This is a genomic window from Pseudomonas sp. H3(2019) (assembly GCF_007713465.1).
Lineage (GTDB): Bacteria > Pseudomonadota > Gammaproteobacteria > Pseudomonadales > Pseudomonadaceae > Aquipseudomonas.
This window is the reverse complement of sequence record NZ_VMSG01000011.1, coordinates 1-56056: the sequence shown is the minus strand read 5'-3', so window position 1 is coordinate 56056 and position 56056 is coordinate 1. Positions and strand designations below refer to the sequence as shown.

At 59.3% G+C, this 56056-nt stretch carries 57 protein-coding genes and 3 pseudogenes (1 of these 60 cut by a window edge); 22 read left to right on the top strand and 38 right to left on the bottom strand.

What is annotated here, in order from left to right; all coding sequences use genetic code 11:
• From aroK to gspM, 19 genes are all read left to right on the top strand, one after another.
• Positions 1-491, top strand: partial view of a shikimate kinase AroK gene (aroK, locus tag FPT12_RS13015; RefSeq protein WP_071552300.1) — the 3' portion only. It extends 28 nt beyond the left edge of the window; 491 of the gene's 519 nt are visible here — the last part of the coding sequence; the start codon falls outside the window, past its left edge; its stop codon occupies positions 489-491.
• 147 nt (positions 492-638) lie between these two features.
• Positions 639-1739, top strand: a complete 1101-nt coding sequence (gene aroB, locus FPT12_RS13010) for a 3-dehydroquinate synthase (RefSeq protein WP_054595233.1) — start codon at positions 639-641, stop codon at positions 1737-1739.
• A 10-nt stretch (positions 1740-1749) separates the two neighbouring features.
• Positions 1750-3363, top strand: coding sequence for an AAA family ATPase (locus FPT12_RS13005; RefSeq protein ID WP_145016623.1), 1614 nt, complete (start codon positions 1750-1752; stop codon positions 3361-3363).
• Between the two features lie 350 nt (positions 3364-3713).
• Entirely contained in the window at positions 3714-8159 is a 4446-nt protein-coding gene (gene gltB, locus FPT12_RS12995) for a glutamate synthase large subunit (RefSeq protein WP_145016622.1), read from the top strand.
• A gap of 33 nt (positions 8160-8192) precedes the next feature.
• Entirely contained in the window at positions 8193-9611 is a 1419-nt protein-coding gene (locus FPT12_RS12990) for an FAD-dependent oxidoreductase (RefSeq protein WP_054595236.1), read from the top strand.
• Positions 9612-9840: 229 nt separating this feature from the next.
• Positions 9841-10908 (top strand): uroporphyrinogen decarboxylase, encoded by a 1068-nt coding sequence (gene hemE / locus FPT12_RS12985; RefSeq protein WP_123423929.1) that lies wholly within the window; start codon positions 9841-9843, stop codon positions 10906-10908.
• A 558-nt stretch (positions 10909-11466) separates the two neighbouring features.
• Complete coding sequence (gene gbpA, locus FPT12_RS12980; RefSeq protein WP_145016621.1) at positions 11467-12936, top strand: N-acetylglucosamine-binding protein GbpA; 1470 nt, start codon at positions 11467-11469, stop codon at positions 12934-12936.
• A 97-nt stretch (positions 12937-13033) separates the two neighbouring features.
• The gene (locus tag FPT12_RS12975) at positions 13034-13552 is read left to right on the top strand and encodes a cytochrome b (protein ID WP_145016620.1); all 519 of its coding nucleotides are present in this window, start codon (positions 13034-13036) and stop codon (positions 13550-13552) included.
• 21 nt (positions 13553-13573) lie between these two features.
• Positions 13574-14119, top strand: coding sequence for a type II secretion system protein N (locus tag FPT12_RS12970; protein ID WP_145016619.1), 546 nt, complete (start codon positions 13574-13576; stop codon positions 14117-14119).
• Complete coding sequence (gene gspD / locus FPT12_RS12965) at positions 14120-16018, top strand: type II secretion system secretin GspD (RefSeq protein WP_145016618.1); 1899 nt, start codon at positions 14120-14122, stop codon at positions 16016-16018.
• A complete protein-coding gene (gene gspE / locus FPT12_RS12960; protein ID WP_145016617.1) occupies positions 16015-17496 on the top strand; it encodes a type II secretion system ATPase GspE in 1482 nt (493 codons plus the stop codon). Before gspD ends, gspE begins: the two co-directional genes overlap by 4 nt.
• Before the next feature lie 3 nt (positions 17497-17499).
• A complete protein-coding gene (gspF, locus tag FPT12_RS12955; protein ID WP_145016616.1) occupies positions 17500-18711 on the top strand; it encodes a type II secretion system inner membrane protein GspF in 1212 nt (403 codons plus the stop codon).
• A gap of 3 nt (positions 18712-18714) precedes the next feature.
• Positions 18715-19170, top strand: a complete 456-nt coding sequence (gspG, locus tag FPT12_RS12950; protein ID WP_145016615.1) for a type II secretion system major pseudopilin GspG — start codon at positions 18715-18717, stop codon at positions 19168-19170.
• Between the two features lie 3 nt (positions 19171-19173).
• Positions 19174-19641, top strand: coding sequence for a type II secretion system minor pseudopilin GspH (gene gspH, locus FPT12_RS12945; protein ID WP_145016614.1), 468 nt, complete (start codon positions 19174-19176; stop codon positions 19639-19641).
• Positions 19634-20032 (top strand): type II secretion system minor pseudopilin GspI, encoded by a 399-nt coding sequence (gene gspI, locus FPT12_RS12940; protein WP_145016613.1) that lies wholly within the window; start codon positions 19634-19636, stop codon positions 20030-20032. The genes gspH and gspI overlap by 8 nt, the downstream gene beginning before the upstream one ends.
• Positions 20025-20570, top strand: coding sequence for a type II secretion system protein GspJ (locus FPT12_RS12935; RefSeq protein ID WP_145016612.1), 546 nt, complete (start codon positions 20025-20027; stop codon positions 20568-20570). The genes gspI and FPT12_RS12935 overlap by 8 nt, the downstream gene beginning before the upstream one ends.
• Positions 20567-21430 (top strand): type II secretion system protein GspK, encoded by an 864-nt coding sequence (locus FPT12_RS12930; RefSeq protein WP_145016611.1) that lies wholly within the window; start codon positions 20567-20569, stop codon positions 21428-21430. The genes FPT12_RS12935 and FPT12_RS12930 overlap by 4 nt, the downstream gene beginning before the upstream one ends.
• Positions 21427-22524: a type II secretion system protein GspL gene (gene gspL / locus FPT12_RS12925; protein WP_145016610.1), complete on the top strand. Its 1098-nt coding sequence runs from the start codon at positions 21427-21429 to the stop codon at positions 22522-22524. Before FPT12_RS12930 ends, gspL begins: the two co-directional genes overlap by 4 nt.
• Positions 22521-22988, top strand: coding sequence for a type II secretion system protein GspM (gene gspM / locus FPT12_RS12920; protein ID WP_145016609.1), 468 nt, complete (start codon positions 22521-22523; stop codon positions 22986-22988). Before gspL ends, gspM begins: the two co-directional genes overlap by 4 nt.
• Positions 22989-22998: 10 nt before the next feature.
• On the opposite strand, the gene FPT12_RS12915 is transcribed toward gspM, so the two are convergent.
• Entirely contained in the window at positions 22999-24243 is a 1245-nt protein-coding gene (locus FPT12_RS12915) for an MFS transporter (protein WP_371922551.1), read from the bottom strand.
• Positions 24244-24395: 152 nt separating this feature from the next.
• On the opposite strand from FPT12_RS12915, the gene FPT12_RS12910 reads away from it, so the two are divergent.
• The gene (locus tag FPT12_RS12910) at positions 24396-25292 is read left to right on the top strand and encodes a LysR family transcriptional regulator (RefSeq protein ID WP_145016607.1); all 897 of its coding nucleotides are present in this window, start codon (positions 24396-24398) and stop codon (positions 25290-25292) included.
• 100 nt (positions 25293-25392) lie between these two features.
• Here FPT12_RS12910 and FPT12_RS12905 read toward each other — a convergent pair whose 3' ends face one another.
• The 6 genes from FPT12_RS12905 to FPT12_RS12880 form a co-directional block, all read right to left on the bottom strand.
• Positions 25393-25599 carry a hypothetical protein gene (locus tag FPT12_RS12905; protein WP_256676729.1) on the bottom strand — a complete coding sequence of 69 codons (207 nt, stop codon included), beginning with the start codon at positions 25597-25599 and terminating at the stop codon, positions 25393-25395.
• An 8-nt stretch (positions 25600-25607) separates the two neighbouring features.
• On the bottom strand, positions 25608-26312 hold the full coding sequence (queC, locus tag FPT12_RS12900) for a 7-cyano-7-deazaguanine synthase QueC (protein WP_145016605.1): 705 nt from the start codon (positions 26310-26312) through the stop codon (positions 25608-25610).
• Between the two features lie 223 nt (positions 26313-26535).
• A complete protein-coding gene (locus tag FPT12_RS12895) occupies positions 26536-26814 on the bottom strand; it encodes a hypothetical protein (RefSeq protein ID WP_145016604.1) in 279 nt (92 codons plus the stop codon).
• A 29-nt stretch (positions 26815-26843) separates the two neighbouring features.
• Complete coding sequence (locus tag FPT12_RS12890) at positions 26844-27155, bottom strand: ferredoxin (protein ID WP_145016603.1); 312 nt, start codon at positions 27153-27155, stop codon at positions 26844-26846.
• Between the two features lie 19 nt (positions 27156-27174).
• A complete protein-coding gene (locus tag FPT12_RS12885; RefSeq protein WP_145016602.1) occupies positions 27175-28071 on the bottom strand; it encodes a DMT family transporter in 897 nt (298 codons plus the stop codon).
• The gene (locus tag FPT12_RS12880) at positions 28071-28841 is read right to left on the bottom strand and encodes an iron-containing redox enzyme family protein (protein WP_145016601.1); all 771 of its coding nucleotides are present in this window, start codon (positions 28839-28841) and stop codon (positions 28071-28073) included. Before FPT12_RS12880 ends, FPT12_RS12885 begins: the two co-directional genes overlap by 1 nt.
• 131 nt (positions 28842-28972) lie before the next feature.
• On the opposite strand from FPT12_RS12880, the gene FPT12_RS12875 reads away from it, so the two are divergent.
• Positions 28973-29896: a LysR family transcriptional regulator gene (locus FPT12_RS12875; RefSeq protein WP_145016600.1), complete on the top strand. Its 924-nt coding sequence runs from the start codon at positions 28973-28975 to the stop codon at positions 29894-29896.
• Positions 29897-30005: 109 nt separating this feature from the next.
• On the opposite strand, the gene FPT12_RS12870 is transcribed toward FPT12_RS12875, so the two are convergent.
• Genes FPT12_RS12870 through FPT12_RS12775 form a run of 20 tightly spaced genes read right to left on the bottom strand, consistent with a single transcriptional unit; the run spans position 30006 to position 48039 of the window.
• Positions 30006-31232 (bottom strand): beta-ketoacyl-ACP synthase, encoded by a 1227-nt coding sequence (locus FPT12_RS12870; RefSeq protein ID WP_145016599.1) that lies wholly within the window; start codon positions 31230-31232, stop codon positions 30006-30008.
• Complete coding sequence (gene fabG / locus FPT12_RS12865; protein WP_145016598.1) at positions 31232-31960, bottom strand: 3-oxoacyl-ACP reductase FabG; 729 nt, start codon at positions 31958-31960, stop codon at positions 31232-31234. Before fabG ends, FPT12_RS12870 begins: the two co-directional genes overlap by 1 nt.
• Positions 31957-32436, bottom strand: a complete 480-nt coding sequence (locus FPT12_RS12860) for a hotdog family protein (protein ID WP_145016597.1) — start codon at positions 32434-32436, stop codon at positions 31957-31959. The genes fabG and FPT12_RS12860 overlap by 4 nt, the downstream gene beginning before the upstream one ends.
• Positions 32433-33629 carry a beta-ketoacyl-[acyl-carrier-protein] synthase family protein gene (locus tag FPT12_RS12855; RefSeq protein WP_145016596.1) on the bottom strand — a complete coding sequence of 399 codons (1197 nt, stop codon included), beginning with the start codon at positions 33627-33629 and terminating at the stop codon, positions 32433-32435. The genes FPT12_RS12860 and FPT12_RS12855 overlap by 4 nt, the downstream gene beginning before the upstream one ends.
• Positions 33626-34111 (bottom strand): DUF3261 domain-containing protein, encoded by a 486-nt coding sequence (locus FPT12_RS12850; protein WP_145016595.1) that lies wholly within the window; start codon positions 34109-34111, stop codon positions 33626-33628. Before FPT12_RS12850 ends, FPT12_RS12855 begins: the two co-directional genes overlap by 4 nt.
• A complete protein-coding gene (locus FPT12_RS12845) occupies positions 34111-34851 on the bottom strand; it encodes a class I SAM-dependent methyltransferase (protein WP_145016594.1) in 741 nt (246 codons plus the stop codon). Before FPT12_RS12845 ends, FPT12_RS12850 begins: the two co-directional genes overlap by 1 nt.
• Entirely contained in the window at positions 34848-36098 is a 1251-nt protein-coding gene (locus FPT12_RS12840) for an NAD(P)/FAD-dependent oxidoreductase (protein ID WP_145016593.1), read from the bottom strand. The genes FPT12_RS12845 and FPT12_RS12840 overlap by 4 nt, the downstream gene beginning before the upstream one ends.
• The gene (locus FPT12_RS12835; RefSeq protein ID WP_145016592.1) at positions 36085-37245 is read right to left on the bottom strand and encodes a sodium:proton antiporter; all 1161 of its coding nucleotides are present in this window, start codon (positions 37243-37245) and stop codon (positions 36085-36087) included. The genes FPT12_RS12840 and FPT12_RS12835 overlap by 14 nt, the downstream gene beginning before the upstream one ends.
• Positions 37242-39581: an MMPL family transporter gene (locus FPT12_RS12830; RefSeq protein WP_145016591.1), complete on the bottom strand. Its 2340-nt coding sequence runs from the start codon at positions 39579-39581 to the stop codon at positions 37242-37244. The genes FPT12_RS12835 and FPT12_RS12830 overlap by 4 nt, the downstream gene beginning before the upstream one ends.
• Positions 39565-40164: an outer membrane lipoprotein carrier protein LolA gene (locus FPT12_RS12825; protein WP_145016590.1), complete on the bottom strand. Its 600-nt coding sequence runs from the start codon at positions 40162-40164 to the stop codon at positions 39565-39567. The genes FPT12_RS12830 and FPT12_RS12825 overlap by 17 nt, the downstream gene beginning before the upstream one ends.
• A complete protein-coding gene (locus FPT12_RS12820; RefSeq protein WP_103317158.1) occupies positions 40161-40586 on the bottom strand; it encodes a thioesterase family protein in 426 nt (141 codons plus the stop codon). Before FPT12_RS12820 ends, FPT12_RS12825 begins: the two co-directional genes overlap by 4 nt.
• Positions 40579-42123, bottom strand: a complete 1545-nt coding sequence (hutH, locus tag FPT12_RS12815) for a histidine ammonia-lyase (RefSeq protein ID WP_145016589.1) — start codon at positions 42121-42123, stop codon at positions 40579-40581. The genes FPT12_RS12820 and hutH overlap by 8 nt, the downstream gene beginning before the upstream one ends.
• Positions 42104-43051, bottom strand: coding sequence for a glycosyl transferase (locus tag FPT12_RS12810; RefSeq protein ID WP_145016588.1), 948 nt, complete (start codon positions 43049-43051; stop codon positions 42104-42106). Before FPT12_RS12810 ends, hutH begins: the two co-directional genes overlap by 20 nt.
• On the bottom strand, positions 43048-43782 hold the full coding sequence (locus tag FPT12_RS12805; RefSeq protein WP_145016587.1) for a glycosyltransferase family 2 protein: 735 nt from the start codon (positions 43780-43782) through the stop codon (positions 43048-43050). The genes FPT12_RS12810 and FPT12_RS12805 overlap by 4 nt, the downstream gene beginning before the upstream one ends.
• Before the next feature lie 29 nt (positions 43783-43811).
• The gene (locus FPT12_RS12800; RefSeq protein WP_145016586.1) at positions 43812-45491 is read right to left on the bottom strand and encodes an acyl-CoA synthetase family protein; all 1680 of its coding nucleotides are present in this window, start codon (positions 45489-45491) and stop codon (positions 43812-43814) included.
• The gene (locus FPT12_RS12795; RefSeq protein WP_145016585.1) at positions 45488-46033 is read right to left on the bottom strand and encodes a hypothetical protein; all 546 of its coding nucleotides are present in this window, start codon (positions 46031-46033) and stop codon (positions 45488-45490) included. Before FPT12_RS12795 ends, FPT12_RS12800 begins: the two co-directional genes overlap by 4 nt.
• The gene (locus FPT12_RS12790; protein ID WP_145016584.1) at positions 46030-46284 is read right to left on the bottom strand and encodes an acyl carrier protein; all 255 of its coding nucleotides are present in this window, start codon (positions 46282-46284) and stop codon (positions 46030-46032) included. The genes FPT12_RS12795 and FPT12_RS12790 overlap by 4 nt, the downstream gene beginning before the upstream one ends.
• Positions 46285-46293: 9 nt before the next feature.
• Positions 46294-46554, bottom strand: coding sequence for a phosphopantetheine-binding protein (locus FPT12_RS12785; RefSeq protein WP_054595267.1), 261 nt, complete (start codon positions 46552-46554; stop codon positions 46294-46296).
• Positions 46535-47344 (bottom strand): 1-acyl-sn-glycerol-3-phosphate acyltransferase, encoded by an 810-nt coding sequence (locus tag FPT12_RS12780; RefSeq protein ID WP_145016583.1) that lies wholly within the window; start codon positions 47342-47344, stop codon positions 46535-46537. The genes FPT12_RS12785 and FPT12_RS12780 overlap by 20 nt, the downstream gene beginning before the upstream one ends.
• Positions 47320-48039, bottom strand: coding sequence for a beta-ketoacyl synthase chain length factor (locus FPT12_RS12775; RefSeq protein WP_145016582.1), 720 nt, complete (start codon positions 48037-48039; stop codon positions 47320-47322). The genes FPT12_RS12780 and FPT12_RS12775 overlap by 25 nt, the downstream gene beginning before the upstream one ends.
• Positions 48040-48398: 359 nt before the next feature.
• On the opposite strand from FPT12_RS12775, the gene FPT12_RS12770 reads away from it, so the two are divergent.
• Complete coding sequence (locus FPT12_RS12770) at positions 48399-49169, top strand: ParA family protein (protein WP_071552275.1); 771 nt, start codon at positions 48399-48401, stop codon at positions 49167-49169.
• 87 nt (positions 49170-49256) lie between these two features.
• Here FPT12_RS12770 and trxC read toward each other — a convergent pair whose 3' ends face one another.
• The 11 genes and pseudogenes from trxC to FPT12_RS12715 form a co-directional block, all read right to left on the bottom strand.
• Entirely contained in the window at positions 49257-49691 is a 435-nt protein-coding gene (gene trxC / locus FPT12_RS12765) for a thioredoxin TrxC (protein WP_145016581.1), read from the bottom strand.
• Positions 49692-49773: 82 nt separating this feature from the next.
• Positions 49774-50988, bottom strand: coding sequence for a type II toxin-antitoxin system HipA family toxin (locus FPT12_RS12760; RefSeq protein WP_256676727.1), 1215 nt, complete (start codon positions 50986-50988; stop codon positions 49774-49776).
• Entirely contained in the window at positions 50988-51293 is a 306-nt protein-coding gene (locus FPT12_RS12755; RefSeq protein ID WP_145016580.1) for a helix-turn-helix transcriptional regulator, read from the bottom strand. Before FPT12_RS12755 ends, FPT12_RS12760 begins: the two co-directional genes overlap by 1 nt.
• A 347-nt stretch (positions 51294-51640) precedes the next feature.
• A complete protein-coding gene (locus FPT12_RS12750; protein ID WP_145016579.1) occupies positions 51641-51868 on the bottom strand; it encodes a hypothetical protein in 228 nt (75 codons plus the stop codon).
• A 36-nt stretch (positions 51869-51904) separates the two neighbouring features.
• Entirely contained in the window at positions 51905-52231 is a 327-nt protein-coding gene (locus tag FPT12_RS12745) for a DUF6124 family protein (protein WP_145016578.1), read from the bottom strand.
• 284 nt (positions 52232-52515) lie between these two features.
• On the bottom strand, positions 52516-53037 hold the full coding sequence (locus FPT12_RS12740) for an SMI1/KNR4 family protein (protein ID WP_145016577.1): 522 nt from the start codon (positions 53035-53037) through the stop codon (positions 52516-52518).
• A gap of 2 nt (positions 53038-53039) precedes the next feature.
• Complete coding sequence (locus FPT12_RS28340) at positions 53040-53267, bottom strand: HNH endonuclease (RefSeq protein WP_178098744.1); 228 nt, start codon at positions 53265-53267, stop codon at positions 53040-53042.
• Positions 53268-53407: 140 nt separating this feature from the next.
• Positions 53408-53701 (bottom strand): annotated as a pseudogene (locus FPT12_RS12730) (DUF4123 domain-containing protein); the annotation flags it as partial.
• Between the two features lie 24 nt (positions 53702-53725).
• On the bottom strand, positions 53726-54535 hold the full coding sequence (locus FPT12_RS27970) for a hypothetical protein (protein WP_145016575.1): 810 nt from the start codon (positions 54533-54535) through the stop codon (positions 53726-53728).
• 36 nt (positions 54536-54571) lie between these two features.
• A pseudogene (locus FPT12_RS28335) lies at positions 54572-55317 on the bottom strand (type VI secretion system tip protein VgrG); the annotation flags it as partial.
• 313 nt (positions 55318-55630) lie between these two features.
• A pseudogene (locus FPT12_RS12715) lies at positions 55631-55981 on the bottom strand (Hcp family type VI secretion system effector); the annotation flags it as partial.
• Positions 55982-56056: the final 75 nt, after the last annotated feature.

The following is a 56056-nucleotide window of genomic DNA, read 5'->3' as shown; positions in this document are numbered from 1 at the left end:
TGGGTGCTGGAAAAAGCACCATCGGTCGCTTGTTGGCCAAAGAGCTGCGCCTGCCGTTCAAGGATTCCGATAAGGAAATTGAATTGCGCACGGGCGCCAATATCCCGTGGATCTTCGACAAAGAAGGCGAACCCGGCTTTCGCGACCGCGAGCAGGCGATGATCGCCGAGCTGTGCACGCTCGATGGCGTGGTGCTGGCGACGGGCGGTGGCGCAGTGATGCGCGAAGCTAACCGTCGGGCGCTGCACGCTGGCGGGCGCGTGGTGTATCTGCACGCGTCCGTCGAGCAGCAGGTCGGGCGCACCGCGCGTGATCGCAATCGTCCGTTGTTGCGCACCGCCGATCCGGCAAAAACCCTCCGGGATCTGCTGGCATTGCGCGATCCGCTGTATCGGGAAATCGCCGACCTGGTGGTGGAAACCGATGAGCGGCCGCCGCGGATGGTGGTCTTGGACATCCTGGAACGCTTGCAGCAGCTGCCTCCCCGTTAATGCGCAGGACGAAATGCGCTATCCTCGGCTCCGGTCATGACCGCTCGAAGGTGTGGCGCATGACGAACGGGCAGCGTCACACACGCAGATGTTGTCAGTCGATAATGTAGGGCCGGACACCTGATTCCAACTTCACTGTGGGGACACATGCAGACACTTAAGGTCGATTTAGGCGAGCGAAGCTACCCGATCCATATTGGCGAAGGGTTGCTGGATCAGCCCGAACTGCTGGCGCCGCATATCGCCGGGCGGCAAGTTGCGATCATCTCCAACGAGACCGTTGCGCCGCTGTATCTAGAGCGTCTGACCCGCAGCCTTGCACAGTTTTCGGTTATTTCCGTGGTTCTGCCCGACGGTGAAGCCTTCAAGAACTGGGAAACCCTGCAAACCATCTTTGACGGCCTGCTCACCGCTCGCCATGACCGCCGCACCACCGTGATCGCTTTGGGCGGCGGTGTGATTGGCGACATGGCCGGTTTTGCTGCCGCCTGTTACCAGCGTGGTGTCGATTTCATTCAGGTCCCGACCACCTTGCTCTCGCAAGTCGACTCCTCGGTGGGCGGCAAGACCGGCATCAACCACCCGCTGGGCAAAAACATGATTGGCGCCTTCTATCAGCCGAACGTCGTGTTGATTGATACCGCCACGCTCAATACCTTGCCAGCTCGCGAACTGTCTGCGGGCCTGGCGGAAGTCATCAAGTACGGGTTGATCTGCGACGAGCCGTTCCTGACCTGGCTCGAAGACAACGTCGATCGCTTGCGGGCACTGGATCAAACGGCACTGACCTACGCTATCGAACGCTCCTGCGCGGCCAAGGCTGCCGTGGTCGGTGCCGACGAGCGTGAGTCTGGTGTGCGCGCTACGCTCAACCTGGGCCATACCTTCGGCCACGCCATCGAAACCCACATGGGCTATGGTGTCTGGTTACATGGTGAAGCGGTGGCTGCTGGCACTGTAATGGCTCTGGAAATGTCTTCGCGTCTGGGCTGGATCAGCGATCAGGAGCGTGATCGTGGCATTCGCCTGTTCCAGCGGGCCGGGTTGCCGGTCATCCCGCCTTCAGTGATGACAGAAGCCGATTTTCTCGAACACATGGCAATTGACAAGAAAGTAATCGACGGTCGTTTGCGACTGGTGTTGTTGCGCCGCATGGGCGAAGCCGTAGTGACCGACGATTATCCGAAAGAGGTTTTACAGGCCACGCTGGGAGCGGATTACCGCGCCCTGGCTCAGCTTAAAGGTTAATAAGATCCCGATGACTAGTTTGCATGCCGACGAGGCGTTCCTCGGCCATTACCAGTTGAGTCACGACCCTTTCGCTCCACGGGTGCCTGGCTTCAAGTTCTTCCCCGCCCAGCGCAAGCCCGTGCTGGGGCAACTGCATCACCTGGCCCGTTACAGCCAGTTGTTGTTGGTGGTTACCGGGCCACAAGGCAGCGGCAAGACCCTGTTGCGTCAGGCGCTGGTAGCCAGCACCAACAAGCAGTCGGTGCAGAGCGTGGTGGTTTCCGCCCGTGGCGCCGGTGATGCGGCAGGTGTGTTGCGTCAGGTGGCGCAGGCGCTGAACGTTGCCCAGGCTGAAGTTGGCGCGATTCTCAAGCAGGTGGTGCAGCTCGCACTGACGGGCCAGGAAGTCTACTTGCTGGTCGATGACGCCGAGCAACTCGACGAATCCGCCCTTGAAGCGTTACTGGCACTGGCGGCGGGTGCGCCGGAAGGTCGTCCGCACGTATTCCTGTTCGGCGAGTCATCGCTGATTGCCGAACTGGAGCAGTTGAGCACCGAGGAAGAGCGCTTCCACGTCATCGAACTGCAACCTTACGCCGAAGAAGAAACCCGCGAATATCTGGCCCAGCGACTCGAAGGTGCCGGTCAGGGAATCGAACTTTTCTCTGCAAATCAGATCTCTGAGATTCACGAAAGCTCCGATGGATGGCCTGGAAACATCAATCAGGTCGCCCGCGATGCGATGATCGAAGCCATGATTGCTAGCCGCTCAGCGGTCAAGCGTCCAAGTATGGGGTTCAACATGCCGAAGAAACACGTATTGGCGATATCTGCCGTAGTCGTGGTCGCGGTGGCCGCCGCCTGGTTGATGCCGGGTCGCAGCAAGGCACCAGCCACCGGCGCACCTGCCAATGAGCAGGCGCAATTGCCACTGGGCACACCGAAACCGAATGGCGGTGCTCCGTCGGTCGAGTTCGCCGGTAATACCCAGCCGATGCCATTGCCGCTGGTCGGACAATCGCAGCCGGTTATGCGCGGCCCATTGGCGGAAGCTGCGGGCGGTATCACTGAAGGCGACGACGGCGTGCCAGTCGAAGGTTCCAGCGCCAAACCGCCTACCGTGACCACCACTGCGCCGCCAGCCGGTATTCCGGCCGGTCCGACGCCAGCACCTGCGCCAGCGCCTGCAGCCAAACCAACGCCTGCGCCGACTCAGGTCGCTACCGCCAAGCCTGTCCCGGCACCTGCGGCCAAACCGGCTCCAGTGGCCAAGCCAGCCCCAGTCGCCAAGCCTGTCGAGAAACCCGTCGAGAAACCCGTCGAGAAGCCGGTGAGCGTCGCCAAAGCCACGACCGGTGGTACCTGGTACGCAGGTCAGGCGCCAGGCAACTACGTGGTGCAAATCCTCGGCACCAGCTCTGAAACCTCGGCGCAAAACTTCGTCAAGGAGCAGGGCGGCGAGTACCGCTATTTCAAGAAAGTCCTCAACGGCAAGCCGCTTTACGTCATCACTTACGGTAGCTTCGCCAGCCGCGATGCAGCCGTAACCGCCATCAAGGCCTTGCCAGCGAAGGTTCAGGCTGGTAAACCTTGGCCTCGCTCTGTCGCCAGCGTCCAACAGGACCTGGCTACAACTCGCTGAAGATTCGGCGGCCTTACCCAGGCCGCCTCTCCCGGCACCTCAAAATTTCTGCAAGAGCGCGCTGGCCTTTCAGGCCGCGTGCCTTGTGGTGTCTGCGTCACAGTAGTCTTTGAGTCGTTGCGGTCAACATTAAAAATGTTTTGACTAGCACAGCATATCGCTTTAAAACTTTCATAAATGCGACATGGATTTGCGACATTTCGTCGTCAAATTTGTGGGCTTTTGTGTCGGTATGTACAATGACCTCCCTTTTGCCCCCGCAAAGCTGGCGTACGTTCGGCGTGGAAGGTAACTGGCTGAATTGAAAAGAAATTTGTCTCGATAAGAGGCAGCCTGGTGAGAAAGTGTCTATGAAAGCAGGTCTGTACCAACCAGATGAGTTCAAGGATAACTGCGGTTTCGGCCTGATAGCCCATATGCAGGGCGAACCCAGTCATACCCTGTTGCAAACGGCCATTGAGGCCCTGACCTGCATGACCCACCGCGGTGGGATCAACGCTGACGGCAAAACCGGCGACGGTTGCGGTCTGCTGATGCAAAAGCCCGACGTGTTCCTGCGCGCCATCGCCCAGGAAACGTTTGGTATTGAATTGCCCAAGCAATACGCCGTGGGCATGGTGTTCTTCAACCAGGACCCGGTAAAAGCCGAAGCGGCTCGCGAGAACATGAACCGCGAGATCCTGGCGGCCGGCCTGCAACTGGTGGGTTGGCGCAAAGTGCCGATCGACACCAGCGTTCTCGGCCGTCTGGCGCTCGAGCGCCTGCCGCAGATCGAACAAGTGTTCATCGGCGGTGCTGGCCTGAGCGATCAGGACATGGCCATCAAGCTGTTCACGTCCCGTCGTCGCTCGTCCGTGGCCAACGCCGCCGACCTCGACCACTACGTCTGCAGCTTTTCGCACAAGACCATCATTTACAAAGGCCTGATGATGCCGGCGGACCTGACCGCCTTCTATCCAGACCTCAGCGACCAGCGCCTGCAAACCGCAATCTGCGTGTTTCACCAGCGCTTCTCCACCAACACCCTGCCGAAATGGCCGTTGGCTCAACCGTTCCGCTTTCTGGCGCACAACGGTGAAATCAACACCATTACCGGCAACCGTAACTGGGCGCAGGCGCGTCGCACCAAGTTCACCAACGATCTGATGGATCTGGACGAGCTCGGCCCGCTGGTCAACCGCGTGGGTTCCGACTCCTCGAGCATGGACAACATGCTGGAGCTGATGGTCACCGGCGGCATCGACCTGTTCCGTGGCGTGCGGATGATCATTCCGCCTGCGTGGCAGAACGTCGAGACCATGGACCCGGATCTGCGTGCATTTTACGAATACAACTCGATGCACATGGAACCGTGGGACGGCCCGGCCGGCGTGGTAATGACCGACGGTCGTTACGCGGTGTGCCTGCTCGACCGTAACGGTCTGCGTCCGGCGCGTTGGGTCACCACCAAGAACGGCTTCATCACCCTGGCCTCGGAAATCGGTGTCTGGAACTACCAGCCTGAAGACGTGATCGCCAAGGGCCGCGTCGGGCCTGGTCAGATCTTTGCCGTGGACACCGAAACCGGTCAGATCCTCGACACCGATGCCATCGACAACCGCTTGAAGTCCCGTCATCCGTACAAGCAATGGTTGCGCAAGAATGCCCTGCGCATCCAGGCCACCATGGAAGACAACGACCACGGTTCGGCGTTCTACGACGTCGATCAGCTCAAGCAATACATGAAGATGTATCAGGTTACGTTCGAAGAACGTGATCAGGTGCTGCGTCCGCTTGGCGAACAAGGCTACGAAGCCGTTGGCTCGATGGGCGACGACACGCCAATGGCAGTGCTGTCCCAGCGTGTGCGCACGCCGTATGACTATTTCCGCCAGCAGTTCGCGCAGGTCACCAACCCGCCGATCGACCCGCTGCGTGAAGCCATCGTCATGTCGCTGGAAGTCTGCCTCGGCGCCGAGCGCAACATCTTCCAGGAGTCGCCGGAACACGCTTCGCGCGTAATTCTCAGCTCGCCGGTCGTTTCCCCGGCCAAGTGGCGCTCGCTGATGAACCTCGATCGTCCCGGCTTCGAACGCCAGATCATCGACCTCAACTACGATGAGGCGTTGGGCCTTGAAGCCGCAGTGCGCAATATCGCCGACCAGGCCGAAGAAGCCGTGCGTTCCGGTCGTACCCAGATCGTACTGAGCGACCGCCATATTGCCCCGGGCAAACTGCCGGTTCACGCTTCCCTGGCCACCGGCGCGGTGCACCATCGCCTGACCGAAAAAGGCCTGCGTTGCGACAGCAACATCCTGGTCGAGACCGCTACCGCACGCGATCCGCATCACTTCGCGGTGCTGATCGGCTTCGGCGCTTCTGCGGTTTATCCGTTCCTGGCTTACGAAGTGCTGGGCGACCTGATCCGCACCGGTGAAGTGCTGGGCGACCTCTACGAGGTGTTCAAGAACTACCGCAAAGGCATCACCAAAGGCCTGCTCAAGATTCTCTCGAAGATGGGCATCTCGACCATCACGTCCTACCGTGGCGCACAGTTGTTCGAAGCCATCGGTCTGTCTCAGGAAGTCTGCGATCTGAGTTTCCGTGGTGTGCCGAGCCGCATCAAGGGTGCGCGTTTCGTCGACATCGAAGCCGAGCAGAAGGCCTTGGCTGCCGAAGCCTGGAGCCCGCGCAAGCCAATCCAGCAGGGCGGTTTGCTGAAGTTCGTCCACGGTGGCGAATATCACGCGTACAACCCGGACGTGGTCAGCACCCTGCAAGCCGCTGTGCAGCAAGGCGACTACAGCAAGTTCAAGGAATACACGGCGCTGGTGGACAACCGTCCGGTGTCGATGATCCGCGACCTGTTCAAGGTCAAAACCCTTGAGACGCCGCTGGATATCAGCGAAATCGAACCACTGGAATCGGTGCTCAAGCGCTTCGACTCCGCCGGCATCTCCCTCGGCGCATTGTCGCCGGAAGCTCACGAAGCCCTGGCCGAAGCCATGAACCGCCTCGGTGCGCGTTCCAACTCCGGCGAAGGCGGCGAAGATCCGGCGCGCTACGGCACCATCAAGAGCTCGAAAATCAAGCAAGTCGCGACTGGCCGTTTCGGGGTAACCCCGGAATACCTGGTCAACGCTGAAGTGCTGCAGATCAAGGTCGCGCAGGGCGCCAAGCCCGGCGAAGGCGGTCAGCTGCCAGGCGGCAAGGTCAACGGTCTGATCGCCAAGCTGCGCTATGCAGTGCCGGGCGTGACGCTGATTTCGCCACCGCCGCACCACGACATCTATTCGATCGAAGACTTGTCGCAGCTGATTTTCGACCTGAAACAAGTCAACCCGAAGGCCCTGGTCTCGGTGAAGCTGGTCGCAGAAGCGGGCGTAGGCACCATCGCCGCTGGCGTGGCCAAGGCCTATGCCGACCTGATCACCATTTCCGGTTACGACGGCGGCACTGGCGCATCGCCGCTGACCTCGATCAAGTACGCGGGCGCACCGTGGGAACTCGGCCTGGCTGAAACCCACCAGACCCTGCGCGGCAACGACTTGCGCGGCAAGGTTCGGGTGCAAACTGACGGCGGCCTGAAAACCGGCCTCGACGTGATCAAGGCGGCGATTCTTGGCGCTGAAAGCTTCGGCTTCGGCACCGCACCAATGATCGCCCTGGGCTGCAAATACCTGCGCATCTGCCACCTGAACAACTGCGCCACCGGCGTAGCGACTCAGAACGAAAAACTGCGCAAGGACCACTACATCGGTACGGTCGACATGGTGGTGAATTTCTTCACCTACGTCGCTGAAGAAACCCGTGAGTGGCTGGCGAAGCTGGGCGTGCGCTCCCTCGAAGAGTTGATCGGTCGTACCGATCTGCTGGACATCCTCGAAGGTCAGACCGCCAAGCAGCAACACCTGGATCTGACGCCGTTGCTCGGCAGCGATCACATCCCGGCAGACAAACCACAGTTCTGTCAGGTAGACCGCAACCCGCCGTTCGACAAAGGCCTGCTGGCCGAGAAGATGGTCGAGATGGCCACTTCGGCGATCAACGACCTGAGCGGCGCCGACTTCGCTCTGGATATCTGCAACTGCGACCGTTCGATCGGCGCGCGGATCTCCGGTGAAATCGCGCGCAAACACGGCAACCAGGGCATGGCCAATGCGCCGATCACCTTCCGCTTCAAAGGGACGGCCGGTCAGAGCTTTGGTGTGTGGAACGCCGGCGGCCTGAACATGTACCTCGAAGGCGATGCCAACGACTATGTCGGCAAAGGCATGACCGGCGGCAAACTGGTCATCGTTCCGCCAAAAGGCAGCGTCTACAAGACTCAGGACAGCGCCATTATCGGCAACACCTGCCTGTACGGCGCCACAGGCGGCAAGCTGTTCGCCGCCGGTACCGCGGGCGAGCGCTTCGCGGTGCGTAACTCCGGTGCTCACACCGTGGTGGAAGGCACTGGCGATCACTGCTGCGAGTACATGACCGGTGGTTTCGTCTGCGTACTGGGCAAGACCGGTTACAACTTCGGCTCAGGCATGACCGGTGGTTTCGCCTACGTGCTCGACCAGGACAACACCTTCGTTGACCGGGTCAACCACGAACTGGTGGAAATCCAGCGGATCAGCGGTGAGGCGATGGAAGCCTATCGCAGCCACCTGCAACGCGTGCTGAACGAATACGTCGAGGAAACCGACAGCGAGTGGGGTCGTAACCTCGCTGAGAACCTCGATGACTACTTGCGTCGGTTCTGGTTGGTCAAGCCAAAGGCTGCCAACTTGAAATCGCTGCTTTCCAGCACCCGTGCCAACCCGCAGTGATATGCGCCTGAAGAGTTTGATGAGGTTTTAACAATGGCTGAACGTCTGAATAATGACTTCCAGTTCATCGAGGTCGGGCGCAAGGATCCGAAGAAGAAACTGTTGCGTCAACGCAAGAAAGAGTTCGTGGAAATCTACGAGCCCTTCAAACCCCAGCAGTCGGCCGACCAGGCCCACCGCTGCCTGGGTTGCGGTAACCCGTATTGCGAATGGAAGTGCCCGGTGCACAACTTCATTCCCAATTGGCTGAAACTGGTGGCCGAGGGCAACATCCTCGCCGCCGCCGAACTGTCGCACCAGACCAACACCCTGCCGGAAGTTTGCGGCCGCGTGTGCCCGCAGGACCGTCTGTGCGAGGGTGCGTGCACCCTTAACGACGGCTTCGGCGCGGTGACCATCGGTTCGGTCGAGAAGTACATCACCGACACTGCGTTCGCCATGGGCTGGCGCCCGGACATGTCCAAGGTCAAGCCGACCGGCAAACGTGTCGCGGTGATCGGCGCAGGTCCTGCTGGCCTGGGTTGTGCCGACGTGCTGGTACGCGGTGGCGTGACCCCGGTGGTGTTCGACAAGAACCCGGAAATTGGCGGTCTGCTGACCTTCGGCATCCCCGAGTTCAAGCTGGAAAAGACCGTGCTGAGCAATCGCCGCGAAGTCTTCACCGGCATGGGCATCGAGTTCCGCCTGAACACCGAAATCGGCAAGGACGTGAGCATCGAGCAACTGCTCGAAGAATACGATGCCGTGTTCATGGGCATGGGCACCTACACCTACATGAAGGGCGGCTTTGCCGGTGAGGACCTGCCGGGCGTCTATGACGCGCTGGACTTCCTGATTGCCAACGTCAACCGCAACCTGGGCTTTGAAAAGTCGCCGGAAGATTTCGTCGACATGAAGGGCAAGAAGGTCGTGGTACTGGGCGGTGGTGACACGGCGATGGACTGCAACCGTACGTCGATCCGTCAGGGCGCCAAGTCGGTGACCTGTGCCTATCGCCGTGACGAAGCGAACATGCCTGGCTCGCGCAAAGAGGTGAAGAACGCCAAGGAAGAAGGCGTGAAATTCCTCTACAACCGTCAGCCAATCGCTATTGTCGGTGAAGACAAGGTCGAAGGTGTGAAGGTGGTCGAGACCCGTCTCGGCGAGCCGGACGCCCGTGGCCGTCGCAGCCCCGAGCCGATCCCGGGTTCCGAAGAGATCATCCCGGCCGACGCCGTGGTCATCGCCTTCGGTTTCCGTCCAAGCCCTGCGTCGTGGTTCGAGCAGTTCAGCATCCAGACCGACAGCCAGGGCCGCGTTGTGGCCCCGGAACAAGGCCAGTACAAGCACCAGACCAGCAACCCGAAAATCTTCGCCGGTGGCGACATGGTGCGCGGTTCCGATCTGGTGGTGACGGCGATCTTCGAAGGCCGTAACGCCGCCGAAGGGATCCTGGATTACCTGGGCGTTTAAGCTGCTACGCTCGGCTATGCTGCGTTGAAAACAGACTCGGAATGCTCATTGACAGCTGTCAACTCCGCTTCCTCGTCTGTTTTCGCCTTGCCTAGCCTTCGCTCGCGACGCTTAAAAGGCTGTTTATAACCCGCGACAAATTGACCCGATAGACAAAAGGTGCGGCGCTTGCCGTGCCTTTTGCGTCGCGCTCTGAGAAAATGCCCGCACTTTTTTTCCGGATGCCGACATGACTGCCCTGAAGAACGACCGTTTCCTTCGCGCCCTGCTCAAGCAACCCGTAGACGTCACCCCCGTGTGGATGATGCGTCAGGCCGGTCGCTACCTGCCTGAATACCGCGCCAGCCGTGCCAAGGCCGGTGATTTCATGAGCCTGTGCATGAACCCGGAGTTCGCTTGCGAAGTCACGATGCAGCCGCTCGACCGCTATCCACAGCTGGATGCGGCGATCCTCTTCTCCGACATCCTGACCATTCCCGATGCCATGGGCCAAGGCCTGTACTTCGAAACCGGCGAAGGTCCGCGCTTCAAGAAAGTCGTCAGTACCCTGGCCGACGTCGAAGCCCTGCCAATTCCTGACCCACACAAAGACCTCGGTTACGTCATGGACGCGGTCAGCACCATCCGCCGCGAGCTGAACGGCCGTGTGCCGTTGATCGGCTTCTCCGGCAGCCCATGGACCCTGGCCACCTACATGGTCGAAGGCGGTTCGTCGAAAGACTTCCGCAAGACCAAGGCCATGCTCTACGACAACCCGCAAGCCATGCACCTGCTGCTGGATAAACTCGCGCAGTCGGTCACCTCCTACCTCAACGGCCAGATCATGGCCGGCGCGCAAGCGGTGCAGATCTTCGACACCTGGGGCGGTAACCTCTCGGCAGCGGCGTACCAGGAGTTCTCCCTGGCCTACATGCGCAAAATTGTCAGCGGTCTGATCCGTGAGCACGAAGGCCGCAAAGTGCCGGTCATCCTGTTTACCAAAAACGGCGGCCTGTGGCTGGAAAGCATTGCCGACGCCGGTGCTGATGCGCTGGGTCTGGACTGGACCTGCGACATCGGCGAAGCCCGCCAGCGTGTCGGCAGCAAAGTCGCCCTGCAAGGCAACATGGACCCGACCGTGCTCTACGCCAAACCGGAAGCCATTCGCGCTGAAGTCGGGCGCATTCTCGCCAGCTACGGCAAAGGCAGCGGCCACGTGTTCAACCTCGGCCATGGCATCACCCCGGAAGTCGACCCGGAACACGCCGGCGCCTTCCTGCGCGCGGTGCATGAGCTTTCGGCGCAATACCACCAGTAATCTGTAACAGCCTGTCTGGCCACAGCGCCAGGCAGGCTGTGTTTCTGCGATTGACTCCCCCTTTCTTTTTTGATGGCCTTGCGGCTGTTGAAACCTCCTTGCCTGTCATATTGACGTGTTTCATCAAGCAATATGTCTGACCTGTTTGCCTTCATGCAGTAGGCCCTTGTGCTGAATTCTTGAGGAATAATTCGGGGTTATGTAAGACGATATTACCTGTTCTGTCAGAATCAGTTGGGTTGCTGATGTTTCCTTCTTAATCGAAGGACTGATCCTACATAGAGTTAATGTTCTTGGCGGTAAAGTGCTTTTCGCAATTGCACTAGTCATCCTGCATGGCGAGGCCTATCTGAAGGCAATCATGTCCGTATCGCTGTGTCAGTGTTCGTACTTGATTGTTTTTACTCTGGGTCTGAGTCGTGATAGTGGCTCGGATTGATGTGTGTTGTTAGTGCTGGCAGGCGTGAATAGTTGCGAAGATGCGATATAAATTTTGCAGTGGCTGTCAGGTGGCAGTATCTGTAATTAAGTATTTATAACCGTTCTGGAATTAATAATATGAAAATGACTGTTTTTAAAGGAGGTGCATTAGCAGGATGTGCTTCTTCGTTAACGCTGTTGGCGGCCCTGTTGGCTTCACACAATGTTGCTGCTCACGGTTACTTGAACGAGCCTCCCTCCCGTGCCTTTCTTTGCCAGAAGGGTTTGAACAAAGACTGTGGTGGTGCGCAATACGAGCCACAAAGCGTGGGTGAAACCTTCAAGGGCTTTCCAAACGGTATGGGTGGTGCTCCGGGTCAGGGCCCGATTGACGGCAAGATTGCCAGTGGCGGTATTGCACTGTATTCCGCAGTCGATGCTCAATCCGCCACTCGTTGGCATTTGATTGAAATCAAGGACCGTTTTCTCGATTTCGATTGGACATTCACTGCCGCTCACCCCGCGACCAAATTTCAGTACTTCATTACCCAAAATGGCTGGAATCCGAATCAGCCGCTCACGCGTGCCTCTTTCGACAGCACGCCGTTTTGTTTTGTCGACGGCGGTAATGTTCCGCCGGTCTCCGGGGACAAGCACGCTTGCATGATTCCGGAAGACAAGACTGGCCACCATGTGATTCTCGGTATATGGACTGTCGGTGATACCGACGCGGCGTTCCACAACGTCGTTGATGTCAACATTCTTGCCGAGGCCGCGTTGCCAGGTGGCTGGAACGCTGTAGGCACGATTACGCCTGCGACGACGTTGCTGCCTGGCGACAAGGTCAAGGCGCGTGCGTTTACCAACAGTGGTGAAAGCCCGCAGTACAGCGTCGGGATCACCATCGACAGCGTTGAAGCAGGCAAACCGGAAAACTGGTCGTTCACGCTGGCCGAGCAGATCAACAAGACCCAGACGTTGATCAAGGCCGGCATTCGCGATGAGCACGACAATATCGAGCCGGTCAAAGGCGTGAACAAGCTGTACGCCCAGAAAGAAAGTGGCGTCACCCGTTATGAAGTAGCACTGGACATGCAGGAGGACACCGATGCCCGCATGGAATTCGGTGGTCTGGCTCCAGAACACGAACTGGTGAAGGGCGTTGGCAAAGTCGCGGTCCCGGTAATCAACAATCGAACGATGACCATCGAAGCGACCATTTTCGATGACAACAACAAGCAGGTGGGCTTCACCCGACAGCAGGTGGCTGCACAAAGCAACACTGTGCTGAATGTTGATGTGCGTTCCGCGCCAGGCAAGCATGGCGTGAAACTGGTCGGTACCACGGAAGACGGCCGCACCACTCGCCAGGCTTTCGAAGAAACCGAACTCACCGGTGAGGGCGGTGCGCAAGAGTACGATTTCGAGTTCCCGAATAATGTCGGTGATTACACCGCAGGGACCAGGGTGCTTCAGCCCAAAAACGGTTTGGTTTATGAGTGCAAGCCATTCCCTCATTCGGGCTATTGCAAGCAATACAGCCCTACGGCGAATGGTTTCGAGCCGGGTTACGGCAGTGACTGGGCGATGGCCTGGGACCAGAAGTAAGTTGATCTGACACTGCTCCGGGCAATCCTGATGCTTGATTGCCTGGAGTGGTGGGTTCACTTATGTGTTATCGATGTTATTGAGTGATGTTGCTTGAATGAAAACTTCATCGTATACGGGGGTGCAGAAATTTCTGCATTGGCTTTCAGCTGTCATTATTGTCTGGGCACTTGTCAGTGGTTTTTATGTGTCACTGTTTGAGGTGGCAGTATCGGTCAAGGAGTGGGTAGCATTTGTTAATGTGTCACTGACAACAGCGTTTTTGCCATTTTTTGCTTTAAGGCTCTATCTTTCTTTGCGTCGACGTCGTTCTGATACTACGAAACAGAGGACATTCATCGAAGCGCTGGCGTCATGTGTGCATGGGCTTATATATCTGGTCGTTAGTGTGGTGCTGGTGACGGGCATATTAATGATGGATCGTGGCATTAATGTTTTCGATTTTTTATCTATTCCCCAGCCTTTGGAGGACCCTTACTGGACTTCAGTATTTATGAATGTTCATGTTTGGGCGTGTATTGCACTGGCGGTGATGATTGCCTTGCACATTACCGCTGTCATCAAACATGAAGTATCGGGACGCCGTGTGCTTGTAAACATGTGGTTTCACCGTTGAATGGGCAGGTCATTGACGCTGATGTCTTTATTAACGGCAGTGTCCACACGCTGGCCAACGCTGCTTGGGGCCGTCCTGTGGGTATTGCCGCTGGGGTATGGCGTTTACTTGTTCGCCAACGAACAGACGTTGCGCGATGAGCTGCTTGTGCAATCTGAACGGCCGGTACCGCTGCCACCGGATACGCAGCCGATGCCCGAGTTCAACCCTGACGCGATCGCTACGGTGATGGGGCTGGCCGCGCAAACGGAAGTGGTGCGCAGTGCTGAAGCGCTGACCTTACGCGCCAGTTTTGTCTCCAGCACCGGGCTTTCGCGGGCGTTGCTGGCGGGGGCTGATGGTGAACGTCTGTATCAGGTTGGCGACAGCTTGCCGGGAGGCAGCGTACTGCGGCGGGTTGAAGTGTCCAGGGTGGTGCTGTGGCGCAAAGGTCGCGAGGAGTTGCTGGCCCTGCAACCCACTACCGAACGCACCTTGTTGACAATCAAGCCTACAGACGGCGGATCCGTCCCTGTGCCTGCTCTTATTCACCTTCGGCCAACCGCCGATTCACCACAGAGTCATTGAATGAACCGCTCGAATTGTTTTGGCACCTCTGGTGCACTGCTGCGCGCCCTGGCCATTACAGTCCTGCTGTTCCCGGGTTGGGTAGCCGCCGAGGAACAGCGCTGGCAACTGGCGATGAACAATGCTGAGCTGCGGGACATCATTGATGAGATATCGTCGATTTTGGGTTCGACAGTGATCCTCGACCCCAGGGTTCAAGGGCGAATCACGGTGATGTCCAGGCAAGCGCTGGATCGCGAGGGCGTCCGACGGCTGTTTTATTCGGTGCTCGATGCCCATAACTTCACGGTGATCGATCAGGGCGACCGAATACTGATCACGCCCGTGGCGGAGGCCAAGACCCGCGCCAGTCAGGGGGATTCGCGAACGTCTCGCGATGGGCAGTTCGTGACCGAAGTGATTGCACTCGGCGCAAGCTCAGCTGCCGATCTGGCCGGACTGGTGCGGCCACTGGTGTCGACCAACGGTTATGTCGGCCCGTCCGTCTCGGCCAATGCGCTGGTGGTCACCGACACGGCGAGCAATGTCCGGCGGATTGGGCAAGTGGTACGCCAACTCGATTCCGGGACGAAAAATGCTCATACCATCGTGACGCTACGCCATGGCCTGGCGGCGGATATCGCCAAGGTGATGGAAGCGTCACTGGGCAAGTCGGGAGCCGAGGCCGGGAGCCTGGTGATTGCCGACCCCCGGGTCAATCGCCTGGTGGTTGTCGGGCCGGCGGCAGCGCGCGAACGCCTGGTCCAACTGGCCGGTTCACTGGACATTCCGGCGACAAGCAAACTGGATAATGCCCGGGTGATTCGTTTGCACCACAGCGATGCCAAGCAACTGGCCGAGGTGTTGGATGCGCTGGGGCAGGGGTTCAAGGCACCGTCAGGTGGCAGCGGTTCAAAAGAGCCGATGTCGGCCACGCCGGTAATGGTAAAGGCCGACGAGCGCCAGAATGCATTGGTGATATTTGCTGATCCGGCGCAATTGCGAACCCTGGAGAACATCGTTCGCGAGCTTGATCAACCGCGTGCCCAGGTACTGATTCACGCCGCCATCGTGGAGATTTCCGGCGACATCGTCGAAGCGCTCGGTGTGCAATGGGGGCTGGACAGTGGTGATGCGAAAGGGATCATCAACTTCCCCGGCAGCGGGGTTCCGGTGCTCGATGGGTTCAATTTCGACGACAAGAATCCAGCCCCGGAAGGCTCGCTCCTGCGGCTCGGTGGCGGCAATTTTGGCGCACTGATTTCAGCTCTGGCCAGCAACAGCCGCAGCAACCTGCTGTCGACGCCGAGCCTGCTGACCCTGGACAACCAGGAAGCGGAAATCATCGTCGGCCAGAACGTACCGTTCAAGACCGGCTCCTATGCCACCAACAGCAGTGGCGCAGACAACCCCTTCACCACGGTTGAGCGCAAGGATGTCGGGATCAGCCTGAAGATCCGCCCGCACATCAACGAAGGTTCGATCCTGCGCCTGGAGGTCGAACAGGAGATCTCCGACATCGCGCCTTCGGTGTCTGGCGTGGACTCTTCCGACCTGATTACCAACAAGCGCGCCCTCAAGAGCACGATCCTCGCCAATGATGGCGAGATCATCGTCATCGGCGGTCTCATCAAGGACAGCGTTCGGACCCAGGAAAGCGGGGTACCGTTGTTGCGCAGCATTCCTTATCTCGGCGCGCTGTTTCGTTGGACGAAAGACACTCAGACCAAAAGCAACCTGATGGTGTTTCTGCGCCCGACCATCGTGCGCACCCGACAGGATATCGCCGAAATCAGCGAGGACCGCTACAAGGCCCTGCGGGATCTGAGTCAGCCGACGGCTCGACAGAACCATTCGTTGTTACTGCCCGATGATCCGCATCAGCTGTTCGACGAGTCTCGTGAGCGCCGCGCCCCATGACGAGTCTGACGGGGTACAGCGAACAGCTGCCATTCGGTTTCGCCCGGCGTTTAGGGGTGTTGCTGGAAGGTTCGGGCGAGGCGTTGAGCCTGTCGATCCGCAGCGATACGCCGCTGACCACCCTGGCGGAAGTTCGGCGTGTGACGGGGCGAGATCTGCCTGTTCAGGTCCTTGAGCCTGCGACGTTCGCGACACGGCTGGCGAGCGCTTACGGCGTAGGTCAGAGCGCCGCCGAACAGGTCGCCCAGGGGCTGGACGAAGAGCTCGATCTGTTGAGCCTGGCCGATCAATTGCCGCAGACCGCCGACCTGCTCGAACAGGAAGGTGATGCGCCGATCATCCGGCTGATCAATGCGTTGCTCAGTGAAGCGGTGCGCGAGAAAGCCTCGGATGTTCACCTGGAAACCTTCGAGCAGTACCTGTTGGTGCGCATGCGGGTGGATGGGCAATTGCGTGAAGTGCTCAGACCCCGGCGTGAGTTGGCCAATTTGCTGGTGTCACGGATCAAGGTCATGGCTCGCCTCGATATCGCTGAGAAGCGCGTGCCGCAGGACGGTCGCATTGCGCTGCGCCTGGCCGGGCATGAGGTGGATGTGCGGGTCTCGACTCTGCCGTCGGCTCACGGCGAGCGAGTGGTGTTGCGACTGCTCGACAAGCAAGCCGGACGCCTCGACTTGCAGCGCCTGGGCATGCCGCCCGACACCCTGGCGCGCTTTCAGCGGATTCTTGGCAGGCCCCACGGGATTTTCCTGGTGACCGGCCCCACCGGCTCCGGCAAGACCACCAGCCTGTATGCGGCGCTGGCCAGTCTCAACGACCAGACGCGCAATATCCTCACGGTGGAGGATCCGATCGAGTATCACTTGCCGGGGATTGGCCAGACGCCGGTCAATCCAAAGGTCGAAATGACGTTCGCCCGAGGCCTGCGGGCGATTCTGCGGCAGGACCCGGATGTGGTGATGGTCGGTGAAATCCGGGATCGGGAAACCGCCGAAATTGCCGTGCAGGCGTCGTTGACCGGGCACCTGGTGTTATCGACCTTGCACACCAACAGCGCGGTCGGTGCGGTCACCCGGTTGCTGGACATGGGCGTCGACGCCTACTTGTTGGCGTCGTCGCTGATCGGTGTACTCGCCCAGCGCTTGTTGCGAACCCTCTGTCCACACTGCAAGCAAGCCTATGAAGCGGATGCTGTCGACTGCCACAGCCTGGGCGTTGCCGGCGACCATACTGTGCAGCTATTCAAGGCCAACGGATGCGCCCGATGCCAACAGGGCTACCGGGGGCGGGTCGGCATGTACGAGTTGATCAGCATAACTCCGACGCTGTCCGCGCTGGTTCATCAGGGCGCCAGTGAACAGGCGTTGGCGGACGAGGCACGGACGCTGTCGCGTAGCCTGTTTCAGGATGGTCAGCGGCTGGTGCTTGAGGGTGTCACCAGTCTCGATGAATTGCTGCGCGTCAGCCAGGAGGACTAGCCGGTGCCGGGATTCGAATACCGTGCCCAGGACCGCAGTGGCCGTCAGTCCCGAGGTGTGCTGGAGGCCGATAGCCCACGGCATGCCCGGCAACTGTTGCGTGAGCGAGGTTTGTTACCCAGTCATGTCGACGAGGCGAAGTTTCAGGGGGCTCGGGGTGGGATTTTTGCGAATGCCATAAAGCTGAGTTCCGGCGAACTGGCGCTGCTGACGTTGCAGTTATCCACGCTGATTCAGGCCGGTCTGCCCCTCGAAGAGGCCTTGCGAGCCGTTGCGGCACAGAGCGAAAAGCGCAAGGTCAACGCCTTGCTCTCAGCGGTGCGAGCGCGGGTGATGGAAGGTTATGCACTGGCGGCGGCGCTGGGTGGATTTCCCCGTGCGTTCCCCGAACTGTTTCGCGCCACCATCGCAGCGGGCGAGCGCTCCGGGCATCTGGGTCATGTGCTTGAACAGTTGGCGGCGTACACAGAGGCCCGTCAGACATCGCGCCAGCGGATTCAGCTGGCGCTGGTGTACCCGATGATCCTGATGTTCGCTTCATTGGCCATCGTCGGTTTCCTGCTCGGCTATGTGGTGCCTGATGTGGTGAAGATTTTCGTCGACAGCGGTCAACCTTTACCGCTGTTGACCCGGGGCATGATCCTGATCAGTGACAGTCTGCGCAGTCATGGCCTGATCCTGTCGGGGCTGTTGTCGGTATTGGCATTACTGGGACGCTGGGCCTTGCTCCAGCCACCCCTGCGAGTGCGCTGGCACGCACTGGTGCTGCGCTTGCCGTTGCTGAGCGGGGTGGTGCGGGCCATGGAGGCGGCGCGTTTTGCCAGCACCCTGGCGATCCTCGGCAAGAGCGCGGTGCCGTTGGTCGATGCCCTGGAAATTGCTGCAGCCGTGATTGGCAACCTGACGATTCGCAGGCGTATGCGCGACGTTGCGCGCTCGGTACGCGAGGGCGGCACCCTGACTCATGGCCTGGAGCAGGGCGGCGATATACCACCAATGATGTTGCACCTGATTGCCAGTGGCGAGCGTGCCGGTGAACTCGACAGCATGCTGGCGCGGGCCGCCGAGCAGCAGGAAAAGACCCTGGCAGCGCGCATCGCGCTGGTCGTGAGTCTGTTCGAACCGGTCATGCTGGTGCTGATGGGCGGTGTCGTGCTGCTGATCGTCATGGCCATTCTTTTACCCATTCTTAGCCTGAACCAACTGGTGAGTTGATCGATGAATCCTGTCCGTAACATTTCAGCCAAGCATCAGCGTGGCTTTACCTTGATCGAAATCATGGTGGTAGTGGTCATCATCGGCGTGCTTGGCGCCATCGTCGTACCGCAGTTCATGAGCCGGCCCGATCAGGCCAAGGTCACCGCGGCCCGCACCGACATTCTGGCGATCTCCACCAGCCTTGAAATGTACCGCCTCGACAACTTCAGCTACCCCTCCACCCAACAAGGGCTGGAAGCGTTGGTCAAACGGCCGCTGGGCGCACCGGTGCCGAAAAACTGGAGTCCGCAGGGTTATCTCAAAAGCCTGCCGGTGGACCCCTGGGGAACGCCGTATCAGTACCTCAATCCTGGCGTGAATTCGACCGATGGCGGCTATGACCTTTATTCCTTCGGTGCTGATGGTGTGTCCGGTGGCGAAGGCTATGGAACAGACATCGGCAACTGGGGAGATTGACCGATGCGTCAGGCGTGCCGGGGTTTCACTCTATTGGAGTTGATGGTGGTCATGGTGCTGATCGGTGTGCTGCTGGGCATGGCGGGTCTGGCCATCGGCAATCACCCGGCACGTCTGGCCCGGCAGGAGGCCAACGGTTTGATCCAGCTGTTGCAGGCGCTACGTGAGCAGGCCGTGCTCGAGGGGCGCGAGTATGGCCTTCGGCTGGAGCCCGGGGGTTATCAGGTGCTGGGTCTCTATGGCCAGGACTGGCGCCCGGCGGGCCGCGCTTATCGTTTACCGGAAGGCTTGCAGCTACGCCTGGAGCAATCCGGTCAAGCGTCGACGCTTGCGGGGCGTCCCGGCCAACCGCATCTGGTGTTGCTCAGCAGTGATGAAAGCAGTGCGTTCACCTTGCACCTGCAAGCGGATCAGCAGTCGTTGATCAGCCTCTCCAGTGATGGTTTGAACGAGGCGGCCCTTGATGAGTAAGAGAAAGCGAAAGCCTGCGCGCCCGCGCCAGACACACCGTGGCTTTACCCTGTTGGAAATCATGATCGCGCTGGTGGTCTTTGCGACATTGGCGGCTGCAGTGATGGCGGCCGGTCAATACGCCCTCAAGCAGAATGCTCGATTGGAGGAGCAGTTGTGTGGGACCTGGCTGGCTGACAACCACTTGAGCGAATTGCAACTGGGGACTGCACCGGCTCAAGGGCACGAATACCTGAGCCGACACTTCGACCGACGCGACTGGAGCCTGAGCCAGACCATCAGCCCGGTGGCCGATTCGCGTTTGCTGAAGGTCGAACTCAGTGTCAGCCGTTCAGGCAGCGATCAGGTCGTACACCGAACGACGGGTTGGATTGACGCCCGTGATGAATAAGCAGAATGGCTTCACCTTGCTCGAACTGGTGATCGCCATGGCGATATTCGCCTTGATTAGCCTGGCCAGCTGGCGGCTGTTCGATGGCGTGGTCCGTGCTGAACGCAGCAGCTCATCCCATGAGCGCGACATGCGAGCGTTGCAACGCGCCGTCGCCGTGATCGAGCGTGATGCCTTGCAGGTGACGGCGCAGCCCATGGTGCTGCAGCAAAACGTTTTGCAGTTGCAGCGCGGCAACTGGCGTAATCCGTTGGATGAGCCGCGTAGCGAGTTGCAGAATGTCACTTATCGCCTCGACAAGGGGACGTTGTGGCGTGAAAGCCACCCCCCTGAACAGCCGTTGGTGCAGCGGCAAAGACTGCTCACCGGGGTGCGCGAATTGCGTTGGCGGCTCTATGACCTGAGTGGTTGGCGCAGCGAGAAACCGCTCGGCACCGGCAAGTCAGTCTCCGCGCCGAAGGCTTTGGAAATCACCTTTTCAACGGAGCGCTTCGAGTCGATTCGCCGGGTCTTGCTGTTACCCGGGAGCGCGTCATGAGTCGGCAACGCGGTGTCGCGCTGCTCAGTGTGTTGTTGGTCATGAGCCTGGCGCTGCTGCTGACGGGCGGGATGCTGCGCAACCATCGGCTGGTGGTCAAAAGTACCGCGCAACAACTGCATCAGGTGCAGCTGCGCCAACTGGGTTTTTCCGGTGAACGCTGGGCCTTGCAGCGGTTGCGTCACCCCGAGATGCAAGCGTCCCGCAGCGTCAACCTGGCGCAAGCGTGGGCGCAGGCTAAGCCGCCGTTCGAGGTCGAGGGCGGGACGCTGCACATCCGCGTCGAAGACCTGGCCGCGCGCTTCAACCTTTCTGTACTGCTGGCCGGCGGGCACATCGATCCGCTCACGCAACAGCGTTGGATACGTCTGCTGGCCCTGCTGCAGATCCGCAATCCAGAACTCGAAAGGCTCGCGACCTCGCACTTCGGCGGGCTGACAGACCTCAGTCAATTACGCATGTGGCCGGGCGTCGACGGCGAGGTGCTGCGGCGTTTGCAGCCGATGGTAGCCCTGCTGCCCAGGAACGCCAGCCTGAACCTCAATACCGCGTCGGCGCAGCAACTGATGACACTCGACGGTATGACCGAAGCAACGGCCCGAGCGTTGGTGCAACAGCGTCCGGCCGAGGGGTATCGCTCGGTGCAGGCGTTCGTCGAAGACCCTCTGCTCGCCGGGCTTGAACTGGGCAGCCATGGCCTGGGTCTGGGCAGTCGCTGGTTTCGGATCACGGTGGACGTGGCCTTCGGGCAAAGCCGTTTGCAACTGGTCAGCGAAGTGGAAATCGACTCCCAAACCCGACAGGTGAACGTCGTGCAACGACGGTTCCTGACCCCACTGACAAGCGAGTCTTCGCCATGAGCACCTGGCTTTACCTCACCGCCGAAGGGTTGGTGAAACCTTCCACGCAATGGCCCTGTTGCCTGGTGTCGGCATCGAGTGAGCGGTCGGCCCTCTCACTCGCCGATGCGGCCAAACAGTTATCAGGGCAGGCTGTCCATCTGGTATTGCCAATGGAAATGTGTGGCTGGTTACGCAGCGAAAAATGGCCCTCGCGACGTCGCCCCGACGCTCAGGCCATTGCGTTCGCCATCGAAGATCAACTGAGCGAAGACCTTGAGACGCTGCACCTGAGCATCGGTTCGCGGGATTCGTCAGGGTGCTACCCGGTGCTGTGGGTCAACAAAAAACGCTTTGCAGCGTTGCTGACGCTGGTGGCTGAACTGGGGATTTCGGTCAGCACCGTGCAGGTCGATGCCGACCGCCTGCCGAACAATCAGGCCTATGGTGTCTGGTGGTTGGGGCGCTGGCTTCTTGGCGGCGCACTGGAGGCTCGCCTCGCGGTGTCGGTTGACGGACTGGCGACACTCGAACCACGCCTGCCTGAGTCCATGTGCTGGCTGGACGACGGATATCAAGCGCTGCATGGTCGAGCCGGTGCGGGACCTCAGATCAATCTGCTGCACGGTGAGTTTCGTCGGTCTCGCCAACATTTTCCCTGGGCGACGGGGCTGATCTCGGTCGCACTGTTGTTCACCCTGGCATGGGGTTTCACGCAGGCGCGCAGCGGTTTTTTCGAGGATCAGGCTCAGCAGCTATCTGTTCGCAGCGAACAACAATTCAGGGCGTTGTATCCGCAGCAGACTCGTATCGTTGATCTTTCTGCGCAACTCAAGGCGTTGCAAAAACAAACCCGCATCAGCGCACAGGATACGCAGATTGCCCGCTGGCTGAAGTTGACCGAGCAGGTGATCGGTGCAAGCAGTGTTGAAGTACAACGCATCGAATACCGTGTCGGCGACGGTTGGAAACTGCAACTCACGGCAGGCAGTTTTGCGGAACTCGAACAGCTGCGCGAGCGCGGCCAGAGCAGTGGATTGCCGATCAGGCTGGGCAGCGCGAGCAAGACACAGGATCGGGTCCAGGCGCTGCTGACATTGGAGAATCAACCATGAAATTCAACACACCGAACCTGCCGGTCATCGTGACGCAGACCTGGAGCCGTCTGGCGCTGCGCGACCGACAGGCGCTGAGCGCCCTGGTGGTAACGCTCATTGCCGTTCTGGCGTTCGTCGGGTTGTGGCAGCCGTCCCAGCAGCGGCTGGCAGTGGCCGAGCGCTTATACCAGCAGCGGCTGGTGCAGGCCGGGGAGGTCGCTCGCGCTCAAGCCCCCAGTGCTCGAGCCGAAGGGACTGCGCCCCTGTCCACGCAACTCAGTGAGCGCGCGATCGCCGACGGCCTCGACCTGCAACAGCTGGAGGTGCAAGGCGATCTTCTGCGCCTGACGCTGCGCGGTGATGCGCGGGCGTTACTGGCCTGGCTGCACCGAACCGAACAGGACGGGGCGACCTTGCAATCACTGACACTGGACAAGCAAGGTCAAGCACTGGAGGCGCAGGTGGTGGTGCAGGGTTCCTGACGTGCTGGCCTCACACCGGTTGGTTGTTTGGCAGCAATGGCAAGCGGGCCAGTTTCAACGCCACCAGCAGCGCAATCACCAGCAATCCGCCGATGAACAGGCCGATGCCGTTCCAGCCGCCCAGGTGCCAGAACACCCCGCCCACCGTGCCGGCGATACTTGACCCGGCGTAGTAGCTGAACAGATAAAGCGACGAGGCCTGACCCTTGGCTTTGGTCGCGCGGCGGCCGATCCAGCTGCTGGCCACCGAGTGCGCGGCGAAGAAGCCGAAGGTGAAGATCAGCATGCCGATGATCACTAGCGCCAATGGCGTGAACAGGGTCAGCGCAAGGCCTGCGAGCATCAGCATGATGGTTGCCCACAGGACTTTGCGCCGGCCAAGCTTGTCGGCCAATGCACCGATTTTCGCCGAGCTGTAGATGCCCGACAGGTAGACCACCGAGAGCAAGCCAACGAAGGCCTGATCCATGTGATACGGCTCGGCCAGCAGGCGATAGCCGATGTAGTTGAACAACGTGACGAACGCACCCATCAGCACGAACGCTTCGAGGAACAACCACGGCAGCCCGGCGTCGCGAAAGTGCATGGTGAAGCCGTCGAGCAAGCTGCGCGGATGCATCGAGCGGGAGCGGAAGTTGCGCGACTCGGGGAGGATTTTCCAGAACACTGTCGCGGCAATCAGCGCCAGTCCACCGATGATCAGCATCGCGGTGTGCCAGTTAACGAAGTCAATCAACACGCCGACGATCAGTCGACCGCACATCCCGCCAATCGCGTTGCCACCGATGTACAGCCCCATCGCCAGGCCGATGTGCTGTGGATGAATCTCTTCGCTCAAGTACGTCATGGCCACCGCCGCCAGTCCGCTGAGGGACAGTCCGACCAGTGCACGCATCACCAGTACGCCCTGCCAGCTCGGCATCATCGCACTGGCAATCGTGCACAACGCTGCCGCAAACAGCGCTGCAACCATCACCGGTTTGCGGCCAATACGGTCGGAGATCGGGCCGGTGATCAGCAAGCCGATGGCGAGCATCCCGGTGGCCACCGACAGGATCAGGCTGCTCTGCGCCGCGTTGATCGAAAACTCACGGGAAAACAGCGGCATCATCGGCTGCACGCAGTAGAGTAGGGCGAAGGTCGCAAAGCCGCCGGAGAACAGCGCCAGCACCGTGCGCATGAACATCGGCGTGCTTTTTTCGATGTACACGTCATTCAGTTGCGCGACCACATCGTCCAGCGCAGTCGGCGGCAATTCATGGGCGAGCGGGTCGACAGCAGTTTTCACGGGGGACCTCGGGAGAGCACGGCTAGGCAGGCAATGGAAAAATCATATAGCTGGCTAATGTTTCTATCCAATATATTGTTCGACCTGTTTGATAGGTTTAACGACCTAATGGGGTTTTCATGGAATTGCGCCATCTGCGCTACTTCATCGCCGTCGCCGAAGAACTGCACTTCGGCCGCGCCGCACAGGTGCTGGGCATCTCTCAACCGCCCCTGAGTCAACAGATTCAGGTGCTGGAACAGGAAGTCGGCGCACGGTTGTTCGAGCGTACCAATCGTCGGGTCGAGCTCAGTGAAGCCGGTCGATTGTTCCTCGAAGAGGCTCGGCTGGTGCTGGCCCAAGTCGACAAAGCCGCCGACGTCGCCCGTCGAGCCCAACTCGGCGAGCTGGGGGAACTGAAGATCGGCTTCACCTCATCGGCGCCGTTCAACTCGACGATCCCGCAGGCGATCTTCTCGTTTCGCCAGCGCTTCCCGGCCGTGCATCTGAACCTTCGGGAAATGAGCAGCACCCAGGTCGCCGAGGCGCTGGTGGACGAGTCGATTCAGGTCGGAATCATGCGGCCATTGCCACTGCCGGATTCGCTGGAGGTGGTCGAGTTGAGTCGTGAGCCCTTGGTGGCGGTGCTCAGCTCCAAGGATCCGTTGGTGGTGGGCAGCGAGGAAGGACTGTTTCTGTCAGCGCTGGCCCACGAGCCTTTCGTGTTCTTCCCACGCAGCTACGGCAGCGGTCTATACGCGCAACTGCTGAGCCTGGCGCGCGACGCCGGCTTCAGCCCGCACTTCACCCAGGAAGCCGGCGAGGCCATGACCATCATCGGCCTGGTGGCGGCGGGGCTCGGGGTGTCGGTGTTGCCAGCGTCGTATCAGAGGATGCGCATCGACGGCGTGGTCTACCGGCCCTTGCTCGATCCATTGGCGATGTCAGCCGTGTGGCTGGTGCAGCGCAAGGACCAGAAGTCGCCGAGGGCCAAGGCGTTTGTCGAGTTGCTGACGCGTAAGGTTGAGGTGACGTAGCAGATACAGGGCGATGACAAGCTTAACTGACTGGCATCCAGTCGAAAGGCGCTCTTTGTCGTATAAAAAACAGGCGATCCCACTGGGATCGCCTGTTTTTTTACGCCGAAATCTGCGCCTGTAATCGTCGCCCGACGACATCCAGCAAATCGCAGCCATCGCGCAATGACGTCACCAGCACCCGCGCCAGCTCACTGTGAATGCCCTCACTGAACGCGAAATACTCCAGCAGTTGAGTCGCCGTGCGGATGCGGTAGGCCGCGGTGTCGTGCAATACGTCCAGCGGTGCTTCTGTATCGATCAGCAATGGGTTAGCTATTCTAATTCTAATTCTAGTTTGTCTTTTAAACTGTTCATGACCTCTGTTTTATTTTCCAAAAACTCATTCAATCCTTTTGCACGAAGATTACAAGCATCACAGTTAGCGCAGCCACTACCCTGTAATCCGTTGTAGCAAGACAGCGTGTGGTAGCGAATCAAGTCCAGCTGGTTGTGGTAATCGGCCAAAGCCCAGGTTTCAGCCTTGTTCAACCACATAAGCGGCGTTTCAATGCGCAACTTATAGTCCATGCCCAATTCGATGGCGTTATTCAAAGCCTTTACAAATGCATCCCGGCAATCCGGGTAGCCAGAAAAATCAGTTTCACAAACACCTGTAATTACAGTTTCAGCGCCCACTTGATACGCATAAATAGAAGCCAAGGTTAAAAACAGAATATTCCTGCCGGGTACGAACGTGCTTGGCAGACCGTCCCCGGAACTGTCTGTGGTCGGGACTGGAATGTTGTCCCGGGTTAAGCTGCTGATGGCCAGTTCATTCAGCAATGAAACGTCCAGTACTTTGTGCACCGTCACGCCAAGCTTTTTTGAGAGCTGTTGCGCCACTTCAATTTCCGCACGATGGCGCTGGCCATAATCAAACGTAATGCAGTGTATTTCATCGTAAATAGTCAGTGCATGGATCAAGCAGGTTGTTGAGTCTTGCCCACCGCTGAAAACGATAACGGCCTTTTTAGTCATGGTTCATTCTTCCTTGGGATGTTCGGGGCACTGACCCTAGCGCGAAATTCTAATTCCTGCTGTGGGGCGCTTCCGAAATTGTGTACTTCGCTTTCCGATGTTTCATTTTTTGCCAAGGTGCCATTAGTCCTTCAACCCCGGCAACACCTGAACAGAGTGATTTGCACTCAGATACTACGCGAGGTCATGAATCCCGCCGCATGGTATCCGTCAGGATAGCTTTTCAGCGGCTCACGCGTATGTCGACCGGATCTTGTGCGGTTCTTGGCCTCCATAGTTGAAAGCTTCGGCTCCATACCACGAACTCAGCAGTCAGTGCTTTAAAGGCTTCGAGAATTGGCTTGTTCACGGCCCAGTTGCCGTGGCGATTTTGGTACACATGAGCTTCGCCGAACATCAGACGGATCTCCCGTACGGCGACAGCTTGCGGCAGGTAGTCTTGTTTACGGTATTCGGCCAGCATCCATTGTGCGATGCGCATGTCTTCATCTGTCCAAGTCATGACGCGGATTCCTGCTGAGGCCCCTTGGGTCACAATTGCTGATCGGGACGGAAGAGGTGTTGATCGAGAATGCGTTCAACCTGTTGCGGTGTCTTGCACGAAAACCACAGGTTAGCTGGGTAAATCACCATAACCGGGCCGTGGTCGCAGCGGCCCAGGCAGCCCGATGCGTTGGCGCGCGATGTTCCTGGCTCACCCATTTTGGCGAGTTTGCGTTTTGCTGCACTGAGCAGTTCATGAGCACCTGAGCCCGAGCAACTACGGCGGCCATCGGGGCGCAAGTTGGTGCAAATCAGCACATGGTGCTCGTAGGCCAACGTCGGATTTTCTGCGTCATTCATAGGTGGTCACGACCGCTGTTCAAACTTCGTCGGCAGGAACCGCGACTTTCGATGGTTCCAGATTGAGGGCGAGTACGCTCATCAGCACAATGACCGTTCCGACGATGACCATGGCCGAAGGGCGTTCGCTCAGAACCAGTGAGGCCATCAACATGGCTGTGGGCGGTATCAGGTAAAGCGAAATGGAGGCGCGGCTCACATTGCTGTGCGCCAGTACGTATGCCCAGGCGAGGTACGCAAGGGCACTGGGGAAGATGCCCAGAATGAGTACCGCCAGGTTGACCGAGGTTGAGGCATTTTGCACTTCGCTCCACAACCCAGGTACGTATACAAGCAGCAGTACCGTGCCCGACCAGATGGTGTAACACACCATCGTCAGCCCGTCGTAACGATGTGAATGGTGTTTTTGCAAGGCGAAATACAGACTCCATGAAAGCGCCGCCAGCAGGATCAGCAGCCCATGCGCGTCAAGCTCACCAAAACCACGGTCCCCGGTGACTACCACTGCGGCGCCGAGTAGGCCGCATAGCACACAGATCCATTGCCAGCCGTTGACCCGATCCTTGAACGCGAAATGCGCCAATAACGTGCTGAACAGCGGAGTGGATTGTGCCAGTACGCTGGCGGCCCCAGCGCTAACACCTCGTTGGCCGTAGTTGAGGGCTATGTGATGCAGGCTGACAGCAAAAAATCCCAGCACCGCCAGCAGCGGCAGGTCTTTCAGGCGTGGCAGGGAAATACGCATCACTGATGCGACTCCGGCCATGAACGTTGAGGCGATGAGAAATCGCATCAGTGCGAGATGACCGGGCTCGTAAGCCTTTAGTCCGATGTGGATTCCAATGGGGGAAAAGGCCCAGCAAAGAATGACAAAGATCGCCGCCAACGTGATTTTTAAGCTGGGCCTTGTATTCATCAAATCGTCATCTTGGAAGCAACACGACTTTGCACGCCGGGCATGGCACAAGCTATTCCGTTCCAGTATTGCTCAGTGATGTCCAGGAAGCGGTTGAACGAAGCGCGGACTTCTTCTATGTGCTGGTCAGTGGTGCATTCCTGGGTGGCGGCTTTCACGGCCTGGATTTTGTGTTCTTTTTCCGCATCCCCGATGTGGATGTAGAAATACTCGCAGTGTTCATGAAAGTCGTCGTTATTGGCATACAGGTGCTTATAGTTGCGTGCTCCTTCGTACAAACGGGTGAGCATCGAATAGGCCAGCCACTCCTGAGCCAACAATGTGCCGAGCACATGGCGCGGATTGTTGTAGCGGCCACCGTCGGCGTACAAACTCAACTGTTCGTGGATGAACGTGCGGGTGCTTTTCAGCACAGGTAAAGCTGTGAGTTCGTCCATGCTGTACGGCCGATCAGCGAGACGGCTGAGAAGGTCGATCAGATAACTTTCCAGCAGGGCGAGGTGGGCGTTTTTCGGGTTGCCATAGCCCATTTTGGAGTACAGGTTTTTGACGATTTCGACCTGAGCATGCAGGTCGTCAGCGCCCAGAAATGACAGGGCGACCATACGAGAGGTCAGCGTGGTGCGGGCCAGATAGTTTCGGGCGAACACCTCAACGTTGCCGAGGGAGAGGGTGCCTCCCATCCATCGTTGGTAGAACGTGTTATTCAAGGCTTTATGGGTGAACACGCTTTCGGCGAGGCATTGGATTTTGCGCTGAGATAACTCCATGAGAACTCCTGTTCGTCGGGGAAATGAAGGCGCGAGAGCGTCCCTGCAACGTGCGCCGGTTGAAGTATCAAAAACACACAGCCTCACTACAAGTGACTTAAACTGACCAAAGCATTCACTCTGGGTGAGCTATGGAATTGTCCCAACTGCGCATGTTCAAGACGGTTCACGACTTCGGCAGCATCGCGCGCGCCGCCGAGTTGCTGCACTGCGTGCCGTCCAATATCACCGCACGCCTCAAGTCCCTGGAGCGTGAGCTCGGCACATCGCTGTTTTTTCGCGACGGTCGAGGGTTGCGGATCACTCCTGCTGGGGAGGTATTACTTGATTACGCGACGAAAATCCTGTGTTTGGCTGATGAAGCCCGGCGCGCGGTAGCGCCCACCAATACGCCTGGCGGTCCACTGCGCATTGGCGCCATTGAGTCTAGTGCTACGGGACGGTTGCCCCGGTTATTGGCCAAGTACCATGCGCTATACCCGCAGGTGTCGCTGGAGTTGAGCACCGGCACCTGGGCTCAACTGCTGGACGATACTCAGCATCACCGGCTTGATGGGGTGATCGTGGCGGTGAACATTGAACGCCCCGGCCTCAAGCGTGCAGTGGTGTACCAGGAAGATTTAATTCTCATCGCGTCCGCGTCCCATGGGCCTTTACGCAAGGCGGCGGATTTGCAAGGGAAGGGAATTTTCATGTGGCCCCCGGGCTGTCCGTACCGGTTGGCACTGGAGCAGTGGCTGTTGCGCTATGACCAAGTGCTGCCGATTGTCAGCATCGCAAGCTATGGCGCTATAGTTGGCTGTGTCAGTGCCGGTGCCGGCGTTTCGCTGGTACCTCGTGGGATCTATGAGCAATACCGCCACAGTGCGGGTTGGCAAGGATATGAATTTCCGGAACTGACGAGTATTGACAACCTGTTTTACTGGCATGAAAACGCAGGTCGACACCCAGCTCGGGAAGCGTTTTTGGCACTACTGCAGACAGAGTTCGAGGGCCCAATGGCGTTGGAAGGGGACATCGATACGATGCAGCCTCCTACAAAGCCCGCGTCTTGAATTACTGAGCCTTCGCCAAATCCCCCTCAACGCAATCCCGTCCATGTTCGCCTCGGCGTGACATTTATGGGTCTTGGTATCGGGGGCTCCTTGACCTCGAAGTTTTAAGTTACGACCAGCGCCGAAAGATCAGCGACGTGTTAACCCCACCGAAGGCGAAGTTGTTGTTCATCACATACTGGCAGCTCATCTGGCGGAACTCGCCGCGCAGGTAGTCCAGTTCGCCGCAGCGTGGATCGATGTCGTCGAGGTTGAAGGTGTGCACGTACTCGTCGCTGTTCATCATTTCAATGCTGAACCAGGACTCCAGTGCACCGCAGGCGCCCAGGGTGTGGCCGAGAAAGCTCTTCTGCGAGCTGATGGGCATGTGGCTGCCGAACAGGCTGTTGGTGGCCAGGGTTTCTGCGATGTCGCCTTGCTCGGTGGCGGTGCCGTGGCCGTTCACGTAGCCGATGGCCGAGGGCTCCAGACCTGCGTCTTCCAGTGCCAGCTCCATGGCCCGACGCATGGTGGTTTGCTCTGGGCGGGTGGCGTGCTGGCCGTCGGCGTTGCTGCCAAAACCAACGATTTCGGCGTGGATATGCGCACCACGGGCCAGTGCGTGTTCGAGTTCTTCGAGCACCAGCATGCCGCCGCCTTCACCGATCACCAGGCCATCGCGCGCACTGTCGTAAGGCCGTGGGCTGGTTTTCGGGGCGTCGTTTTTCAGGCTGGTGGCGTAGAGCGCGTCGAACACCATGGCTTCGGTCGGGCACAGCTCTTCGGCGCCGCCGGCGAGCATCAGCGGCAGGCGGCCGAACTTGATCGCCTCGTAGGCATAACCGATGCCCTGGCTGCCACTGGTGCAGGCGCTGGAGGTCGGGATCAAGCGCCCGGTGAGGCCAAAGAAAATGCTGATATTGGCCGCCGTGGTGTGCGGCATCATTCGCACGTAGGAGTTGGCGTTCAGCCCTTCAGCCACCGAATTAAGCAGCATCTTGCCGAAGGCCTTGATTTCGTCGGTGCTGCCGGTGGATGAGCCGCAGGACACGCCCATGCGGCCGTCCTTGATCGACTCGTCACCGAGCAGGCCGGCATCGGCCAGTGCCTGTTCTGCCGCGCCGACCGCCAGCCGGGAAACCCGGCCCATGCTGCGCAACTGCTTGCGTGTCCAGTGGCTCGGGACGATGAAATCATCAATGGGACCGGCCAGGCGCGTGTTCAGTTCGATGAAACGATCCCACTCGTCCATGCGGCGGATGCCACTGCGATTGGCCTTGAAGTTAGCGCAGATGGTCTCCCAGTCGCTGCCCAATGAGGTAATGCCGGCCATGCCGGTGACGACGACGCGTTTCATCAGCACAGGCCTCCGTTGACGGCCAGCACCTGCCGGGTGATATAGCCCGCTTCGGCGGACATCAGGAAGTTCACCGCACTGGCCACTTCTTCAGGGGTGCCCATGCGTTGTGCAGGAATCATTTTCAGCAGCTCTTCCACGGGGACGTTTTCGTCGAGCATCGCAGTGTCGATCAGGCCCGGCGCGACGCAGTTGACGGTGATCTTGCGTTTACCCAGCTCGATTGCCAGGGCCTTGGCGGCACCGATCAACCCGGCCTTGGAGGCGCTGTAGTTGACCTGCCCACGGTTGCCGATCAACCCGGAAACCGAGGTGATGCACACGATCCGCCCGGCGGCGCGCCGGCGAATCATCGGCATCATGACCGGGTGCAACACGTTATAAAAACCGTCGAGGTTGGTGCGCATCACCACGTCCCAGTCGTCCTCGCTCAGGGCCGGGAAGGCACCGTCGCGCGTCAGGCCGGCGTTGAGCACCACGCCGTAATAGGCGCCGTGGGTCTCCACGTCGGTTTCGAGATGTGCCTTGCAGCTGGCGCGATCCGATACGTCGAATTGCAGGATGCGTGCGCGGCGGCCCAACGCTTCGATTTCAGCCTGAACGGCTTCGGCGTCGCTGCGACCGCTACGGCAATGCAGCACCAGATCAAAGCCGGCCTGGGCCAGGCGTAGTGCGATGGCGCGGCCGATACCACGGCTGGAACCGGTGACCAGTACGGATTCAGTCAAGACTGGGCTCCAGTAGTGCTAGAAGAAGAGTGGGATTCATGTAGATAGTGAGCCGCCTGAGGTGGGCAGAACACATTCAGACGGGCCATGGCATGAATGCCGGGCGCCGTCAGGTGACATTCGAAAACGCCCATGCCGTTGTCGTCTTCGAGCGAACGCAGGGCGTGGATCGTCAGTTCGCTGCCGAGTGGAAAGTGTTCCACATTACATTCAAATTTACGCGTACCGAGCAGGAATCCAAGCTCTACCGGATTGCCTCGCTCACGTGCGCGACAGCCGGCGTACGCGGCCACACTTTGCGCCATCAGCTCGATACCGACCCAGGCCGGCAAACTGCCGTCGGGCTGGTTGAACAGGCCACCGGGCTTGACGGTGAGGCGGGTGTAAATCTGTTCTTCGTCGAACGACAGCACGTGATCGATAAGGATCATGTCACCCGCGTGGGGCAGCAGTTCGGCGAGAGGCCAATCAATCATTGGGCGTCTCCGATAATCAGGCTGACGTTGTTGCCACCAAAGGCAAAGGAGTTACTCATCAGGCAACGTGCAGTGCTTGGTTCCAGGCGATCAGCGGCGGTCACAAAACTCAGCGCTGGCAGCTGCGGGTCGGGCTGGCCGTCCCAGACCTGCGGTGGCAGCGCGTGTCGGGTGTTTTCGCGGCTCAGGCTCAGCCAGCAGAACGCCGCTTCCAGCGCTCCGGCCGCGCCGAGGGTGTGGCCGGTCATGGGCTTGGTTGACGAGCAGGGCACGCCCACCGGGAACAGGCTGTTGACCGCCAGGCTTTCCATGGCGTCGTTGTGCTGGGTGGCGGTGCCGTGCAGGTTCAGGTAGTTGATCCGCTCAGGCGCTAAACCGGCGCTGCGCAGGGCCTTGTTCATCGCTTGCAGGGCACCGCGCCCGCTGGGTTCCGGGGCGGAAATATGGTGCGCGTCGGAGCTGGCACCGCTGCCCAGCAGGGCAATCGGTTGGCTGCTGCCGAGGTGTTTGCTCATCAGGAAAAGTACCGCCGCTTCACCTATGTTGATGCCGTTGCGATTGACCGAGAACGGATTGCAGCGCTGCTCGGATACCGCATCCAGCGCCGAAAAACCGTTGAGAGTCAGTTTGCACAGACTGTCGACGCCGCCACACAGCACCGCATCACACACACCGAGGTCGAGCAATCGCTGGGCACTCAACAAGGCGCGGGCGCTGGAGGTGCAGGCGGTGGAAATCACATAGGCCGGACCGCTTAGTTGCAGCCAGTCGGCGAGGAAGTTCGCCGGGGCGCCAAGTTCCTGTTGCTGGTAGTCGTATTCTGGCGGGAACTGACCGTCCCGCAGGTAATGGGCAATCCCGCGACTGGCTTCGTCGATGCCAGAAGTGCTGGTGCCCAGGACGATACCGATGCGCCCACGGCCATAGGTTTGAATGGCGTGTTCGATGTCTTCGCGGATTTGCAGCGCGGCGTCCAGCAGCAACTGATTGTTGCGGGTGTTGTGCTGCTTCAGTGCCGCCGGGATCGCGGACAACTCGCCGCGTGCCGCCGCCACCGGGAGCGAGCGCTCAGGCACCCAGCCGGCCTCGACGCGCATTCCCGAGCAGTCGCCGGCAAACAGGTTACGGGCCACTTCGTGTTTGTTGCGGCCCAGGCTGCAGATCAGCCCGAGGGCGTTCAGGTAGGCCGTCATGGCGCAGTCTCGGCGGTCAGCGGGGTGACGTGATAGTTCAACTGTTCGGGCAGCGTCAGCACGAAGTCCGACGGGGTTCGATACAGCACCTGCCAATGCGGCGTCAGCGAGCGCAAAGCAGCATGACGTCGGGCAGCAGGATAATTATTGAGCAACTCGGCCTCCGGTGTCAGGGCGAATAACAGCGCTGCAAACAACTGGCGCGCTTCCGGGTTGGGCGGTAGCAAACCGTCGGCCTGCCACTGGTTGTCGATCAGGCGCTGGCGAGCCACCGGAATGCCCAGTGGGTCCATCAGCGACCAGCGAATGCCGGTACCTTCGCGCTGGATCACCAGCAACCAGTCCTGGTGTTGATCGGCCCGTTGCCGCTCGACATGTAATTGCAGCGGCAAGGCCAGTGTCGGGTTGCGCTCGGGCAGCGGCGGCTGGCTGGCGCAAGCGCTCAGCAGCAAGGCACAGCACACGAGCAGGAGGCGAATCATTAGCACATACCTTCGAGCGGTTTACGGGCAACCACGTTGACCAGGGTTTCTTCCCGTTGGCCAAGCGGTTTTGGGCGGCGCAGTCCAAAGCGTTCGAGCAGACCGAAATCCTTCGCGCGACTCCACCACAGATAAGGGTAAGACACGTTTTGCGGGCCGAATTCAAAACCCTGCTGACGAATCATCTGCAAATAACCGTCGGCGCTCTTTTGCACGTGCATCGGGTGGCGGAACAACCAGCGAATCACCCAGGTGTCGATGTAGGCTTCGGTGGACTCGGCAAACATCAAATAGCCGCCCGGCTTGAGCACCCGATAGAACTCGGCGAGGGCTCGTTCCTGCTCCACCAGGTGGTGGAAGGTCTGATGGCAGAACAGCAAATCGACGCTGGCATCCGGCATCGTGAGGGTCGCGCAATCGCTGCCGATCAGTTCGACGTCGATGTTCTGGCGCTGCGCCTCTTCGCCGCTGAGCATCAGGCTGTGCGGGTCGGCGTCGAGGCCGATCAGCCGTTGCGGGGCAAACACCTGATGCAGGTACTGGAACGACTTGCCCTGACCGCAACCGGCATCCAGCAGCACCGGATGGCTGGGCAGTGCTTCGCTGAACAAGCTGCGCAGGTCGTTGATGGCCACCCGCAGCACGTGGTGCTGCCAGGTGAAGCTGCGCAGGAACCAGAACCCGAAGCGGGTTTCTTCGACGTAACTGTCGCTGAGGTACTGTTGTTCGGAGTCACTCACGTCGCATCACTCGCACAAATCTCCGAGAGCATGCGCAACCGGCGCTTGGGCTCGCTGACGAACGGATTGCGTTCGTCCCAGGCGTAACCGGCGAGGATCGCGCTGATCATGCGGCGGATCTCCGGAGCGCTGCCAGGGTGGTAGATCACATCCTGGAAGGTCCCGGCGTACCAGCCTTCGACGTAGCAGCGGAAGGTGTCGACACCGCGCTTGAGAGGTTCGGCAAACTCGCGTTGCCAATCCACGCTTTCACCTTGCAGTTGGCGATGCAGAACGCCGGCGGCCATGCTCGCCGAACGCATGGCGATGGTGACGCCGGAGGAAAACACCGGGTCAAGGAACTCTGCGGCGTTGCCGAGCAAGGCGAAACCCGGGCCGTGTAAGGTTTTGACATTGGCCGAGTAGCCGCCGATGGTCCGCGCGGGTGTGTCCCAATGGGCGTTTTTCAGCACCTTGGCCAAGCTCGGGGTTTCGGCGATGAAGCCACGCAGGCATTCGTCGAGATCGTCGCCGCGGCCTTCGAAGTGTTCGGCTGCGGCAACCACGCCCACCGAGCAGCGACCCTGGCTGAACGGGATGGTCCAGAACCAGATGTCGCGCTGGGTCGGGTGGGTGGTGATGAGGATCTTTTCACGGTCGAAGTGCGGGTCGTCGTCGATGTGGTCGTCGATGTGGGTGAACACCGCCTGGCGCAGCGGGAAGTTCGACGGTGCTTCGAGGTCGAGCAGGCGCGGCAAGACGCGGCCGTAGCCGCTGGCATCGAGCACGAAGTCGGCTTCCAGACGGTATTCGCTGCCGTCTTCACGGCGAGCACTGAGCTGAGGTTTCGCCAGTTCGAAGTTGGCACTGATGATCGTCTCGCCGTAACGGATTTCCACCCCTTGCAGCGCTGCCTGATCGGCCAGCAACTTGTCGAAGTCAGCGCGCTGGACCTGGAAGGTGGTCGGCTTGCCATTGCTGAAAGTGTCGCCGAAATCGAACGTGCTGTAGCGCTCGCCCCAGGCGAACGCCGCGCCGTTTTTCAGCTGAAAGCCGGCGGCTTGTACCGCTTCGAGCATGCCGGCTTCTTCGACGAAATCCAGGCAATGTGAGAGCAGGCTTTCGCCGATCGAAAACCGTGGGAAGTGCTGACGTTCAATGATCAGCACGTCATGGCCGTTACGCTTGAGCAGCGCAGCGGCGATGGCGCCCGATGGGCCGGCACCGATAACGATGACCTGGCGACGTTCCGTATCAACTGTTGGCACTGGAGCTCCTTGCCGGGGCGGCGAGCTGTGAGGGGATTCGCTGCACACCGGCAAGTGCCGGCAGCAGCGTTGCGATCAAACCCATCAGCATCAGCGCGAAGTACAGCGCGGGGCTGATCAGCTGTTGTTGCAGCAGCAGGTTGAGAAAGACGATCTCGCTCAAGCCGCGAATGTTCAACAGTAGACTTTCGCGCCAGCGGCTGGCGCCAACAAACGATGCGCCGGCCCAACCGAGGCCGAGCCAGTTACCCAGCAGCTTGCTGGCAATGGGAAACACCAGCAGCGCACCGAGCTGCGTCCAGCTGAGGCTGTCCATGGCGCTGTGCACGTTGATCTGCACAATGCCGAAGGTCAGGATCAGCGGGATTGCGATGCCGTTCTGCAAGCGGCTCATCCAGGCTGCCGATAACGGTAGCACCAGCGGTAGCTTGAGAGCCGCCATGCACAACAGATAACCGATGCCGAAAATCAGCGCATTGAGTTTGAAGTGTTCCGCCACCACCAGCAGTGCGAAGAAGCCCAGGCTGTGCAGCAGCGGCTGACGCAACCCGAACACACGCAGCAACAACGGCAGGCAGGCGCCGGCCAGCGGCAGCAGCAGGCTGCTCAGGTGCAGGCTGCCTTGGGCGAAAGCGAACAGGCTCCAGCAGGTCAGGTCGATGAGGATTGCAGTTTGCACCAGTCGGCGAGTAGCGACCGGTGGATAGTTGATGTGCCGCAGGTACAGATACAGCACCGGGATCGCCGTGATCGCGAACAACAGGCCGACTGCCAACGAGCTCAACCATGGCTGAGCCGGCAGCAGCCAAATGGCGGTCGCCAGACCACAGACGAACGGAATGCCGAAACTCGGCAAGGCGATTTTCAGGCTCTGGCGGTCCAGCTTCAGGTCGATCACGTCGCTGAGGATATGCCCCAGCAACAGCGCGAAACTCAGGCTGTAGAGGTTTTTCAGCCAGCCTGGCGAGACCAGCTCGGCACCGCTCAACTGCCAGTACGGTTCAATCCAGAAATACATCAACAGCGGCAGGCCGAAGGTCGCCAGCAGCAACTGGCTGACAATCGGGATCAAGCCAAAATGCCGCCCGACGCGAGTCGCCACGGCGAACAGCGCCAAGGCCAGCAGCCAGAACAGCACGCTCATCATGCTGCCGGCTCCGCAACGGGCGCGGCCTGCGCCGAAGGTCTGGCCCACGGCGCGAGGATGAAGCTGAAGGCCAGCCCGAGGCTCACCGAAAGACCGAAGTTGCTCACCGCCGGGGTGCTGGAAATCGCCAGCAGACCAAACGACAGCCATGTGGTCGCCGCCGCCAGCAGCGTGCCCAACAGGCTCACGGCGGCCCCGCCGATCTGCTCGCGCATCAGGATCGCGTAATCGACACTGATGGCCGTCACCAGCAGCAGCCCGAACACGCTGAACAGCGTCAGTGGCTGGCCCAGCCACCCGAGGCTGGACAGGCTGCACAAGGCCGCCAGTAATGGCAGTGCGACAAGCCGCAGGGCGCCGCCAAAACCGAAGGGTAGAATCAGCAGCAACACGATCAAGCCGCAGGACATCAGTTTCAGTTCAGCCGCACTGATCTGGGTGGCGGCGAAGACCTTGTTCAGGTCGTCCAGACGATCCACCAACTGCACACCCGGCAAATCCAGCGCTTGCACCCGTAGCAATGCGGCATCGTTCAAGCCTTGCAGGCTGATCATGGCCGCCACGCCATCATCCGAAGCGCCCAGCCACAGCGGGCGCCACGGCTCGGCCAAGGGCCCGGCCAGCGCCGTGTCGATGTCTTCGACCGGCAAGGCCTGCAACTGTGCCAGTTCGGCTTGCAGTGCGGTGACCGGGATACCGAGGTCGAGCAACGGTTGCCAGAATGCCGGGAGTTTATTCAGCGCTTCGCGAACCTGTTGCTGCTCGGAAGGAAGGCTGACCAGCTGACTCAGCGCCAGGTAGCCTTTGAGCTTGTCCAGATTGACCAACTGATCCAGCCGCTCGCTCAGGGCTTTCTGGCGTTCGAGCAGTTGCTGTTGATTGGCCGCGCGCACCAGGAAGAACTGACTGGTAGGTTGATAGCCGGTGATCCGTGCAATGGTCTGCGCTTCATTCGTCAATTGCGGCGGCGCACTGACCCACTGACGGATGTCGTTTTTCGTGGTCAGGTGCCACAGGCCTCCCGCACAAAAGGCCAGGACCAACACCAGCAGGACCGAACTGCGCACGCGTTTGAGCAGTACTGCACGCACGTTCACCAAAAACTCGGCCACCCGCAGCGGCCACTGCGCGGGTCGCAGGTCCGCGCCCTTGAGCAGCGCCGGCAACAAGCACACCGCCGACAGGTAGGCGCCGAGCAGACCGGCGGCGGAGAACACGGCAATCTGGGTCAGCGCCGGGAACGGTGTCCAGGCCAGTGCCAGATAACCGATGCAGCTGGTGGCCAGGCTCAGGGTCAGCCCCGGCAAGGTCAGGCGCAGTGCGGGCCAGCTGTGCCAGGGTTTCAGGCTCCAGCTCTTGGACAGGTAATGCAGCGGGTAATCGACGGCGACGCCGATCAGGCTCGACCCGAGCACCAGGGTCATCACGTGCATATGGCCAAACAGTGCGACGCAGGCCACCGCGCCAAACAGCATGCCGACCAAAACAGGGATGAAGGCCAGCAGCACGCGGAATCTGCGGAACGCCAGCAACAGCAGCAACAGGATGCCGACAGTTGCGCCACCGCCGACCCAGGTAATTTCACGGGTCGCTTGCTGTTGCCCGTTGGCGGCGTACAGCAGGCCACTGGCCGCGAGTAATTGCACATCGGCCTGCGTGGCTTCTTCGCGGCTGTGCTTGAGCAGCTCGGCGACCTTCAGCGGCAGTTGCATATCGAATGCGTTGCCGCTGGTGCGGGCTCGAAGCATGACCCAGCTTTTGCCATCGGCGTCGGCGATCAACGTGCCGCTGCCAATGTCCAGTTGCACTGAACCGTGCTGCGGTTGGCTGTTTTGAATGCGTCCGGTCAGGCCCAGCCAGTCATCCTGGCTCGGCACCAGGCTGAAACCGGTAAAGGGGTCGAACAGCGCTTGCACGCGCTGCTGGATGAAGGCTTGCGGTTGTTCGATCAACTGTTGCCGATCGGCGGCCGAGAGCATCGCCAACCGACCTTGCAGCAGCTGCGTGCGCAGTGCGGGCAAGTCGGCTTGCAGGTTCCATTGGACTTTCTCGAACAGTCCACTGGCCAACCACTGTTCGCCGAGCTTCTGGGTCATGGCGATGGCTTGTTCGCGATCAGCGTGGCCGACCAGCACCAGCATTTCGCGGTTCAGCGGTTCTTGCATGCGCTGTTCGGCCTTGAGCTCCAGCGCATCCGGCGCGGTGCCCGGCACCAGATCCATCAGGTTGGCCGACAGCGGTGCGCCGTCGTGCCATTGCCAGCCGGCGAGTGCAAGCACCGCCAGCAGCAGGGTCAGAAATAGCCGTGGAAGCATCCGTTCACTCGGCAAAGTCATGTTGCTCCGCATCGCTCAATGGGTTGGCACTGGTGGTGTCCTGCATGCGCAAAACGGTGCTGTCGCCCTGGGTTTCCAGCAACTCGATGCGCTGCACCAGTTCGCCGCCGTCGATGTTGATCTGATTGAACACTTGCTTGAGCAGCATCGAGCGCGGGGTCAGCGTGAGCTTCCAGTGTTGTGCTTCACCGCTCAGCGACAACTCGAAATCCCGCTGCAGCCCGCTGCTGTCACCTTGCAGTACTGCGAGGAAGATGCGGTTCTGCTCGGCACCGGCACTTTTGCCCGGCAGCATTTGCCAGCCGCTGCTGTCACGCCGCGCGATGCCTTTGGTGCTGATCCGGTAATCCTGTTGCAGTGGAGTCTTGAGCAACCACAGCAAACCGTGATCCCTGGCCAGCACGAACGAGCCCTTGCTGGTCAGCGGTTGCGGCAGGGCACGCAGGTGTTTTTCCTGAATGAAGTTGCCGTGGATCACGCTGGGTTTGGCCAGTTGATCGCTCAGCTGTTGCAGGTCGAAGGCGTTAGCCAGCGATGCAAAACCCAGCAACAGCAGCAGTCCGAAAGGTTTAAGAAACCTCATGGCAACATCCTCTCGACCGCATCGGTAAACACCTTCGGCGACGCCAGTTGCATCTCGCGGCTGGCGACGTGCACGGCGACCTGCACCGAGCTGGCGCGGGTCAGGCGTTCGCCAGTCGCGAGGTCGCTGATCAGGTAGCTGATCTTCAGGCGGTTTTCCCATTCCACCAGACTGGCGCGGACGTTGAGCGTCTGGCCGAACACCGCGCCGCGCACATAACGCAGTTGCAAGTCGATCACCGGCCACGCGTAGCCGGATTCCAGCATGGCGGTGTAGTTGTGGCCGAGCTGGTCGAGCAGGGCGCAGCGGGCGACTTCCAGGTACTTCACGTAATGGCCGTGCCAGACCACGTTCATCGAATCGACGTCGAAGAACGGCACGAGGATTTGCGTATCGGCGTGAAGCACTCCTTTGCTACGCATGCAGCCTCCAGTGTTGTTCAGCGATGCGTTGCAGGCACAGGCGCAATTCACCTTCCAGTGCGCGGTCTTCAATGACCGGCGGAAAATCCTTGGCGAGCTCTGCTTGCATCGCCGCCAGCGCCGGCGGCAATGGCCGGGCGTCTTCTGCCTGGCTGCGCAACCAGACCCCTTGATTGGCCGCCAACAGGGTCGCGGCGGCAACCTGTTCGGTCAGCTCCAGTACGCGGATCGCATCACGGGCGGCGATGGTGCCCATGCTGACTTTGTCCTGGTTGTGGCATTCGGTGGAGCGTGAGAACACGCTGGCCGGCATGGTGTTTTTCAACGCTTCGGCGGTCCAGGCGCTGGTACCGATCTGCACCGCTTTAAAGCCGTGGTTGAGCATCGCGCGCTCGGCGCTGGCGCCCGACAGGTTGCTCGGCAAACCATGGTTGTAACGTTCATCCACCAACAGCGCGAGCTGACGGTCAAGCAGGTCGGCAACGTTGGCCACGAGGTTTTTCAGGCTGTCCATGGCGAAGGCGATATGCCCGCCGTAGAAGTGCCCGCCGTGCAGCACGCGTTCGGCTTCGGCGTCGATGATCGGGTTGTCGTTGGCGCTGTTGAGTTCGATCTCGATGAACGAACGCAGCCAGTTCAGGCTGTCGGCCAACACGCCAAGCACATGCGGCGCGCAACGCAGCGAGTAGCGGTCTTGCAGGCGATGCAGCGGTGCGGTCGGTGCGTCGATCGCCAGATCCTTGCGCAACCACGCGGCTACTTGCATCTGGCCCGGGTGCGGCTTGGTGGCGAACAGGCGCTCGTCGAAGTGCTCCGGATTGCCTTGCAGGGCGACCACGTTCAGTGCGGTGATGCGGGTGGCCAGTTGCAGCAGATAGTCGGCACGGGCGAAGGCCAGGCAGGCGAGGCCGGTCATGACCGCCGTACCATTCATCAACGCCAGCGCTTCCTTGGGCCGCAGCACCAGCGGCTCCCAGCCGAGTTCGCGGTGTACGTCGGCAGCCTGCCGGCGTTCGCCCTTGAACAGCACTTCGCGCTCGCCGGACAAAGTGGCGGCCACGTACGACAGCGGTGTCAGATCACCGCTGGCGCCCACCGAACCCTCTTCCGGGATCAGCGGCAGAACGTCGTGTTCGAGGAAGGCGTGCAGGCGCTCCAGCAGCTCGATGCGAACCCCGGACACGCCATGGCACAGCGACTGCAAACGCGCCGCAAGCACCGCGCGGGTCGCCTGGGCGTCGAGCAGTTTGCCCAGGCCGCAACCGTGGAAGGTGTACAGATGACGCGGCAGCGCTTCGACATGCTGCAGCGGCACCGCGACCACGCAGGAATCGCCGTAACCGGTGGTCACGCCGTAGATCACACCTTCCTTGTCCAGCAACGAATCGAGAAACCGCGCGCCCTTGGCGATGCGCTCACGGTATTCGCTGTCGTTTTGCAGTTGCACGGGCGCCTGACGGTTGGCCAGGGCCAGCACGTCTTCGATGCGCAAAGGGAGTTCGCCGAAGGTTACCGGCTCAAGCAGATGCGTCGTCATCGGTCTTCCAGAATGGGTAAAAGTTGAACCATTGTTGGGGCGCCTCAAGGCAGCATTGGCCGAGGCGTTCGGCGTAGCGCGTGGCCCATTGGTGAATCACTTGCTCGCGGTCGCTGCGCTTCCACACCACCGCATCGGTGAAGGGCTCGATGATCAGTCGATAGTCACCCGTTGGTTTTTTCAGGCACATCAGAAAATTGACCGGGCACTTCAACAGGCCGGCCAGCAGCCACGGACCTTGGGGGAACGCGGCCGGATGACCGAGGAAGTCCACCGTCACGCTGCGCCCGCCGTGCAGCGGCACACGGTCGCCGGCAATCGCCAGCCATTCGCCGCGTTCCAGGCGCTGGCTCAGTTGCAGCATGATCACCGGGTCCAGTTCGCTGACCTGGATCAGCCGCAGATTGGTCGCGCCCGCTTCGCCCAGCAGGCGATTGAAACGCTCGGCGTGCTTGGTGTGCACCAGCACGTTCATGGTGACCCTTTCACCGAGTTCGGCGAGAGCCCGGCAAACCTCGAGATTGCCCAGGTGAGCGCCCACCAGCATCTGCCCGCGTGTGCCGCGCAATTGATTGCGCAACAGCGCCGGGTCGATGATTTCGATCTGTTCGATGCTCAACTTGCCGTTCCACACGTCGAGCTTGTCGAGCATGGAGTCGGCGAAGGCCATGAACTGGCCAAACACCCGCCAATGAGACGGGCGCAATTCGCTGCGGCCGCTCCAGTCGGCGAGGTGCTGCTGGTATTGCCAGGCGCTGTGGCGGGCGCTGCGACCGAACAGGAAAAAGTACAAGACGATGCCGTACAGCAGCGGGCTCAACAGCCGACGCCCGAGCACTTTTGCGCAGAGTGCAGTGAATTTCATCAGCCAGAAACTGCCGCGTTCCTTGTGATCGGCCCAGTGCTCGTTGTCTGCATTGATGCTCATGTTCGCCACCGTCGCCAAAGAATGACCGGCACCCGTAACAGCATGCCGAAGAACAGGCGGGTGTGCATGCTCGTAATCAGCACATTGTCGCGAAACAACCGAAAATGCGAGACGCCATCCAAGGGGTAGTGAACCTTGGTGTGCAGCCAACGCATCGGCGAATTACGCCAGGCCAGGCGCACAATGATGTCGGTGTCGAAGTCCATGCGATTGCCGATCTTCACCGAGTTGATGAGCGCCAGCGTCGGCGGCAACGGGTAGAGGCGAAAACCGCACATGGAGTCGCGAATCTGCAACGACAGGGTGTTGATCCAGACCATCACGTGCGTCAGGTAGCGGGCATACAAACGGCCCTTCGGCACACTGGCGTCGTAGAGCGGGTAGCCGCAGATCAGCGCGTCGGGATGGGCGCGTGACTGCTCGATGAAAGTCCGAACGTCACTGAGGTCGTGCTGGCCATCGGCGTCCACCTGCAAGGCGTGGCTGAAGCCCAGACGCGAGGCTTCGCGAAACCCGCTCATGACCGCGCCGCCCTTGCCCTGATTGACGGCAAGCTTGATCAGGAAAACCCGGTCACGCCGGGCCAGTTGCTCCAGTACTGCGGCACAGGCCGGGCTGCTGGCGTCATCCACCAGAATGCATGGCAGGTGGCAGGCGAGCAGCGCGTCGACCACGGCGGTGACGGCGGTTTCGTGGTTGTAGACCGGGATCACGGCGCAGGGGTTATGCATGTGTTGTCCCTCGCCACAGATGCATAGCTTTAAACATGCGCGGCCTCCAGCAAAATTCGTCCACTGGAGCAGGTGGCTGTCTCGTTGCGGTAGGCGAAATACAATTTGCTGCGCAGTGGGTCGAAGCGCAGGTGCAGCTGGATTTCGTCGCCGGGGCGCATTAGCTGCTGGAATTTCAGCACTTCCATGCCGGCAAACTTTATCGGCAGCTCCATCAGTTGCCGACCCAGGTTCAGCGCCCATTCGACTTGCACCACGCCCGGCAATACGGGCGTTTGCGGGAAGTGGCCGCTGAAGTAGGCGAGGTCCGGCGGCACCGCCAGTTGCAGGCTCCACTCGCCGTCGGCTTCGACCTGTTCCAATACATGCGGCGCCTTTGGACGGGGCGCCAGCAGCAGGGCTTCAACGTCGGCTTGCGGCAGTTTGCCCTGGGCGTTCAGCGGCAGTTGACGCAACAAGCGCCAGCGGCGCGGCAGGGCCAGGGTTTCGCAATGTTGACTCAAGTGCTGACGCAGTTCCTGGGTCAGGGTACGCCGGCCTTGGTTGCGCAACGCATGCAGACCCTGTTCGCTCAGCACCAGCAAGGCTCCCAGCGAGGCCCGGTTCTCCTGAACCACGCCGAGGCGCGCTTCGGCGACCCAGTCGTGGGCCATCAGCGCCTGTTCCAGCATCGGCAACGAGATACGTTTTTCTTCCAGCTTGACGATCCGGTCCAGCCGTCCGAGCAGTTCGAAACGACCGTCGGCGGCGATGCGCGCGGCGTCGGCGGTGTGTTCAACATGGTCGACCGGCAAGTACGGCGAGGCGATGAGTAGGGCTCCGTCACTGTCCTGGCTGAGCACGACATCGGCAAAGGGCTGCCAGAGATCGTCGCCCTGACGCCAGGCAATGCCACCGGTTTCCGAGCTGCCGAGAATCTCCGTCGGCCATTGTTGCAGGCGCTCGTGCAAGCGTTGCGCAGCCTCGGCCGGCAATGCGCCACCGGAGGAAAACACTCGGCGGACTGCGCTCAAGGCCGGCCAGTCGAGGTTGTCACCCATGCGCTTGAGCAGCGCCGGGCTGGCAACCCAGGCGAAGGCCGGGTGTTCGCGGCTGGCGCGCTGCAAGTCTTCCGGGAAGGCTAACTGTCGGCGTACGAACGGACGCCCGGCGCACAGCGGCCACAGCACCCGAAACAGCAAGCCATAGATGTGCTGCGTGCCGACGCTGCCGATGATGCAGGCGTTGCCCAGGTCCGCGCCCCACAAGCGCTCCAGCGCCTGAACTTCATTGGCCAGTTGCCGCAAGGTTTTCTCGATGCGCTTGGGTTCGCCGCTGGAGCCGGACGTGCACAGGCTCAGGTGACAGTGATCGAGATCCAGTTCGGCGGCAGCCAGTGGTGCCTGCTGGAAGTCAGTCAACTGTGCGTCTTCTGCCAAATCGGTCAGCCACAGGTCGACCGCCGTCGACCAGCGCAGACGGGTCTGGGGTTGCAGATCGGCGGGCAGCAGCACGCTGACCCCGGCACGCCAGGCGCCGAGCAGAGCAATTGCCAGTTGCGCGGCATCTTCCAGGTGCACGGCGATGCGCGTTACACCTTGTGCTTGCAGGCCAGCGGCGAGGCGCAGGGCCTGCTCGCACAGGTCGGCGTGATTGAGCGCGGGATCCGTCGTGACGGTGCGCGCAGGTAGTGCCTTGAGCAACAGTTGCTCAAGTTTTATCCAATTCATGGGTGGCCTCGTACCCGTTGTCGTATGAGCCATTCAATGGCAAACAGCAAACCCATTAACCCGTAGGAGATCAGGCCGGTGTACAACATCCACCAACTCAACGGTGCCCAGAGGGTCAGGGCGGCCGCGAGCAAACCGTTACAGAGGAAAAACACACTCCAGGCGATCGTCACCTGGCGGGTATAAACAATGGCCTTGTCCGGCAGATGCGGTTCGCGCAAACGCGCCAGCCGCTCGATCATCGGTTGCCCGAACTTCAGGCTCAGGCCAAACAGCGCCAGCATGAAACCGCTCATCAACACCGGGTACCAGCGCAGCAACACAGGGCTGTCGAACAGCGCCAGCAGCAGGCAAAACGCGATGGCAACCACCGCCATCCAGAGGCTGCCAGGGCGCCGTTCGCCCAGCAGCGCACGGGCCAGCCACAATCCACCCAGCAACAGACCGAACTGCCACGGGGCAAAATGTTCCATGCCGAAATACACCGCAAAGGGGTACAGCAGGCCCGCCAGTAGCAGGCCGAGGCCGATCAGTCGGCTCATGCGGCCGGTTGAACCAGACGGTGGACCGCCTCGACCACGTCACCGACAGTACGCACCGACTTGAACTCTTCGGCGGCGATTTTCTTGCCGGTCTGGCGTTTGATGTGATCGATCAGGTCGACGGCATCAATGCTGTCGATTTCCAGGTCCTGATACAGGTTGGCGTCCAGGGTCACGCGTTCGGGTTCCAGCTCAAAGAGTTCGACCAGGGCATCACGCAGGGTGTTGAAGATGTCGTCACGAGTTTGCATGGTCCGGTCTCAAGCTGCCTGTTTTGCAGTGACGAACGCCGCAAGGCTCGCCACGTTGGTGAAGTGACCACGAGTGTCATTGGCATCGGCGTCGATTTTGATGCCGTACTTTTTCTGGATCGCCAGGCCGAGTTCCAGCGCGTCTACCGAGTCCAGGCCCAGGCCTTCGCCGAATAGCGTCTGCTCGTCGCCGATGTCCTGCACGCCGATGTCTTCGAGGCCAAGGGCGTCAATGATCAACAGTTTTATCTCAAGCTTCAGATCGCTCATCTTCGGCGAGCTCCTTAATAAAGTAATGGTGAAAATAATCGTTGAGCTTGCGCGAGGCCTGAGGTGCAGGGCCCAGCGCTGCGAAGGCCTGTGGGTCTATATCGGCCCCTACACGGAAACTGAAGTGCACGCGGCGTTTGGGGATCCGATACCAAGGCTCGGCCTTGGTCAGGGTCGTCGGGCTGACTTTGATGACCACCGGGGTGACGATTCTCGCACCGCGCAGCGCGATTGCTGCCGCGCCCCGATGAAAGGCCGGTGGCTGGCCGGGTTGGGTGCGGGTGCCTTCGGGAAAGATGATCAGGGTCTGGTCGCTTTTCAGCGCGTCGGCAGCGGCGTCGAGCATCTCCATGCTGCCATCGTTGCTGATGTACTCGGTGCGGCGTAGCGGGCCGCGAGTGAAAGGGTTTTCCCAGAGGCTTTTCTTGACCACGCAGTTGGCATGGGGCACCAGGCCGATCAGAAACACGACATCGATCAACGACGGATGATTGGCGATGATCATCTGCCCTGGGCGCCCGAGTTTTTCCGCACCCTGGATGTGGTAGGTCAGCACGCCTGTGCGGGCCATGAACCGGACAAACGACCGGAATATCCGGCTGACAATATGCCGCGTTCGTTGTCGATGGGCCTGGGCATCGCCCGGCAGGCAGCCGAGCACCGGGAGAATCACCAGCCGCAGGCACAGCCCGCCGAACCCGAACAGGGCGAAGCTCGCGGCAGTGGCCAGCAGGCGCCAGTAATAGGCGTCGCGGTTTTTATCGGTCACAGGTTGCGTTGCCAGGTCCATACACGATTTTTCCAGGCATGTTGGCAGGTGGTCTGCTGGCCGAGCAGCGTGCGTAATAGATTCAGCGCGTGGGGCCAATGGGGGTTGGACAACGCATCCGAGGTGCTGTTCAGCGACAGCTGCCATTGATTTCCGGGCGTGATCAACAGGCCGACTGCATAAGGGAACGGCACATCGTCGATCCAGGTCGAGTAGGCTTGCGGCGGTTGCTCTTCGGTGATCACCAGCAATACCGCCGGCGCGCCTTCCTCAAGCAACGCTGCGGCCTCTAGCATGCCGTGTTCAAGGCCATCGCCGGCCGCCGCGAGGGCGGTCATTTCGCTGGTTTCGCCGCGCATGATCGACCACAGGCCGATGACGGCGTTGTGCACCGACAGACTGAACTGAGTCGGCGACAGCGGTTGATCGGCGGCCAGATCGTTGAGAATCTCGAAGGTGCGCGGGGTTTCGCCGTGACGGGAAATGAAGACCAACGGTAGCTGTTCGTGACCCTCGGCCAGCGGCCAGCCGACACTAAAGGCCATCCGCGCCAGACGACTGAGTCGCCGACGCTGCATGGCTGGCAAAAACGATACGTCGGGGGCAGCATCGCTGTTCTCGAGCACGACCGGTTGTCGGCTCCAGGCTTGCCAATCGTCCACGCTTTCGAGCCCAGGGGCCCAAGCGCGCCATTGGGCGATATTGAATTTGATCACTGAAAATTCATCCCGCCCCTGCGGGCTTCCTTGACGCGGTGAGTCGATTGAGCGACGACTGACCCGGCATGACGCTACCGCCGAGTGGCGCGCATTATCCCGGTGCGGCGGGCTTTCAGCAAATACTGGCCCCATTTTGTTCGGCGTGCCATGTCGTTTATCCGCGAAAAAGCTGTCGTTTTGCCATTATTCGGTTTTTTACAGACGTGTCTGTCAGTTGATTCATCACTCAAAGGGCGAAGTCGGTCGGTTTTTTGCCGAGATTGCAGCTGACCGTGCAGTCCGACTGCCAACGAGGTAGCGAAGCTGCGGTGTCGGCAACTACACTCGGTCATTCTTTGATACACGGAGGTTTTGACATGCGGCGCGTGGTGTTCAATCAGAAAGGTGGCGTGGGCAAATCCAGTATTGCCTGCAATCTGGCGGCGGTCAGCGCCAGCGAGGGCTATCGCACGCTGCTGGTGGATCTCGATGCCCAGGCCAACTCCACTCAGTACCTGACGGGTTTGACCGGCAACGACATCCCGATGGGCATTGCCGACTTCTTCAAGCAGACCCTGTCATCCGGGCCGTTCTCGAAGAAAAACCAGGTCGATATCTACGAAACCCCGTTCGACAACCTGCACGTGGTCACCGCCACGGCTGAGCTGGCTGACCTGCAACCCAAGCTTGAGGCCAAACACAAGATCAACAAACTGCGCAAACTGCTCGACGAACTGGCCGAAGACTACGACCGGATCTACCTCGACACCCCGCCAGCGTTGAACTTCTACGCGGTCTCAGCGTTGATCGCCGCCGATCGCGTGCTGATTCCCTTCGACTGCGACAGCTTCTCCCGTCAGGCGCTGTACGGCCTGCTGGCGGAAATCGAAGAGTTGAAGGAAGACCACAACGAGGACCTGCAAGTCGAAGGCATCGTGGTCAACCAGTTCCAGGCCCGCGCGAGCCTGCCGCAGCAGATGCTCGACGAACTGATCGCCGAAGGCCTGCCGGTACTGCCGGTGTACCTGGGCAGCTCGGTGCGCATGCGCGAATCCCACCAGGCCAACATGCCACTGATCCACCTCGACCCCCGGCATAAACTGACGCAACAGTTCGTCGAACTTCACAACCTGCTGGAAAATGCCTGACAGCCACCCACTGAACGCGGTCCCCTGTGGCGAGGGGGCTTGCCCCCTCGCCACCAAGTTCTGAGCTGAGCCTTCTACTTCAGGTCATCAAACTCCCTGACTCCGCAACCAACTCATCAACTGCGGCAATGGAAACGCCCCGCTCTGACGCGCCACTTCCCGGCCGTTCTTGAACAGAATCAAACTCGGAATCGAACGAATCCCCAACTGCGCCGACAACTGCTGATTCACCTCGCTGTCGAGCTTGGCCAACCGACACTTACCCGCCAACTGTCCCGCCGCCTGCTCGAACACCGGCGCAAACGACTTGCACGGTCCACACCAGTCCGCCCACACATCCACCAGCAACGGCAGATCGCCCTTGATCTGACTGGCGTAATCGGCTTGCTTCAGCTCGAAGGGTTTGTTCAGCAGGACTTCGGCTTTGCAGCGCCCGCACTTGGGATGATCGCCCAGGCGCTCGGCGGGGATGCGGTTGAGGCCGTTGCAGTGGGGGCAGGGGATGAGCAGTGGATCGGACATTGGAGAGCTCCGTAGAGGCGAGGCAGAGCTTTAATAGTTGGAGGCTGGTGGCAGAGATATCAAGCTCGATATCTTCCTGACGCTAAACCACTCTGGCACTACTGATGGCGCCAATAGCCGCTTCATAGTCCACACCGCTGAGTTGTGCCATGTAGTGCTCTCGTAACTCGCTTTCCCAGCTTAGTACCCGATCAAGAATGGTTTCGGCACCCTGTAGATCAAGTCCGAAATGTTCATGGTGGCTGAGGATGTTTTGCCGGCTGATCAGCGTCCCTTCGTTACCCAGTGCCATAGCCATCGTGGCGGGTGACTCCTGTGGGGATGGGACTATGTCGTACATCGGCGAAAGGCGCCAGGAGCCGTCACGCCAGATAATGGCCAGGTTCTTGGTGTGTGCATCGTCATTGCCGACCAGAACGTGAAAGCACATTTGAACGTAGAACTGCTCCAGATCTTCCAAGGGGACGCCGCGCCTGCGCATTTCATCGGCAACACCGGCATAGCGCCAGCGGCTGTGATCAGTCGAAGACCAGTCAGCATCCAGCAACGTCAGCGCACTGAGCATGGGGACCCTGCGCATGCGGCCATCGACTTCAACCCGATCAAAGCGATCCACCAACAACGTAGAGCGTTTATCTGTGATCAGCCGCGTTCTTGCGGTGTGGATACCTTTTGACGCCGCAAACGTCATGCACGCGTGTTCGATCGCCGGGATGTCGACGGTATCGAAGCGATCTCGAGCCTTGGCCAGCACCAATATATTGCCATCGCGCAGTGTGCGTTTTGGTCGGGCGCCACCAAGGGAAGAACGCTGACGGACCAACAGGAGTTTCTGCCGGTCAGGGTCGATAAGCTGATGGCTTTGAATGATATCGGCGGTATCGATGAAGTCCCCGAGCCCTTGCAGTGACGGGACCGATTCACCTCCAATACCCGGTGGAGATGTTCGCGCAGTTCCTGCCATGAGGTTGCCGGAGCGGTCGTTGTTAGGCGATCTGAGCAGCATCTCGATAGGCGTCATGGCTTGACCATGCAGAGACTTGAGTAACTGTTCGCCCCATGAATCGGGCATGCAATCGCGTATGAATCCCGGAATGCCGTTGTTGGTCGTTACCCGAAACACCTGATCGCTAGGCGGATAACGAATCGGATCCGGCACCCAATCGTTTTGCGCAAGGTAGGCGGGGGAGTATACGAACTCACCGCTGCCGCTGGGCCCCATGCTCAACCGCCCCAAGGTAACCGTCTCGGCGGTGAGTGGATGCTCCATGTAGATGTATGCCGCTGGGATGTTCATCAGAAGCTCTCTTCGGTCACGCGCTTGATGCGCACTCGCTGGCTCTTCAGCTCTGGGGCTTTTTTGCTGATCGGCTCGTCGTTGAATACTTCTGAAAGCAGGCCCAGATGCCATAACACCAGCATGAAGGTACGCAATTCAACGACGGGGTCGCCAGCCTCGATCTTGCCCAACGTGCCCGCGGCTACACCCACCAGTTTGGCGAGGTCTTTCTGCCTCAGACCGCGTTCCTGACGTCGTCTTTTGGCCAGGAGGCCTATTTTTATAAGGCTTTCAGCGCAATCGAGTGGGAAAAAATTGCTCATTAGGCTTTGCCAAAGTGATCTTTAAGTGGATTAAGCAACAGTATAGAAGGTCCTAATGATGTGCAAGGAAGGATAGGGTTGCTCAGATCAGTGTGTCGTCGCTTGTAGCGGGACAAAGTCCAGCACCCATGGGAGAGAAGAGCTATTTTCAGGATTTTTTGCTTGTAGTTAAGAGCCTCTATACGGGGTCTTAAGTCTGGTAAGGGTCAATATGATGATCCTTATTTGTGAGGTCTTGCTCTGTGGGTGCAGCCAGTGACACCTCGTGGGTGCCTGTGATGCGCTTATCTTTGGAGACCACAAAAAATGGGCGACCCCAAGGTCGCCCATATTCATTACGCCGAAACCTACGCCCGCAAGTGCCGCCCGATGACGTCCAGCAAGTCGCAGCCGTCGCGTAGCGAAATGACCAGCGCCTGCGCAACTTCGTGCAGGGCGAAGGTTTCCAGCAGTTGGGTGGCGCTGCGGATGCGGAAGGCCGCTGTTTCGTGCAACACGTCGAGCGGGGCTTCGGTGTCGATCAGCAGGGAAGGGACGTTGCAGTCCAGGCCGGTGATGGGCATGTATCGAGACATGGGGGAACACTCCATTCGATAGAACAGCGCGGCCCGTCAATGGACGGCGGACGGATTGAGCCGGCTGCCCGCCGAATCGGGCAGGTCGAGGTTCTCCAGCGCTCTGTTCACCAGCAGCTCGCCCAACCCGATCATCTGCTGAATACCCAGCGCTACGTTGCGGTGCGCACCTTCAAGCTCAAAGGCCAGGTCGGTGGTCATCGCGTTCAGCGAGGCCAGGGTTTCGCTGGCGTGGATTAGCAGGGTTTCAGTGTCGATGTTGGGGGTAACGGTGAAGACGGGGCTGGGACGTTGGGTAGGATTTTGGGTGTCGAGGGGATCGGTGGCGGTGAGGCTGAGTGGTTTGAGGGTGATCTTTTTCATGGTGAAGCTCCTTGAGCTATGGAGCCGCATAGCGGCATTTACATGCCTTGATACTGTTCAGTCTGTCAAAACTGGCCGCTGAGTTTGCGGCGACTCGTGAAGACTATCCATGTGATCGATTTCGAACAAGTTCACCTAAGTCGCTATAGCGTGCAGGAAATGTCCTAAGACTTGGCCTAGGACGGCTTTTTTGGGGAGGAGCAGGAAAAGGGCGCGGATTGACTTTCACTAAGTACCCAGATAATAAACTCGTCCCCTTCAGTTCATTTTATCTTTGCTTTTTTCTAGAAATTAAAGTGGGCACTGATTACTCCATCATCTTCGTCAAAGTCGATTTTTGCGTTCTCATCATCGGGCACTAGGTTTTCTATGAATTCGATAAAAGATGGGGCTATGTAGAATAATGAGCAGTCGTCGCTCGTCGCTTCGTGATACCAATAATAGATTTTTTCTGTTCTTTTGCTAATGCAAAACTGATCGCCACCACCGGATTCGCCAAAAACATAAAAGTCATTGTCTATCTGGTTGCGGTAGGTTTTGTTTTTTAGGAATATATTGTTTGAATCCGGGTTTAGGCCGTAGATTATGTCTAAGTCGATATATCCTTCCTCGTCTCGGACTGGGATTTTACTTTGCGTTTTGAGTTTTGCGCCGCGTGCGAAAATAATCGCACCTTTGAAATGGCTCAGTAATTCGGCCAATTCTGTTGGAGTGGCGATATTTTCTTTGTGGAGGATGCTCAGATCTTTTTCTTCGAAAAGCCTTGCTTCGGCGCCAAGTTTCTTAATGATTTGTTCGTGCAACATACTTATTTCCTCATGTTCGAAGCGGAACCAATATGTGGAATGTTTGAGTGCAGGTCGGTTGGGATAAGTTGAATTGTGACCTTGTCATGATGGTGAGGTGTTAGCCCTTTATCCTTCAGAAGCAACTTTGCAGCATTTGGACGATTCAAGTCTTTGGCTTCCTGTATTTTTTCATATATGGCTTTGAAGTAAGGCCGTGTTCCATCAAGCTCACCCGGTTCAAATTTCACTTCACCTTTAGACCATTGGGAGAAGTCGGGACGCCTGTTAGAAAAAGGAATAGGTTCGCCTTTTGTTATCTCATTAACAGCTGGGATATCGGAGTGCCAAGGGCTTTCGCCTAGTACTCCTTTCCCGTCAGTACCCCAGCGCCGAGGCCTTCGAGGATCGGATAGATATGCCGCCCATCCCAAAACCGGAAAAACACTTCAGTCCCGTCCGGCATGCGCACCGGAGTCAGGCTGCGCAGGTGTTCGAACACCACGTCCGGCGTACTGCTGGAAACCGCCAGCCAGCCCCAATCTTCGGTATCGGTTTCGGCAATCCATTCAAGGAACGCCGAGCGGGGTTTCAGCTCGGCGAGGTGCGGCATCACCGGTTGCCAGTCGGTAGCAGTGGGTTTTTTGGATAACCAAACCTGTGGAATGATGTTTTCAGATGTCACGACGGCCGTCCCTGATGGGTGAATCTAAAAACTCATGTCAGCTTCAATGTTCTCTTCATAAGTAGAGAGCAATTTCATAATGCTTTCGTTGCCGGAATATGTCTCTTTCAACTGCTTGAGTTTATGGTCTGTGCCCTTGCAGTATTTATTGATATCGCTGATGACACGTTTGAGGTTGCCCGGGTCGGCGGGGTCCGGCTCAGGGATATCGCCGCGTAGAGAGTCACAGTTATCTCTACTTTCGATGTAGCTGGATACGTCGGTCGGTACGGAGCGGTGCTTTTCCGTTTCGCAAGAATTAGAACTTGGCTCTATATCGTATCCAAGGTTTAAGTATAAGTGACCGCTCAGTATTCCATTTTTTCTTGAGAAAAGATGGATGCCTTCTTGGCTTAAACAGGTGCTGATTATTGTACGTTGACCCTTAACCTCAACCGCTGTGGCGCCATTTTCATTTGCGTTTTTGCCAACTACAGCTATGCCGATAAAAGGCTCTTTATATTGAATGTCGAGCCCGTAGACGTGCATGTCGGACTCGTTGAGCAGGTCGGTTACATCGCCCGGTTGCCGTTTTTCTCCATTTGACTTTGTTAACTTGCAGCAAGCGGCGGTTCCGTTGGCTTTAGGGGACTGGACTGAAATGGCTTCGCCGATTGAAACTTCCTGAGTGGTATATAAATAAGTCTTCCCGTCCGGGTCATTTTTAATGAATCCAAATCCGATATTTTGGGCAGGCGCTGACGTTGAAAAAATGCTTAAAATGATGAGTAGAACATGTTTAATGTCCATCGGGTGGCCAATGTGGTGGGTCGGAAACAAATTTTTTAACTCCATAATGTAGTACCTATGGGATTTGAGTCGCTTAAGTTATTAATCAAAATAGAGGTGCCAGAAGCATCTATGATTCTTTTCAGATATGTTGGATGTTGTCATGTCTATAGCTTTACGCTCTGTGTGCCGACTTGCAAGAGCCGGTGAATAAACAATTCCGTAGCCCGACGCCATACTGGTGGCGGCGCTAATTGATTGTGCTGATGTACTTTCATCATCGACTAAAAAGACCAGGTCGTGGCTGGTTTTTTCTATATCGCATATCCCTGCCTTGCACCTCTCACGCTCTTCACAGAACGGTGCGTTGCGCTTGAGGGTGTTGATTTGCGCCGGGGGGCAGCACGGCGCCAGTTTTGTCGGCGTCGGCTTGTTTGAGGATGCCGGGCATCAACGGCGCCGCTGCCCGGACTGCCGCCGCCCTTGAGGGGCAGTTCGCTGCCGGCTTCGAGCACGACTTTCAGGCCGCTGCTGAGGTGGATTTTCTGGCCGGCTTCGATGAACTGGCCGGTGCCGATTTTGATGTGCTGGTTCACGCCGACTGTCAGGTGGTCGTTGGCGCGGGTTTCAACTTTTCGGTCTTTGTGGGCGGTGTGGTGTTCTTCGGCCTTGAACTCGCCATAGCTGTTGGCCTCGACGGTGTCGTGCCGTTTGTTGCCGACGCGGATCTTCTGTTCGTGCTCGATGTTTTCATCCCAGTCGCGCTGGGCGTGCAGGAAGATCTGTTCCTGGCCTTTCTTGTCTTCGATGCGCAGCTCGTTGTAGCCACCGCCACCGGGCGAGCTGAGGCATGCCGTTTTGTGCAACAGGCTTTCGAGGTCCAGGGACGGGTTTTCGCGGACCAGTTCGACGTCGAGCGCGAACGGCTGGCTGATGGCTTCCCGGCCGCTGAGGGCGAGTACCTGAAGATCGCTCGCAAGACCTTCTACGGTCAGGGCGAAGTGACTCTGATTGGCCGGCGCGAACATCCGTTGTTCCTCGTGCAGTGCTGCGGCATCCATCGATAGCCGTTTGGGCGATCAACGAACGCAAGAATTCTTGGGTGGCGCAAACAACATCGACCAGCAGAGCTGGCCGATGTTTTGTAACGGTCGGCCAGACTTAGCCAGCGACCGGGGAACGCCAGTCATCGGAACCCGAAGTACCGGATACTTCGTGGGTCCAGGTGATTTTGCGGTAGGTGAACTCTACGTCTTCCAGGTGAGTGAAGTGCGAGTTCGACGGATCCTGGCAGTTGTGCATGTAGTCTTTGATGTCGACGATGATCGCGTCTTCAAGCTTGGTGGTGAAGTAGTGTTCCTGGGTGCCGGCCGCCGAAGTGCAGTACCACTGGATGGTGATTTCGGTCAGGCGCTCGCCGGAAGTCAGAGCTGCCAGCAGCAGTGGCGAGGACTTGTCGAACACTTTGGTGATTTTCACTGGTTTGTTAACGCGCTGGCCGGTGGGTAATCCTTAGATATCAAGCTTTGTGCTGGACTTGCCCCTTCAAAACCGGACACCAACTCCCCGTTAAATTGATGCCACTGC

Excerpts from the sequence above, each read along its gene's own strand:
- FPT12_RS12755 (WP_145016580.1), bottom strand. The coding sequence starts at position 51,293 with ATGAGCAATTTTTTCCCACTCGATTGCGCTGAAAGCCTTATAAAAATA.
- gspI (WP_145016613.1), top strand. The coding sequence starts at position 19,634 with ATGAGTAAGAGAAAGCGAAAGCCTGCGCGCCCGCGCCAGACACACCGT.
- gspM (WP_145016609.1), top strand. The coding sequence starts at position 22,521 with ATGAAATTCAACACACCGAACCTGCCGGTCATCGTGACGCAGACCTGG.
- FPT12_RS12855 (WP_145016596.1), bottom strand. The coding sequence starts at position 33,629 with ATGACGGCCTACCTGAACGCCCTCGGGCTGATCTGCAGCCTGGGCCGC.
- gspG (WP_145016615.1), top strand. The coding sequence starts at position 18,715 with ATGAATCCTGTCCGTAACATTTCAGCCAAGCATCAGCGTGGCTTTACC.
- FPT12_RS12880 (WP_145016601.1), bottom strand. The coding sequence starts at position 28,841 with ATGGAGTTATCTCAGCGCAAAATCCAATGCCTCGCCGAAAGCGTGTTC.
- hemE (WP_123423929.1), top strand. The coding sequence starts at position 9,841 with ATGACTGCCCTGAAGAACGACCGTTTCCTTCGCGCCCTGCTCAAGCAA.
- FPT12_RS12860 (WP_145016597.1), bottom strand. The coding sequence starts at position 32,436 with ATGATTGATTGGCCTCTCGCCGAACTGCTGCCCCACGCGGGTGACATG.
- FPT12_RS12875 (WP_145016600.1), top strand. The coding sequence starts at position 28,973 with ATGGAATTGTCCCAACTGCGCATGTTCAAGACGGTTCACGACTTCGGC.
- FPT12_RS12790 (WP_145016584.1), bottom strand. The coding sequence starts at position 46,284 with ATGCAAACTCGTGACGACATCTTCAACACCCTGCGTGATGCCCTGGTC.
- FPT12_RS12820 (WP_103317158.1), bottom strand. The coding sequence starts at position 40,586 with ATGCGTAGCAAAGGAGTGCTTCACGCCGATACGCAAATCCTCGTGCCG.
- FPT12_RS12990 (WP_054595236.1), top strand. The coding sequence starts at position 8,193 with ATGGCTGAACGTCTGAATAATGACTTCCAGTTCATCGAGGTCGGGCGC.
- FPT12_RS12750 (WP_145016579.1), bottom strand. The coding sequence starts at position 51,868 with ATGTCTCGATACATGCCCATCACCGGCCTGGACTGCAACGTCCCTTCC.
- FPT12_RS12795 (WP_145016585.1), bottom strand. The coding sequence starts at position 46,033 with ATGAGCCGACTGATCGGCCTCGGCCTGCTACTGGCGGGCCTGCTGTAC.
- FPT12_RS12870 (WP_145016599.1), bottom strand. The coding sequence starts at position 31,232 with ATGAAACGCGTCGTCGTCACCGGCATGGCCGGCATTACCTCATTGGGC.
- FPT12_RS12930 (WP_145016611.1), top strand. The coding sequence starts at position 20,567 with ATGAGTCGGCAACGCGGTGTCGCGCTGCTCAGTGTGTTGTTGGTCATG.
- FPT12_RS12770 (WP_071552275.1), top strand. The coding sequence starts at position 48,399 with ATGCGGCGCGTGGTGTTCAATCAGAAAGGTGGCGTGGGCAAATCCAGT.
- hutH (WP_145016589.1), bottom strand. The coding sequence starts at position 42,123 with ATGACGACGCATCTGCTTGAGCCGGTAACCTTCGGCGAACTCCCTTTG.
- aroB (WP_054595233.1), top strand. The coding sequence starts at position 639 with ATGCAGACACTTAAGGTCGATTTAGGCGAGCGAAGCTACCCGATCCAT.
- FPT12_RS12780 (WP_145016583.1), bottom strand. The coding sequence starts at position 47,344 with ATGGACCTGGCAACGCAACCTGTGACCGATAAAAACCGCGACGCCTAT.
- FPT12_RS12760 (WP_256676727.1), bottom strand. The coding sequence starts at position 50,988 with ATGAACATCCCAGCGGCATACATCTACATGGAGCATCCACTCACCGCC.
- FPT12_RS12850 (WP_145016595.1), bottom strand. The coding sequence starts at position 34,111 with ATGATTCGCCTCCTGCTCGTGTGCTGTGCCTTGCTGCTGAGCGCTTGC.
- FPT12_RS12895 (WP_145016604.1), bottom strand. The coding sequence starts at position 26,814 with ATGACTTGGACAGATGAAGACATGCGCATCGCACAATGGATGCTGGCC.
- FPT12_RS12745 (WP_145016578.1), bottom strand. The coding sequence starts at position 52,231 with ATGAAAAAGATCACCCTCAAACCACTCAGCCTCACCGCCACCGATCCC.
- FPT12_RS12970 (WP_145016619.1), top strand. The coding sequence starts at position 13,574 with ATGTCTTTATTAACGGCAGTGTCCACACGCTGGCCAACGCTGCTTGGG.
- queC (WP_145016605.1), bottom strand. The coding sequence starts at position 26,312 with ATGACTAAAAAGGCCGTTATCGTTTTCAGCGGTGGGCAAGACTCAACA.
- FPT12_RS12890 (WP_145016603.1), bottom strand. The coding sequence starts at position 27,155 with ATGAATGACGCAGAAAATCCGACGTTGGCCTACGAGCACCATGTGCTG.
- FPT12_RS12805 (WP_145016587.1), bottom strand. The coding sequence starts at position 43,782 with ATGCATAACCCCTGCGCCGTGATCCCGGTCTACAACCACGAAACCGCC.
- FPT12_RS12885 (WP_145016602.1), bottom strand. The coding sequence starts at position 28,071 with ATGAATACAAGGCCCAGCTTAAAAATCACGTTGGCGGCGATCTTTGTC.
- trxC (WP_145016581.1), bottom strand. The coding sequence starts at position 49,691 with ATGTCCGATCCACTGCTCATCCCCTGCCCCCACTGCAACGGCCTCAAC.
- gspL (WP_145016610.1), top strand. The coding sequence starts at position 21,427 with ATGAGCACCTGGCTTTACCTCACCGCCGAAGGGTTGGTGAAACCTTCC.
- FPT12_RS13005 (WP_145016623.1), top strand. The coding sequence starts at position 1,750 with ATGACTAGTTTGCATGCCGACGAGGCGTTCCTCGGCCATTACCAGTTG.
- FPT12_RS12910 (WP_145016607.1), top strand. The coding sequence starts at position 24,396 with ATGGAATTGCGCCATCTGCGCTACTTCATCGCCGTCGCCGAAGAACTG.
- gspE (WP_145016617.1), top strand. The coding sequence starts at position 16,015 with ATGACGAGTCTGACGGGGTACAGCGAACAGCTGCCATTCGGTTTCGCC.
- FPT12_RS12830 (WP_145016591.1), bottom strand. The coding sequence starts at position 39,581 with ATGACTTTGCCGAGTGAACGGATGCTTCCACGGCTATTTCTGACCCTG.
- FPT12_RS12825 (WP_145016590.1), bottom strand. The coding sequence starts at position 40,164 with ATGAGGTTTCTTAAACCTTTCGGACTGCTGCTGTTGCTGGGTTTTGCA.
- FPT12_RS12785 (WP_054595267.1), bottom strand. The coding sequence starts at position 46,554 with ATGAGCGATCTGAAGCTTGAGATAAAACTGTTGATCATTGACGCCCTT.
- FPT12_RS12740 (WP_145016577.1), bottom strand. The coding sequence starts at position 53,037 with ATGTTGCACGAACAAATCATTAAGAAACTTGGCGCCGAAGCAAGGCTT.
- FPT12_RS27970 (WP_145016575.1), bottom strand. The coding sequence starts at position 54,535 with ATGGAGTTAAAAAATTTGTTTCCGACCCACCACATTGGCCACCCGATG.
- FPT12_RS12800 (WP_145016586.1), bottom strand. The coding sequence starts at position 45,491 with ATGAATTGGATAAAACTTGAGCAACTGTTGCTCAAGGCACTACCTGCG.
- gspH (WP_145016614.1), top strand. The coding sequence starts at position 19,174 with ATGCGTCAGGCGTGCCGGGGTTTCACTCTATTGGAGTTGATGGTGGTC.
- FPT12_RS12935 (WP_145016612.1), top strand. The coding sequence starts at position 20,025 with ATGAATAAGCAGAATGGCTTCACCTTGCTCGAACTGGTGATCGCCATG.
- FPT12_RS12975 (WP_145016620.1), top strand. The coding sequence starts at position 13,034 with ATGAAAACTTCATCGTATACGGGGGTGCAGAAATTTCTGCATTGGCTT.
- gspD (WP_145016618.1), top strand. The coding sequence starts at position 14,120 with ATGAACCGCTCGAATTGTTTTGGCACCTCTGGTGCACTGCTGCGCGCC.
- gltB (WP_145016622.1), top strand. The coding sequence starts at position 3,714 with ATGAAAGCAGGTCTGTACCAACCAGATGAGTTCAAGGATAACTGCGGT.
- FPT12_RS12835 (WP_145016592.1), bottom strand. The coding sequence starts at position 37,245 with ATGATGAGCGTGCTGTTCTGGCTGCTGGCCTTGGCGCTGTTCGCCGTG.
- gbpA (WP_145016621.1), top strand. The coding sequence starts at position 11,467 with ATGAAAATGACTGTTTTTAAAGGAGGTGCATTAGCAGGATGTGCTTCT.
- FPT12_RS12810 (WP_145016588.1), bottom strand. The coding sequence starts at position 43,051 with ATGAGCATCAATGCAGACAACGAGCACTGGGCCGATCACAAGGAACGC.